General features: G+C 67.4%; 45 protein-coding genes, 1 tRNA gene and 1 pseudogene (1 of these 47 running past the window's edge). 21 read left to right on the top strand and 26 right to left on the bottom strand.

Annotation, left to right across the window (positions count from 1 at the left end; translation table 11 throughout):
• The 7 genes from TSB10GB4_RS16425 to TSB10GB4_RS23880 form a co-directional block, all read left to right on the top strand.
• Positions 1-2,642, top strand: the 3' portion of a protein-coding gene (locus TSB10GB4_RS16425) for a molybdopterin cofactor-binding domain-containing protein (protein ID WP_244570934.1). It extends 94 nt beyond the left edge of the window; only the last 2,642 of its 2,736 coding nucleotides appear in the window; its start codon lies off the left edge, out of view; it ends in the stop codon at positions 2,640-2,642.
• A gap of 63 nt (positions 2,643-2,705) precedes the next feature.
• Positions 2,706-4,817: a hydantoinase/oxoprolinase family protein gene (locus TSB10GB4_RS16420; RefSeq protein WP_186388491.1), complete on the top strand. Its 2,112-nt coding sequence runs from the start codon at positions 2,706-2,708 to the stop codon at positions 4,815-4,817.
• Positions 4,814-6,508, top strand: coding sequence for a hydantoinase B/oxoprolinase family protein (locus tag TSB10GB4_RS16415; protein WP_186396611.1), 1,695 nt, complete (start codon positions 4,814-4,816; stop codon positions 6,506-6,508). Before TSB10GB4_RS16420 ends, TSB10GB4_RS16415 begins: the two co-directional genes overlap by 4 nt.
• Before the next feature lie 206 nt (positions 6,509-6,714).
• On the top strand, positions 6,715-7,689 hold the full coding sequence (locus TSB10GB4_RS16410) for an AraC family transcriptional regulator (RefSeq protein ID WP_186396610.1): 975 nt from the start codon (positions 6,715-6,717) through the stop codon (positions 7,687-7,689).
• A gap of 187 nt (positions 7,690-7,876) precedes the next feature.
• Positions 7,877-8,875: a hypothetical protein gene (locus TSB10GB4_RS16405; protein ID WP_186396609.1), complete on the top strand. Its 999-nt coding sequence runs from the start codon at positions 7,877-7,879 to the stop codon at positions 8,873-8,875.
• A gap of 140 nt (positions 8,876-9,015) precedes the next feature.
• Positions 9,016-9,702 carry a hypothetical protein gene (locus TSB10GB4_RS16400; RefSeq protein WP_186396608.1) on the top strand — a complete coding sequence of 229 codons (687 nt, stop codon included), beginning with the start codon at positions 9,016-9,018 and terminating at the stop codon, positions 9,700-9,702.
• A gap of 23 nt (positions 9,703-9,725) precedes the next feature.
• Positions 9,726-12,347 (top strand): VWA domain-containing protein, encoded by a 2,622-nt coding sequence (locus tag TSB10GB4_RS23880; RefSeq protein WP_256376582.1) that lies wholly within the window; start codon positions 9,726-9,728, stop codon positions 12,345-12,347.
• On the opposite strand, the pseudogene TSB10GB4_RS23875 reads toward TSB10GB4_RS23880, so the two are convergent.
• Positions 12,293-12,499 (bottom strand): annotated as a pseudogene (locus TSB10GB4_RS23875) (hypothetical protein); the annotation flags it as partial. The gene TSB10GB4_RS23880 and the pseudogene TSB10GB4_RS23875 overlap by 55 nt on opposite strands.
• A 66-nt stretch (positions 12,500-12,565) precedes the next feature.
• Here TSB10GB4_RS23875 and TSB10GB4_RS23870 point away from each other — a divergent pair.
• Genes TSB10GB4_RS23870 through TSB10GB4_RS16370 form a run of 4 tightly spaced genes read left to right on the top strand, consistent with a single transcriptional unit; the run spans position 12,566 to position 15,845 of the window.
• Positions 12,566-12,799 (top strand): hypothetical protein, encoded by a 234-nt coding sequence (locus TSB10GB4_RS23870; RefSeq protein ID WP_186396855.1) that lies wholly within the window; start codon positions 12,566-12,568, stop codon positions 12,797-12,799.
• A 45-nt stretch (positions 12,800-12,844) separates the two neighbouring features.
• On the top strand, positions 12,845-13,591 hold the full coding sequence (locus TSB10GB4_RS16380; protein WP_186396606.1) for an SDR family NAD(P)-dependent oxidoreductase: 747 nt from the start codon (positions 12,845-12,847) through the stop codon (positions 13,589-13,591).
• Between the two features lie 8 nt (positions 13,592-13,599).
• Positions 13,600-14,820: an acyl-CoA dehydrogenase family protein gene (locus TSB10GB4_RS16375; RefSeq protein ID WP_186396605.1), complete on the top strand. Its 1,221-nt coding sequence runs from the start codon at positions 13,600-13,602 to the stop codon at positions 14,818-14,820.
• Complete coding sequence (locus TSB10GB4_RS16370; protein WP_186396604.1) at positions 14,817-15,845, top strand: phosphotransferase family protein; 1,029 nt, start codon at positions 14,817-14,819, stop codon at positions 15,843-15,845. The genes TSB10GB4_RS16375 and TSB10GB4_RS16370 overlap by 4 nt, the downstream gene beginning before the upstream one ends.
• Before the next feature lie 11 nt (positions 15,846-15,856).
• On the opposite strand, the gene TSB10GB4_RS16365 is transcribed toward TSB10GB4_RS16370, so the two are convergent.
• Positions 15,857-16,858: a GlxA family transcriptional regulator gene (locus TSB10GB4_RS16365; protein ID WP_186396603.1), complete on the bottom strand. Its 1,002-nt coding sequence runs from the start codon at positions 16,856-16,858 to the stop codon at positions 15,857-15,859.
• The gene (locus tag TSB10GB4_RS16360; RefSeq protein ID WP_186396602.1) at positions 16,855-17,421 is read right to left on the bottom strand and encodes an isochorismatase family protein; all 567 of its coding nucleotides are present in this window, start codon (positions 17,419-17,421) and stop codon (positions 16,855-16,857) included. The genes TSB10GB4_RS16365 and TSB10GB4_RS16360 overlap by 4 nt, the downstream gene beginning before the upstream one ends.
• 217 nt (positions 17,422-17,638) lie before the next feature.
• Between TSB10GB4_RS16360 and TSB10GB4_RS16355 the strand changes: the two genes are divergently transcribed.
• On the top strand, positions 17,639-18,178 hold the full coding sequence (locus TSB10GB4_RS16355; RefSeq protein ID WP_186396601.1) for an alpha/beta hydrolase: 540 nt from the start codon (positions 17,639-17,641) through the stop codon (positions 18,176-18,178).
• A gap of 31 nt (positions 18,179-18,209) precedes the next feature.
• Positions 18,210-18,419: a TSUP family transporter gene (locus TSB10GB4_RS16350; RefSeq protein ID WP_186396600.1), complete on the top strand. Its 210-nt coding sequence runs from the start codon at positions 18,210-18,212 to the stop codon at positions 18,417-18,419.
• Positions 18,420-18,820: 401 nt separating this feature from the next.
• Here TSB10GB4_RS16350 and TSB10GB4_RS16345 read toward each other — a convergent pair whose 3' ends face one another.
• The 7 genes from TSB10GB4_RS16345 to TSB10GB4_RS16315 all read right to left on the bottom strand — a co-directional run bounded on the left by TSB10GB4_RS16345 (position 18,821) and on the right by TSB10GB4_RS16315 (position 25,062).
• Positions 18,821-20,083: a class II aldolase/adducin family protein gene (locus TSB10GB4_RS16345; protein WP_186396599.1), complete on the bottom strand. Its 1,263-nt coding sequence runs from the start codon at positions 20,081-20,083 to the stop codon at positions 18,821-18,823.
• Positions 20,084-20,102: 19 nt separating this feature from the next.
• Entirely contained in the window at positions 20,103-20,414 is a 312-nt protein-coding gene (locus TSB10GB4_RS16340; protein WP_186388314.1) for an antibiotic biosynthesis monooxygenase, read from the bottom strand.
• Between the two features lie 8 nt (positions 20,415-20,422).
• Positions 20,423-20,914 carry a D-ribose pyranase gene (gene rbsD, locus TSB10GB4_RS16335; protein ID WP_186396598.1) on the bottom strand — a complete coding sequence of 164 codons (492 nt, stop codon included), beginning with the start codon at positions 20,912-20,914 and terminating at the stop codon, positions 20,423-20,425.
• A gap of 33 nt (positions 20,915-20,947) precedes the next feature.
• Entirely contained in the window at positions 20,948-21,673 is a 726-nt protein-coding gene (locus TSB10GB4_RS16330; RefSeq protein WP_186388316.1) for an ATP-binding cassette domain-containing protein, read from the bottom strand.
• 71 nt (positions 21,674-21,744) lie between these two features.
• Positions 21,745-22,884 (bottom strand): substrate-binding domain-containing protein, encoded by a 1,140-nt coding sequence (locus TSB10GB4_RS16325; RefSeq protein ID WP_186396597.1) that lies wholly within the window; start codon positions 22,882-22,884, stop codon positions 21,745-21,747.
• 41 nt (positions 22,885-22,925) lie between these two features.
• On the bottom strand, positions 22,926-23,942 hold the full coding sequence (locus TSB10GB4_RS16320; RefSeq protein WP_244570947.1) for an ABC transporter permease: 1,017 nt from the start codon (positions 23,940-23,942) through the stop codon (positions 22,926-22,928).
• A 187-nt stretch (positions 23,943-24,129) separates the two neighbouring features.
• Positions 24,130-25,062: a sugar-binding transcriptional regulator gene (locus tag TSB10GB4_RS16315; RefSeq protein ID WP_186388319.1), complete on the bottom strand. Its 933-nt coding sequence runs from the start codon at positions 25,060-25,062 to the stop codon at positions 24,130-24,132.
• Positions 25,063-25,378: 316 nt separating this feature from the next.
• On the opposite strand from TSB10GB4_RS16315, the gene TSB10GB4_RS16310 reads away from it, so the two are divergent.
• Positions 25,379-26,641 (top strand): LVIVD repeat-containing protein, encoded by a 1,263-nt coding sequence (locus TSB10GB4_RS16310; protein ID WP_208984844.1) that lies wholly within the window; start codon positions 25,379-25,381, stop codon positions 26,639-26,641.
• Between the two features lie 32 nt (positions 26,642-26,673).
• Entirely contained in the window at positions 26,674-28,239 is a 1,566-nt protein-coding gene (gene lsrK, locus TSB10GB4_RS16305; RefSeq protein WP_186388321.1) for an autoinducer-2 kinase, read from the top strand.
• A 265-nt stretch (positions 28,240-28,504) separates the two neighbouring features.
• Here lsrK and TSB10GB4_RS16300 read toward each other — a convergent pair.
• Positions 28,505-28,581, bottom strand: a tRNA-Met gene (locus tag TSB10GB4_RS16300).
• A 536-nt stretch (positions 28,582-29,117) separates the two neighbouring features.
• Here TSB10GB4_RS16300 and TSB10GB4_RS16295 point away from each other — a divergent pair.
• Complete coding sequence (locus TSB10GB4_RS16295) at positions 29,118-30,857, top strand: cyclic peptide export ABC transporter (protein ID WP_186396595.1); 1,740 nt, start codon at positions 29,118-29,120, stop codon at positions 30,855-30,857.
• A 3-nt stretch (positions 30,858-30,860) separates the two neighbouring features.
• Here the strand turns inward: TSB10GB4_RS16295 and TSB10GB4_RS16290 are convergent, their stop codons facing one another.
• From TSB10GB4_RS16290 to TSB10GB4_RS16270, 5 genes are all read right to left on the bottom strand, one after another.
• Entirely contained in the window at positions 30,861-33,305 is a 2,445-nt protein-coding gene (locus TSB10GB4_RS16290) for an FAD-dependent oxidoreductase (protein ID WP_186396594.1), read from the bottom strand.
• A 4-nt stretch (positions 33,306-33,309) separates the two neighbouring features.
• Complete coding sequence (locus TSB10GB4_RS16285) at positions 33,310-34,212, bottom strand: choline/ethanolamine kinase family protein (RefSeq protein ID WP_186396593.1); 903 nt, start codon at positions 34,210-34,212, stop codon at positions 33,310-33,312.
• Positions 34,209-36,272, bottom strand: a complete 2,064-nt coding sequence (locus tag TSB10GB4_RS16280) for a proline/glycine betaine ABC transporter permease (RefSeq protein ID WP_186396592.1) — start codon at positions 36,270-36,272, stop codon at positions 34,209-34,211. Before TSB10GB4_RS16280 ends, TSB10GB4_RS16285 begins: the two co-directional genes overlap by 4 nt.
• A 2-nt stretch (positions 36,273-36,274) precedes the next feature.
• Positions 36,275-37,330 carry a glycine betaine/L-proline ABC transporter ATP-binding protein gene (locus TSB10GB4_RS16275; protein ID WP_244570933.1) on the bottom strand — a complete coding sequence of 352 codons (1,056 nt, stop codon included), beginning with the start codon at positions 37,328-37,330 and terminating at the stop codon, positions 36,275-36,277.
• A 132-nt stretch (positions 37,331-37,462) separates the two neighbouring features.
• Positions 37,463-38,380, bottom strand: coding sequence for an ABC transporter substrate-binding protein (locus TSB10GB4_RS16270; RefSeq protein ID WP_244293113.1), 918 nt, complete (start codon positions 38,378-38,380; stop codon positions 37,463-37,465).
• Positions 38,381-38,640: 260 nt separating this feature from the next.
• On the opposite strand from TSB10GB4_RS16270, the gene TSB10GB4_RS16265 reads away from it, so the two are divergent.
• From TSB10GB4_RS16265 to TSB10GB4_RS16255, 3 genes are all read left to right on the top strand, one after another.
• Positions 38,641-39,402 carry a DeoR/GlpR family DNA-binding transcription regulator gene (locus TSB10GB4_RS16265; protein WP_186388327.1) on the top strand — a complete coding sequence of 254 codons (762 nt, stop codon included), beginning with the start codon at positions 38,641-38,643 and terminating at the stop codon, positions 39,400-39,402.
• Between the two features lie 112 nt (positions 39,403-39,514).
• A complete protein-coding gene (locus tag TSB10GB4_RS16260; protein WP_186388328.1) occupies positions 39,515-40,801 on the top strand; it encodes a UDP-N-acetylglucosamine 1-carboxyvinyltransferase in 1,287 nt (428 codons plus the stop codon).
• 111 nt (positions 40,802-40,912) lie between these two features.
• On the top strand, positions 40,913-42,139 hold the full coding sequence (locus TSB10GB4_RS16255) for a mandelate racemase/muconate lactonizing enzyme family protein (RefSeq protein WP_186396591.1): 1,227 nt from the start codon (positions 40,913-40,915) through the stop codon (positions 42,137-42,139).
• Here TSB10GB4_RS16255 and TSB10GB4_RS16250 read toward each other — a convergent pair whose 3' ends face one another.
• From TSB10GB4_RS16250 to TSB10GB4_RS16205, 10 genes are all read right to left on the bottom strand, one after another.
• A complete protein-coding gene (locus TSB10GB4_RS16250) occupies positions 42,140-43,426 on the bottom strand; it encodes an amidase family protein (protein WP_186396590.1) in 1,287 nt (428 codons plus the stop codon).
• 64 nt (positions 43,427-43,490) lie between these two features.
• Positions 43,491-44,168, bottom strand: coding sequence for a DUF2848 domain-containing protein (locus tag TSB10GB4_RS16245; protein WP_186396589.1), 678 nt, complete (start codon positions 44,166-44,168; stop codon positions 43,491-43,493).
• 44 nt (positions 44,169-44,212) lie between these two features.
• Positions 44,213-45,493 (bottom strand): TRAP transporter large permease, encoded by a 1,281-nt coding sequence (locus TSB10GB4_RS16240; RefSeq protein WP_186396588.1) that lies wholly within the window; start codon positions 45,491-45,493, stop codon positions 44,213-44,215.
• On the bottom strand, positions 45,490-46,038 hold the full coding sequence (locus TSB10GB4_RS16235; RefSeq protein ID WP_186396587.1) for a TRAP transporter small permease subunit: 549 nt from the start codon (positions 46,036-46,038) through the stop codon (positions 45,490-45,492). The genes TSB10GB4_RS16240 and TSB10GB4_RS16235 overlap by 4 nt, the downstream gene beginning before the upstream one ends.
• Positions 46,039-46,065: 27 nt before the next feature.
• On the bottom strand, positions 46,066-47,109 hold the full coding sequence (locus tag TSB10GB4_RS16230) for a TRAP transporter substrate-binding protein (protein ID WP_186396586.1): 1,044 nt from the start codon (positions 47,107-47,109) through the stop codon (positions 46,066-46,068).
• A gap of 22 nt (positions 47,110-47,131) precedes the next feature.
• Positions 47,132-47,992 (bottom strand): putative hydro-lyase, encoded by an 861-nt coding sequence (locus TSB10GB4_RS16225; protein WP_186396585.1) that lies wholly within the window; start codon positions 47,990-47,992, stop codon positions 47,132-47,134.
• Between the two features lie 74 nt (positions 47,993-48,066).
• A complete protein-coding gene (locus TSB10GB4_RS16220; protein WP_186388336.1) occupies positions 48,067-48,984 on the bottom strand; it encodes a LysR family transcriptional regulator in 918 nt (305 codons plus the stop codon).
• Between the two features lie 89 nt (positions 48,985-49,073).
• Complete coding sequence (gene htpG / locus TSB10GB4_RS16215) at positions 49,074-51,014, bottom strand: molecular chaperone HtpG (RefSeq protein ID WP_186396584.1); 1,941 nt, start codon at positions 51,012-51,014, stop codon at positions 49,074-49,076.
• 114 nt (positions 51,015-51,128) lie between these two features.
• Positions 51,129-51,944, bottom strand: a complete 816-nt coding sequence (locus TSB10GB4_RS16210) for a glycerophosphodiester phosphodiesterase (protein WP_186396583.1) — start codon at positions 51,942-51,944, stop codon at positions 51,129-51,131.
• Positions 51,941-52,987, bottom strand: coding sequence for a Gfo/Idh/MocA family oxidoreductase (locus TSB10GB4_RS16205; RefSeq protein WP_186396582.1), 1,047 nt, complete (start codon positions 52,985-52,987; stop codon positions 51,941-51,943). The genes TSB10GB4_RS16210 and TSB10GB4_RS16205 overlap by 4 nt, the downstream gene beginning before the upstream one ends.
• A gap of 206 nt (positions 52,988-53,193) precedes the next feature.
• Between TSB10GB4_RS16205 and TSB10GB4_RS16200 the strand changes: the two genes are divergently transcribed.
• Positions 53,194-55,350: a caspase family protein gene (locus TSB10GB4_RS16200; protein ID WP_186396581.1), complete on the top strand. Its 2,157-nt coding sequence runs from the start codon at positions 53,194-53,196 to the stop codon at positions 55,348-55,350.
• 115 nt (positions 55,351-55,465) lie between these two features.
• Complete coding sequence (locus tag TSB10GB4_RS16195) at positions 55,466-57,352, top strand: adenylate/guanylate cyclase domain-containing protein (RefSeq protein ID WP_186396580.1); 1,887 nt, start codon at positions 55,466-55,468, stop codon at positions 57,350-57,352.
• Positions 57,353-57,671 lie beyond the last annotated feature (319 nt).

The raw sequence follows: 57,671 nt of genomic DNA, 5'->3' as shown, positions 1-57,671 counted from the left end.
CGCTTGCCCTTCGGGAACGGGCCGGGGCGCGTGACGTCAAGGTCGGCTGCGATGCCGGCGACTGCGGCGCCTGCACCGTGCTGGTCGACGGCAGGCCGGTCTGCGCCTGCACGACGGCACTCGGCCAGGTGGAAGGGGCCCATGTCGAGACGCTTGCCGGCCTCATCGCATCCGATCCGCAGGCCGAGGCGCTCGCCCACGCCTTCCAGCGCCACCAGGCCGCCCAGTGCGGCATCTGTACCCCCGGCATGATGGTGTCGGCGCTCGCCCTGCTGCGCGCGCAGGCCGAGCCCTCCGAGGAGGCGGCGCGCGACGCGCTTGGCGGTGTCCTATGCCGCTGTACCGGCTATCGCAAGATCATCGACGCGGTGCTCGACGCCCGCGGCACCGGCATGCCCGCCCCCGGCGGCGTGGGCACCGCCATGGCCCGCGTCGACGGCTGGCCGAAGGTCACCGGCGCCGAGCTTTTCGCCGACGACGTGGCGCCCGCCGACGCGCTCGTCCTGCGTCTCGTCAGAAGTCCCCATCACCGCGCCCGCTTCACCCTTGGCGACACCCGTGCCTGGGGCGCCGAACGCGGGCTCGCCCTGGTGCTGTCGGCCGCCGACGTGCCCGGCGAGAACCGTTTCGGCGTGATACCGGGCTTCGAGGACCAGCCCATGTTCGCGCAAGGCGAGATCCGCTTCCGGGGCGAGGCGGTCGCGGCGGTCGTCGGCCCCGCCGATCTCGTCAATGCGCTCGACCTTTCCGACTTCCCCGTCGCCTACGAGGACCTGCCGGCCGCCCTGGTGCCGTCCGACGCCGGCACCATCGCGGACCTGCACGAGGGGCGCGAGGGTAATGTCATGTGCCGGGGTTTCGTCCGGCGCGGGGAACCGGAGGCCGCGCTGGAGCGCGCGGCGGTGGTGGCCGAGGGCCGGTTCTCCACTGGCTTCATCGAGCACGGCTATATCGAGCCCGAGGCCGCCGTCGCCCGGCGCGTCGGAGATCGGATCGAAATCCAGTGCTGCACCCAGGCGCCGGTGATGAACCGGGACAGTATCGCCCGGCTTCTCGGGCTGCCGAAGGAGGCGGTGCGCGTCGTGCCGACGGCGACCGGCGGCGGCTTCGGCTCCAAGCTCGATCTGACCAGCCAGCCCTATGTGGCGCTGGCCGCCTGGATGCTGAACCGCCCGGTGCGCGTCACCTATTCGCGCGTCGAGTCGATCGCGACCTCGACCAAGCGCCACCCGTCCGAGATCCGCATGCGCATCGGCGCCGATACTGAGGGGCGCATCGTCGCCGCCGAGTTCGACGGCACGTTCAACACCGGCGCCTATGCGAGCTGGGGCCCGACGGTGGCCAATCGCGTGCCGATCCACGCCTCCGGTCCCTACAGGACGCCGAACTATGTCGCCCGCAGCGCCGGCATCCACACCAACACCGCCCCCGCCGGCGCCTTTCGCGGCTTCGGCGTGCCGCAGTCGGCGCTCGCCCAGGAGCCACTTTACGATGAACTTGCCAACCGGCTCGGCATCGACCGGCTGGACTTCCGTCGCCGCAACGCGCTCGCCAACGGCGATGCGACCGTTACCGGCCAGGTCTTCGAGCGCGGCATGGGCATCATCGACTGTTTCGACGCGCTGAAGCCGCGCTGGGAGCGGGCGCTCGCCGAAGCCCAAGCGGCCAATGCCGGGGGCGGACACATCCGCCGCGGCGTCGGCATCGCCGGCGGCTGGTACGGCTGCGGCAACACCTCGATGAGCAATCCGTCGACGATCCGCGCTGGTCTTACCGGCGAGGGGCGGGTGATGCTGCATCAGGGCGCGACCGACATCGGCCAGGGCTCGAACACGGTCATTGCCCAGATCTTCGCCACTGCGCTCGGCGTGCCGGTCGAGACGGTGACGATCGTCGGACCGGATACCGACGTGACCCCGGATGCGGGCAAGACCTCGGCCAGCCGCCAGACCTTCGTCACCGGCAATGCCGCAAGGCTGTGCGGCGAGGCACTGCGCGCCCGCCTTCTGCGTCTCGGCAACGTGTCGGACACCGCGCGAATCGTGATCTCGGACGGCGAGATCCGGCTGTGCGATGCGGACGGCCAGCGCGTCATCGCCCTTGCCGAGTTGGCTCCAGACAGCACGGCCTATGTGATCGAGGCGGTCGAGACCTACGACCCGCCGACCTCGCCGCTGGACGAAAACGGACAGGGCGTGCCCTACGCGGTCTTCGGCACGGCGGCGCAGATCGCCGAACTCGAGGTCGACATGCGGCTCGGCACCGTGCGGCTGCTCCGGATCACCGCCGCTCACGATGTCGGCAAGGCGATCAACCCGCTGCTGGTGGAAGGGCAGGTCCAGGGCGGTGTCGCCCAAGGCATCGGTCTGGCGCTGATGGAGGAATTCCTGCCCGGCCGAACGGAAAACCTGCACGACTATCTCATTCCGACCATCGGCGACGTGCCGCCGATCGAAACGCTGATCATCGAGACGGGCGACATGCACGGACCCTACGGAGCCAAGGGGCTCGGCGAGCACTGCCTGATCCCGACCGCGCCGGCGATCCTGAACGCCATTGCCGATGCCTGCGGAGCGAGGATCACCGACCTGCCGGCGACGCCCGACAAGGTGCTCGCCGCGATCCGCGCCCTACGGGCCTGAGGCGATCTGCTTCCACGTCCCCCTTCGCCGCACGATGTCGACACCCAGGAAGCGTCCATGACCATGATCCCATCGATCGCCGACACCCCGACACCAGAAAAGACCGCCACGGCGGGACGCACGGCGCTCGTCGCCGGCATCGATGTCGGCGGCACCTTTACCGACCTCGTGCTTTTCGATTCCGCCCAAGGCAGGGTCCGCCTCGCCAAGACGCCGACCACGCTCGACAACCAGGCCTTCGGCGTGCGCAAGACGCTGGAGCTGGTGGACGCGGATCTCGCCGCGATCGACCTCATCGTGCATGGCACGACGACGACGACCAATGCGGTACTGGAACGCAATCTCTGCCGCACAGGCCTCATTACCACGCAAGGATTCCGCGACGTGCTGGAACTCGGCCGGCGCACGCGGCCCCAGGCCTATGGCATGAAGGGCGAGTTTCGTCCGATCATCCCGCGCGACCTGCGCCTGGAGGTGCCTGAACGCCTGCAAGCGGACGGCAGTGTCCGGGTCGCCCTCGACGAGGCGGCACTGGAGGCGGCGATGCGGGAGTTGCTCGACAAGGGCTGCGAGGCGCTTGTCATCCACTTCCTGCATTCCTACGCCAATCCGGCGCATGAATTGCGGGCCGGCGAGATCGCCCGGAAGGTCTGGCCGAATGAGAACGTGACGCTGGGCCATGCGCTGCTGTCGGAAAGCCGCGAGTTCGAGCGCGGGGTGACGGCGGCGATCAACGCCTCGGTGCAACCGCTGCTGCGCCGCTATGTCGAGCGGCTCGCCGACGAGCTTGCCCGTGACGGCTACCGCCACGACGTTCTCGTCATGAACGGCAATGGCGGCATGGTCTCCGCCCGCCGCGTCGCCGTCGAGGCGGCGAAGACGGTGATGTCCGGCCCGGCCTCGGGCGTCATGGCGGCCGCCTATACCGGCCGGCGCGCCGGCATCCCCAACCTTCTCACCTACGACATGGGCGGCACCTCCACCGACGTGGCGCTGATCCGCGACGCGGAACCGGCCGTTTCCAACGAGATCGAGATCGAATACGCCATGCCGATTCACGTTCCCATGGTGGACGTGCGCACGGTAGGTGCCGGCGGCGGCTCGATCGCCCGCATCACCCGGGCGGGCCTGCTCCAGGTGGGACCGGACAGTGCCGGCTCGGTCCCCGGGCCCATCTGCTATGGGCGCGGCGGCACGGAGCCCACCATCTCCGACGCCAACCTGCTGCTGGGGCGGATGAACCCGGACAAGCTCAACTCCGTCTCCAATGGTATCTCGCGGGAAGATCTCATCACGATCTTCGCTGAAAAACTCGGCGCGCCGCTGGGCGTCACCCCCGAGGAGGCGGCCTCCGCCGTCCTGCGCATCGCCAACACCCGCATGGCCGAGGCCGTGCGCATGGTCTCGATCAGCCTTGGCGAGGACCCGCGCGACTACGCGCTCTTCGCCTTCGGCGGCGCCGGTCCCCTTCACGCGACGGCCATCGCCCGCGAACTCGGCGTGCCGCGCGTCCTCGTTCCCTCGCGTCCGGGCATCACCAACGCGCTCGGGTGCGTCGTCGCCGATCTGCGCCACGACTTCGTCAACACGGTCAACCGGCCGCTTGCCGCCCTCGACATCGCCCAGGTGCATGCCCTTTTTGCCCAGCAGCGCCAGGAGGGGCGGGCACTCGTGGAAAAGGAGAACGTGCCGATCGAGGAATTGAAGGAGATCTTCTCCGTCGACATGCAGTTCATCGGCCAGACCCATCTGCTGCGGGTGCCGCTTCCCGGCCCGGCGCCCTCGGTCGGGGAGTTGCAGGAGTTGTTCGAGGCGGCCTATTTCCACCGTTTCCGTGTCGACCTTCCCGAGATCAAAGCGAGCCTCGTCAACGTCAACACCTCTGTGATCGGCCGACGCCCCGGTATCGACCTCGCTCTGCTGATCGATCCGGCCGGGCGCAGGGAGACGCTCGATGCGGCGCGGACCGCCACGCGCCCCGTCTGGTTCGACGGCTGGCGCGAGACACCGGTCTACTGGCGCGACCACCTGCCGCTGTCGGCGCGGATCGTCGGACCGGCCATCGTCGAGCAGATGGACACCACCATCGTCATCGAGCCGGGCGACGACGCGGTCCAGGACCGGGACGGCAACATCATCATCACCCTTGGCAACACCGGCGGAGCAGGCGCATGAGCATCGATCCGATCACGCTGAGCGTCATCCAGTCGGGCCTGCAGCAGGTTTGCGACGAGATGGACCTCACCTTCTCGCGCGCTGCCTTCTCGCCGGTGATCGCCGAGGCGAACGACCGCTCCGACGGCATCTACTCCGCCGAGGACGGCTCGCTCATCGCGCAAGGAGCAGGCGGACTGCCGGTCTTTGTCGGTACCATGCAGTACTCCACCCGCACCTTGATCGAGATGATCCGCGACGGACGCGTGCCCGCCCCGGAGCCCGGCGACATCTACATCGTCAACGACCCCTATCTCGGCGGCACCCACCTGATGGACGTGCGCTTCGCCATGCCCTTCTACCGCGACGGCGAGATCTTCTGCTGGCTCTCCAACACCGGTCACTGGCCGGACACCGGCGGCGCGGTGCCGGGCGGTTTCTCGGCCTCGGCCACGTCCGTTGAGCAGGAGGGGCTGCGGCTTCCCCCGGTGCGCCTGTTCAAGAAGGGGGTGCTCGACCAGGAGATCTACTCGATCATCTGTTCCAATATCCGCGTTTCGGAACAGCGCATCGGCGACGTGAAGGCCCAGGCCGCCGCCCTGCTGGTCGGCGAGGCGCGGCTCGCGCGCATTCTCGACCGCTATGGCGACGACGTGGTGCGCGCAGCGATCGGCGAATTGCGCCGGCGCGCGGCCGCGCAGATGCGGGCCAATGTGGCGCTGATCCCGAACGGCACCTACCGCTCGCTCGCCTATGTGGACAGCGACGGCGTCGTCAACGAACCGCTGGAGATCCGGCTTGCGATCACGGCGAGGGACGGCGAGCTGACCTTCGACTTCGAGGGCTCCTCGCCGCCCTGCCGCGGGCCGATGAACTCGGTGCTGGCGACGACCCATTCGGCCGTCTACCTTGCCATGCGCCACATCTTTCCGGATGTGCCGATCTCGGCCGGCGCCTTCGAACCGCTGACCATCGTCCGTCCCGCCGGCACCTTCCTCGATGCGCATTATCCGCGCCCCGTCTCCGGCTGCGCCGCCGAAGTCAGCCAGCGCATCGCCGAGGCGGTCTTCGCCGCGCTTGTCGAGGCCCTGCCCGACCGGGTGACGGCGGCGCCGGCCGGCAGTTCCGGCAATTTCGCGCTCGGCGGCGTTGATCCGGCGCGCGGCGCCGGCTTCGTGATGTACCAGATCTCGGGCGGCGGCTATGGCGGAAACGCCGACCATGACGGGCTCAGCAACGGCTGTTCCACCATCGGCATCTCCAAGGCGCCACCGGTGGAGATCATGGAACAGCAGTTCCCGGTGCTGTATCACCGCTATGCCCTGCGCGAGGGTTCGGGCGGCGCCGGGCGCCATCGCGGCGGCTTCGGGCTCGATTACGAAATCGAGCTGCTGCGCGGCCACGCGACGGCGAGCTTCGTGATGGATCATGGCCGCTTCGGGCCGCAGGGAGCACTTGGCGGGCGGGATGGCGAACCCAACTCCGTCACCGTGTGGCAGGGCGGCAGGGCGATGGTGCCCGAGCATCTTTCCAAGGCGCAGGACATTCCGCTGGAGCCGGGCGACCGGGTGCGCGTGAAAACCCCCGGCGGGGGCGGCTACGGCGATCCGCGGGACCGCGATCCGGCTCTGGTCGCCGAGGATGTGCGCCTCGGCCGCTACACGGCGGCGCAGGCGGCGGCGCTGTTCGGAAAGGCGGCCGCGGGACTTTGACCCGCCGCTTGCCGACGATGGCGCAAATGCGATGCCCGCTCCGGGCTGGACAGCGAAACGGCGGCGGGCTGCCGCCGGGAATGATGATCGCCACGCTTGCGCCATGGCGCCCGGCGCCGCAGCAAAGTCTGCAGTGCCGGGTGCTGCCGTTTCCGGGGGAGTGCTTCATCTGGACAGGTCCGGTTCCCACACGTAAAACTTGCCGGATGAGCGTCCTCACCCTCTCCGCCAGCGATTTCGATCCGGATGTCAGGGTGGCAGCCTTCCAGGATGCCGTCGCCTCCATGTGCCGGCTCGAGATCACTCCCGTCGACAGTGCCAGCTTCCGGTCGGAGACGACCATCGGCCTGCTGCCCGGCCTGATGACCGGCCAGACGATGCACTCCCGGTGCGGCGTGGTGCGGACCCAGGCGCTGGCGGCGGAAACCGGCGACAACGTCATGGTGCATGTGCCGCTGTCCGGCGGCTTTTCCATGTACCAGCAGGGCGGCAGCAATGTCGTGTGCACGCCCGGCTCCGTCTATCTCGACCCCAACGAGATGCCCGGCTCGGCCGAGTTCCACGGCGAGCGCAACGACGCCTTCTACCTGTCGATCCCGCGCGCCCTTCTCGCGTCCGCCGGCACCAGCCTCAACGGCGCCCTGCGCGAGGTGCAGCCGGTGACCCCGCAATGGCGGCTGCTGCTGCGCTACGCCCGCTCGCTGCACGAGGAACTGGCCCTGCTGCCGGCCGAAGAGATCGCCACCTGCTCCAGCCACATCCACGACCTGACGATCATGGCGATGGGCGCCTCGCGCGAGGCGGAGGAGATCGCCAGGGGGCGCGGCGTGCGCGCCGCCCGGCTCAAGGCGATCAAGGCCGACATCGAGCAGAACCTCGTCTCGCCGCAGCTCAGCAGCGAGTGGATCGCCGCGCGCCATGCCATCTCGCCGCGCTACATCCGCTCGCTGTTCGCCGGCGAGGAGACGAGCTTTCGCGACTATGTCGCCCAGCGTCGGCTGCTGCTGGCCCACCGGCGCCTGTGCGATCCGGCCGAGAGCGCGCTCGGCATCAGCGAGATCGCGCTGTCGTCGGGCTTCAGCGACCTGTCCTGGTTCAACGCCAGCTTCCGCCGCGCCTTCGGCAAGACGCCGAGGGACGTGCGCGCCGCCGCGCTCGCCGCCGCCTTCGCCGCGAATTGAGCGCAGCGCCCGGCCGCCCGGCCCGGCACGCGGATCACGAAGGCGCGAGAGAGCCGGATCTGTGCCGCCTGGCCCGCATCCGCTACCGCCGCCCCCAAGAGCGGAACTTGCGAAGCGACTACGCTCGCCTCGCATCCCGCACGGGATGGCGCGATTCATGACCACATCTGCTGCGGGAGACCCTTGAATGTGGGATTTCAGTATTGGCCGGTCGCTCGGCCTGATGGCGAAGACCGCCCCCTTCATCGTCTTCCGGATGGTGGTCTATTTCGGCATCGCCTGCGCCTATGTGATCGTCACCGGCACCGGAGCCGGCATCGGCTGGGGTATCGGCGGCTTCGGCGACGAGGGCTTTCGTGCCAGTTCCACCATGTGGGGCGGCATTGCCGGCTTCGGCCTGACGGCCGGCGTCATCTACCTGCTGCGCGAGTACATTCTCTATGTGGTCAAGGCCGGCCACATCGCCGTGCTGGTGGAACTCATCGACGGCAAGCAGATGCCGGACGGCAAGGGTCAGATCGCCCATGCCCGGCAGGTGGTGACCGCCCGCTTCGCCGAGGCGAGCGTGCTCTTCGCCATCGACCAGTTGGTCAAGGGCGTGCTCGCCGCCGTGACCGGTCTGATCCAGGGCATCGCCTCATTCCTGCCCATTCCCGGGGTCCAGCAGATCATGGGGCTGGTGCGCGCCTTCCTGCGCATCGCCATCGGCCTCGTCGACGAGGTGATCCTAGCCCATGCGATCCGCACCCGCAGCGACAATCCCTGGGCCTCGGCCCGCACCGCCCTGGTGCTCTACGGCCAGAATGCCGGGCGGATGATGAAGAACGCCGCCGTGCTGACCTTCATCGTCTACGGCCTGTCGTTCCTGGTGTTCCTGGTCATGCTGGCTCCGGCCGCGGCGGTCGTCTACCTGATCCCCGGCGCCTGGTCGGCCGGCGGCATCGTCTTCGCGCTGATCTTCGCCTGGGCGGTCAAGGCGGCCCTGATCGAGCCCTTCGCCATCGCCTGCATGCTGCAGGCCTTCTTCAAGGTCACCGCCGGCCAGACGCCGGATCCGGCCTGGGACGCGAAGCTGTCGCAGGTCTCCAAGAAGTTCGACGCGATCAAGCAGAAGAGCGGGTTGTGGTCGCCGGCGCCGGCGACCGGCCAGACTGCCGGGCCGGACCCGGCGCAGCAGCAGGCATGAGGCCCGCCGCATATCGATATTGAAATCGCTTTGGTCCGGCTCGATCCGGCAGTTGCCTCGAAGGGTGGCAAAGCAGGGACGCAACTGTCGGAACCGGACCGCTGATGGGGGCACCATTCAGCACCTGAAGGACCCATGAGATGAGTTTCAGACGACGTTCTGCCTGCGGCGGCCTTGCGGCCCTCGCCCTGCTTGCGGCACCCGCCGTCCAGGCCCAGCCCGGCTCCCAGGTCGAGCCGCAAGCCGACTTCGTGTTCGACGCGCTCGGACCGGCTGCCTGCGAGATGCCGCCGCCCGGCTTCGACGTCTCGCAGTTCCGCACCTTTGTGGAGAGCACGCCGGACGCCCCCGTCACCAGGGGCGAAATCTCGGGCGCACGTGCCGGCGGCTTTGCGGGCGGCGGGCTCTACGGCACGGATGCAGGCGGCGGCCTCGTCGTCGGCGTCCAGGGGATGATGTTCGACGACGGGCCGACCCTGACCATGCTCTGCATGGTGCTGGTCCGCCTCGGCGACAGCGATGCCACATCCGGCGCCATCGTCGGCGAGGCCGGGATGGCAGATGCGCCCGACGGCGCCTTCCTCGGCGTCTTCAAGCTGATGCAGCGCAACGACGCGGACGTGCCCGTCACCCTCGCCTCCGGCACGGTGGAGAGCGGCTCCGTCTCCTTCGACCTGCGCGACGGGCTTCTCGTCGACGGGTCGGTCACCGCCGAGGGCAGCTATCGGCAGCTGCCCACCGACGAGGCCCTGCCCTTTTCCGCCCGCATCGCCATCCCGCGCGCCGAGAACGTGCTGCGTCCGGCCCTGAGGCTCGCCCGCGACTGAGCGGCCGCACGAGGAGGAAGATCATGAAACAGTCCGGCTTCACGGCGGCGCTCGCCGCCGCAACGCTCTGCGCGTTCGCCGCCGCACAGGCGAACGCCCAGTCATCGCCCCCACAGCCGACAACGCCGCAATCCGGCAAGGCGGCCATCCTCATTCTCGATGCCTCCGGCTCGATGTGGGGCCAGCTCGGCGGCGGCATCACCAAGATCGAGGTGGCGCGCGAGGTGATGGGGCAGTTCTTCGCCACACGCGATGCGTCCATCCCGCTCGGCGTCATCGCCTATGGCCACAACCGGCGCGGCGACTGCTCCGACATCGAGATCATCGCCCGCGCGGGACAGCAGGACGCCGGCGCCCTGTCGCAGCGGCTCAACCGCATCAACCCGCGCGGCATGACGCCGATCTCGGAAAGCCTGCGGATCGCCGCCGGCCAGATCCCGCCGACGGCCGAGGAGGCCGACATCATCCTGGTCACCGACGGGCTGGAGACCTGCAATGCCGACCCTTGCGCGGTTGCCGCGCAACTGGCCAACGAAGGCATCAAGATCCGCGCCCATGTGGTCGGCTTCGGCCTGAGCGAACAGCAGGCGAACGCGCTCGCCTGCGTGCCCGACCAGACCGGCGGGCGGCTGCTGCGCCCGCAGTCCGGCGCCGAGCTCACCGATGCGCTCAACCAGATCGCCGCGGCCGAGCCGATGCCGGAACCGGAAGCCGAGCCCGGAACCTCTACGATGTTCCGCACGCGCTTTGTGTTCCGCGATACCGGAACGGGGACGCCGCGCGGACTGATGGAATGGACTGCCACAGCTCCGGACGGCACGGTAATTCCATTGGGCACAACTGAAGGCCATCAGCAAAGCCTTGAGGGCCGATCGGCCCAGCTTCCGGGCGGCGAGTGGACCATCGTTGCCGAAGGGCCGGAAGGGCGAGCGGAACTCACCCTGACACTTTCTCGTAACGGCGATTCTCACGGCGTACCCTTCACCGGCGCTCAGTTCGCCGCTGAAATTCCGCCCCTCGGGCAGGTCCAGGCGGGCATGGCGGCGCGCATACCTTTTGAGATAACCCATGCCGGTTCGGGCCATCTGGGTGGGACGCCCTACAAGATCATTGCGACCGGACCGGATGGGTCTCTGACGCGAGATCAGATCGTGCGGGAGGATCTGATTTCCAGCCGCGAGCCGGGTACCTATGGCGGGGCGACGGGCACCCTGGAGCCCGGGACCTATAGGCTCCTCGTCGTGATCGCTCGCCAAAACCGCGTTTATGAGATCATTGCCGAACGCGGGTTCGAGTCCGTCGAGAACCCGGTTGTAAACATCGTCGGCCCTGACCGCGCACGGCCGGGTGAGGCGGTCAGCCTGTCCTTTGATGGCGGATACGCAACGAACTACAGCTTCTATGTCGTCGACAATGACGACAGGAACCTTATCCAGGGCAGAGCCCTCTATCACGGCCCGGGAGGCGGCGCTGGCGGACCGCTCAGTCTCGACGTCAGGATGCCCGATCAGGAAGGTACCTTTGACATCGTGGTGCGTCGGAACGGCGGTCGGGACGCCGAGATCATCGCCCGCAAGCCGATCACGCTGGGTGATGCACCCGCCTTGACGCAGGCCGCGCCCGGACAGGACGCACTGCCGATGGTTCGCGCCACCTTCCGCCTGCCGGACGGCTTTCCGCCGACGCCGCTGTGGTGGTCGGCCGTGCCGCTCGATCCGGACATGAGCCCGGAAGCCTGGGCGCCGCAGTCCGAGATGGTGGTCGGCGAGGCCGAGTTCGAGCCGGGGCGCTACGAGGTCTCGGCCATGGGGCCCGGCGAGACCGAGTTCCGCGGCGTGGTCGAGATCGTGCCGGGTCAGCCCAACGACTTCGTCATCCCGCTGGTCGGCGGCGGCGAGGCGGAGCAAAACCCGCCCGGACAGCGCGGCGATGCCGGGCCCGTCGAGGGCGAACCGCGCATGGCGGTCACGCTCCTGCTGCCCGACCAGGTCGAGGGCAAGGTCGTGCAATGGTCGGCGATCCGGCTCGACAAGGTGATGCAGGACGTCGAGTTTGCCATGAACGACTACATGGGCAGCTACACGGCCGACCTCGCCCCCGGCCGCTACCGGATCGACGGCGCCGGCCAGGGCTTCGACCTGGAAGGCGAGATCACGGTGACGTCGGGCGGCCAGAGCCGTTTCGTCATTCCCCTGACGAGCGGGGAACGGGCGCAGGAAAGCCAGGGCATGGCCTGCCGGGCCCCGTCCGGTTGCGCCTATCACGACCCGGTGACGGGGCTGGCGCTGATCCTGCCGCAGGGCTGGGAGATCGACGCGCCCTTCTTCTACGAGACCGCGGGCGGGGCGAAGGCCGGGCAGCCGTCCGCGTCCCTGTCGCGGACCGTCGGCAGCGAGCTGCAGCAGATCATGCTGAACCCGCGCCAGTGGATGGCCTCCAGCGGCCCCTGCACCGGCACGCCGGCCGGCGAGCTGTGCCGGGCGACCAGCACCGACGGGGCCTATCTCGGTGCCTTCGAGGTGGTGCGCTCCTCGCTGCGGATCGCGACGGCCCGCGCCGCGCCGGCCCCGGCCGCGGCTGCACTGCCCAGCTCAAACAAGAGGTCGAACTCGGTCGGATTGACCGAGGTGATGCCGAGACAATAGCAAACGGCGGAGTTGGCCGAGGAGCCGCACCCCTGGCACAGGATCGGCGGGTCCTGGCTGCGGGCGAAGCGGACGATGTCCTGCACGGTGAGAAAATAGGAGGCGAAGCCGAGCTCGCCGATCAGCCGCAGTTCGCGCGCGATGCCGGCAAGGCTCTGGTCCGCTTCCTCGATGCGGCGGACGCGCTCTATCTCGACACGCAGGAGAGCCGCGGCCTGGTGCCGGCCGACCATCCCTCGGTGGTGGGCGCGGTGCGCGCGGCGGCGATGAGCGAGGCGCTCGGCGCCCATGGCGAGCGGGAGGAGAACCCGGACGATCTGGCGGACGCCATCCGCCGGGGGCTGGCCAACGCGCCGGCGGTGATTGACGGGGTGACCTCGCAGGACGCCATCTCCTCCGACGCGCGCAAGGGCCTCGGCTTCGTGCCAGACTATCAGGCGCTGACCGCCTAGGACGATGCCGAGCGCAAACGGCGCGGCGAAGCGTGAGGAGCGGACATGGACTTGCGGATTGACGGAAAACGGGCGCTGGTCACCGGCGCCTCGAGCGGGCTCGGCGAGCATTTCGCCAAGGTGCTGACGGAAGCCGGCGCCAGCGTGACGCTGGCGGCGCGGCGCCTCGACAAGGTGGAAGCGAATGCCGCCGCCCTGCGCGAGGCGGGACACGACGCCGAGGCGGCGGAGATGGACGTGGCCGATGCGGAGAGCGTGGCGGCGCTGTTCGCCGGGCGCGCGCCCTTCGACATCCTCATCAACAATGCGGGCGTTGCCGGCGCGGGCGCAGCGCTTGCCATGACGGCGGAGGAGTTTGCCGGCGTCATCGACACCAACCTGACCGGCGCCTTCGCGGTGGCGCGGGCGGCAGCGGCCGGCATGCGCGAAACGGGCGGCGGCTCCATCGTCAACATCGCCTCGATCCTGGGCCTGCGCGTGTCCGGCCATCTTGCCGCCTATACCGCTTCCAAGGCGGGGCTGGTACAGCTGACCAAGGCGCTGGCGCTGGAATGGGCGCGTTACGGCATTCGCGTCAACGCGCTGTGCCCGGGCTATATCGAGACGCCGATCAATGCCGGGTTCTTCGCCACCGAGGCGGGCAAGGCGCTGATCGGCCGCATCCCGCAGCGGCGGCTGGGATCGCAAGGCGATCTCGACGCACCACTGCTGCTACTGGCCAGCGACCGGTCCGCCTACATGACGGGCTCGGTCATCGCGGTGGACGGCGGACATCTGGTTTCAGGATTGTGAGGGCATTCATGGATTTCACCCTTTCCCCCGAGATCGCCGGCCTGCGCGCCGAGATCGCCGCCTTCGTCGAGGAGCACCTGATCCCGCTGGAGAGCGATCCGGCGTCCTACGACGCGCACGAGAACATCGCACCAGGCGTGCTGGAGACGGTGCGCGCCAAGGCCCGCGAGCAGGGCCTGTGGTGCCTGCAACTGTCGCCCGAGAACGGCGGCCGCGGCATCGGCAAGATGGGCATGGCGGTGTGCTACGAGGAGATGAACCGGTCGATCTTCGGGCCGGTCGTCTTCAACTCCGCCGCGCCCGACGACGGCAACATGATGATGCTGGAGGCGCTCGGCACGGCGGAGCAGAAAGAGCGGTGGCTGGCGCCCATCGCGCAGGGCAAGGTGCGCTCGGCCTTCGTGATGACCGAGCCGCATCCGGGCGGCGGCTCCGACCCCGGCATGATGCAGACCCGCGCCGTGCGCGAGGGCAACGACTATGTGGTCACCGGGCACAAGTGGTTCATCACCGGAGCGGAGGACGCGGCGCATTTCGTGCTGATCGCCCGCACCTCGGACGATGCGCGGGCCGGGCACACCGCCTTCCTGTTCCACCGCGACCAGCCGGGCTGGGAGATCGTCCGGCGCATCCCGATCATGGGACCGGAAGAGCATGGCGGGCATTGCGAGCTGCGCTTCGACGGGCTTCGCATCCCGGCGGAGAACGTGCTGATCGGCGAGGGGCGCGGGCTCAAGGCGACGCAGACGCGGCTCGGGCCGGCACGCCTGACCCATTGCATGCGCTGGCTCGGCCTGTCCAAGCGCTGCGTCGAGATCGCCCGCGACTATGCGTCGAAGCGGATGGGCTTCGGCGTGCGACTGGCGGACCGCGAGAGCGTGCAGGTGATGCTCGGCGAACTGGCGATGCAGATCGAGATCGGCCGCATGCTGGTGATGAAGGCGGCCTGGGAGATCGACCGGGGCGGCTATGCCCAGAAGGAAGTGTCGATGGCCAAGGTGCATGTCGCCAACCTGCTGCACAAGGCGGCCGACACGGCGATCCAGATCAACGGCGCGCGCGGCTATTCCAAGGACACCGTGCTGGAATGGATCTACCGCTACGCCCGCCAGGCGCGGCTGGTCGACGGCGCCGACGAGGTGCACAAGATGGTACTCTACCGGCACCTGGAAAGGGACGGGCGCGACGCCTGGCGCTGGGAGACGGCAGGCCGGGAGACCGGAGAATGAGCGGACCCGGCTTCGACACGGGGAGACTTGCCGCGCGGCTCGATGCCGAGCTCGGCCCCGCGGAAACGGGGATAACGCTGGAGCGGATCGGCGGCGGCCAGTCCAACCCGTCCTTTTTCCTCGACCGGGGGCACAAACGCTACGTGCTGCGCAAGCAGCCCGGCGGTCCGATCCTGCGCGGGGCCCATGCCATCGACCGGGAATACCGGGTGCTGCAGGCGCTGGCGCCGACCGGCGTGCCGGTGCCGAGGCCGGTGCTCTATTGCGAGGATGCCGAGGTGATCGGCACGCCGTTCTACCTGATGGAGCGGGTCGAGGGGCGCGTCTTCACCGACACCTCGCTGCAGGAGTTGCCCGCAAGCGAGCGCCGCGCCATCTGGATGGCCGTCGCCGAGGCGATGGCGGCGATGCACGCCCTCGTGCCGGAAGAGGTCGGCCTTGGCGACTACGGCAAGCCGGGCAACTATTTCGAGCGGCAGATCAGCCGCTGGGACCGGCAGTATCGCCAGTCGGAGCTGGCGCCCATCCCCGCCATCGAGGCGCTGTTCGACTGGCTGAGCGCCAACCAGCCGGCGGACGACGGGCGCGTGTCGCTGTGCCACGGCGATTTCCGGCTCGGCAACCTGATGTTCCACCCGAGCGAGCCGAAGGTGGTGGCGATCCTCGACTGGGAACTGTCGACGCTCGGCCATCCGCTGGCCGATCTCGGCTTCTGCTGCATGCCCTGGCACACCGCGCCGGAGGAATATGGCGGGCTGCTGGGCCTCGACCTTGCCGCGATGCAGCTGCCGCGCGAGGAGGAGTTCGTCGCCCGCTACATGCAGGCGGCGCCCGGCTCGCCCCCGCTCCTGCCCTTCCACAAGGCCTTCGCGCTCTACCGCTTCGCCGTCATCTTCGTCGGCATCGCCGAGCGGGCGCGGCTCGGCAATGCCTCCGATCCGGAGGCCGCGAAACTGGCCCCGCTCGCCGAGCGCTTCGCGCTCAGGGCGCTGGAGATCGCCGAAGGGCGGCTGCACGCACTGTAAGGCGCCCCGCCTCAGGAGGCGGCGGCGCGCAGGCTGGTCGGCGAGGCGGGATGCAGCCGGTTCCAGGCCCGGCGGAACTGGCGGGCGGAGGAAAAGCCGGCTCTGGCGGCGATCTCCTCCATGTCGAGCCGCGAGCCGAGCACCATCTCGCGTGCCAGCGCGATGCGCATGCGGTTGACGAAATCGGTGACGCTCAGCCCGGTATGGTCGTTGAACAGACGTGAGAGATTGCGCGGGCTGGTGGCGGCAAGGCGGGCGAGCGCGGCGACGGTCCAGGCGCGGGCCGGATCGCCGGCGACCGCGTCCTGCACCCGGTGGATGGCGGGATGGATGTGGTTGCGCCCTTCCAGCCAGGGCGAAAGCTGCGGGTCGGCCCCGCCGCGCCGCAGATAGACGACGAGATAGCGCGCGACCGCCAGCGCCACGTCGTGGCCGGCCTCGCGCGCGACGATGGCCAGCATGAGATCGATGCCGGCGGTGATGCCGGCGCTGGTCAGCCGCTCGCCGTCCTCCACGAACAGGCGGTTGTCGCGCACCCGCGCGGTGGGCGCGGCGCGGCGCAGGTCCTCGATCGCCGCGTGATGGGTGGTGCATTCGCACCCTTCCAGCAGGCCGGCACGGGCGGCGAGCAGCGCGCCGGAACAGATCGTCACCAGCCGGATGCCGAGGCGCACCACCCGGCGCAGCCAGTCGGCGATCTCCGCTTCCAGCGGCGCGTCGTCCTTGCGCGTGTCGGCCTCGCTGCCGAGCGGCCTGTCGGCGGCGCCCGAGACCACCACCATCGCCCCGTCGGGAAGGGCGGCGGGCAGCGGCGCGATGCCGGCAACGGCAAGGCCGACGGAACTGGTGACACTCGTCGCCGGGCCGACATAGGTCACATCGAAGCGCAGCCGCGCCTGCTCCATGTTGGCCTTGCGCAACACCTCGACCGGGCCGGCAATGTCGAGCAGCAGCGCGCGCGGCGGAACCACCACGAAGACGGGTATGGTCCGCACGCGCGCCGCCTCGCTCATGCGGCGAGCCGGCCGGTCGTGGCCGCGGCCAGCGCCTCCTCCACCGTGGCGATGCGGGCGAAGCGGCCGGCAAGCACCAGCTCGCTGCGGGCGCGGATCTCGGCGGCGCTCCACTCGCGCCCGGCCGCATCGACCATCGGGAAGGTCAGCGTCGCCTCGCCGACGAAATCGACCTCGTATCCGAGATCCGAGGCATGGCGCGTGGTGGTCTCGCAGCACTGCTCGGTGCGGATGCCCGAGACGATCAGCCGCCGGATGCCGCGCTCGGTCAACCAGACGTCGAGGCCGCTGCCGACCAGCGCGCTGTGGCGCCGCTTGCGGAAGACCGCGTCGGCGGCAAGGCGCAGCGGGGAAAGCGGCACGACGAAGCCAGAACCTTCCGAAAACGGACCGGTCTCTTCCACATGGAAGATCTGCACCAGCGGAATGCCGGCGGCGGCGGCACCGTCGATCAGCGCCTGCTGGCGCTCCAGATAGAGGCCGAGCCCTTCCTCGCGAAAGTAGGGCCGGTGGCGGAAGGACTCCTGGACGTCGACGACGATGAGGGCGGTATCTGCGGACATTTCCGGTATCTCCTGACGAGGGACAGTATCCGCAGGATAGCGCCGCCCTCAAAGGGCGAAATGCACGCTCCGGACGGATGAGGGACAATTCGCGCCAAAACTGTTGCCGAAGGTGCGTGAGAAATGCTCCTTGCCGGCTGAGATCGCTTCAGTTTCCTCCACGGTGGTTCGCCCTGTAGTCTTCCTGCCGGGCTGGCGAACACGGCAGGGGCGCGCAATGACGGACGGACTGGTTCTTCCCGGCATCGGCGGATCGGGCGAGGCGCATTGGCAGAGCCTGTGGGAAGCGGAGGATGCCGGGCTAAGGCGATTTGCCCCGGCCGACTGGGACCGGCCGGAACTTGCCGAGTGGACGGGCGCGCTGGAGCGGGCGCTCGCCGGCTTTTCCCGTCCGCCGCTGCTGATCGCCCACAGCCTCGCCTGCCTGCTGGTCGCCCATGCGGGGGAACGGCTTGTCGGTCGCGTGCGCGGGGCCTTCCTGGTGGCGGTGCCGGACCCGGAGGGACCGGCCTTTCCGGGCGAGGCAGCGAGCTTTCGCGATGTGCCGGCGCGGGCGCTGCCGTTCCCGGCGCTGATTGTCGCCAGCAGCGACGATCCCTACGGCACGCCGGAGCATGCCCGCCGGCGGGCGCGGGACTGGGGGGCCGGGCTCGTCGAGATCGGCGCAAGGGGCCACATCAACGGGGCGAGCGGTCTGGGCTCCTGGGCCGAGGGGCGAAGGCTTTTCGACGCCTTCGCCGCAGGCGCGCGGGGCTGAGATTGGGGGCGTCGAAGTCGGCCTTGCCGAGATGTTCCTGCTGCTGGCAGCCGGGCTTGTCGGCGGCGCCTGCAACGCCATCGCCGGCGGGGGCACGTTCTTCACCTTTCCCGCGCTGCTGCATATCGGTGGGCCGCCGGTCGCCGCCAATGCCACCAGCGCGATCTCGATCTGGCCGGGCCATGCCACGAGCCTGCTGGGATATCGCGAGGAGCTCCGCCTTCCCAGTCGGCGCGGCTGAAGGCCAGCGCCCCCGTCTTCATCCTCGGCGGCATCGTCGGCGCGGCGCTGCTGGCGGCGACCAGCAACGCGGTCTTCCGGCAATTGATCCCTGGCTGCGGCTGGCGGCAACGCTGCTCTTCGCCGCCGGACCGAGGCTGCGCGCCTGGGTGAGCGCGCCTCGCGGCGGTGAACTGCCGAGAGCCGCTCTGCTCGTCATCGATTTCGCGGTCACCGTCTATGGCGGCTATTTCGGCGCCGGGCTCGGCATCCTGCTGATGGCAGCGCTGGCCTGCATCCTGCTGATCTATCTTGTGCTGGGCTGCGTGATTGCTCCCCAGGCGAACCGGCAGTCCGGCCAACCGGCACCCTCCCAGCACATCTTGGAAGGCCTGGGGGCAGGTCACACGGCGGCCCCGAGCCCTATTTCTTCAGCTTTGCTTGTTCCAGAGACCAGTATTCCATGTCGAAGAGATCGGCCGTCGACAGCGGCGTAAATCGGCCATAGGCTTCCGACGCTTGGATGACCCGTGCCGTCTGCGACGCGAGATCGGCAACGATCCTCGCCTCGGCATCACTGCCCCCGACACCGAACAATCCCATGCCCCGCACCAGGATCACCCGCGGCAGCGGGTCAAGCATCGTCTTCGGCTCGCTGGCCTGCGCCGCATGGTGCTCGAAGTAGCGCTCATAACGCCCGGCGAAATCCGCAAGGGCGGCGTCCAGTTCGGCCGCGCTTTCCGTGCCGTCCAGAACCAGGGGGAACGGTTTGACCCTGATGACATGGTCCGGGGTGATCGTGCCCCGACCGGTGATCTCCACCAGGTCCGGTATTTGCAGGAGAGTGTCGATTGCCGCATCCGCGCGAAAATCGAGCGCAACGCCCGAGGCAAAGGCTGGCCCGGCAGCCCGGATGCGCTCCGACAGAAGATCGCGAAAGGCCCAGCTTCCGGCGGTGTCGCCAAGCGGGGCAAGCGGGGGAACGAGACGCACCCCGTGCTCGGCCAGATGCGCCTCCGCCATGTTCACGAACTCGATCATCCGATCATAGGACTGGCGCGCCGTCTCGCCGAACGTGAAAAGACCGTGATTGACCAGCCAAAGCCCCTCGCAGTCAGGATTTTCGTCGAAGATCCGCGCTGCCTCGATGGAGAGGTCGTAGCCAGGCATCACATAGGGCACGATGGCAAGGCGCCGGCCATAGAGGCGCCGACCGATTGCTGCTGCATCAGGCTGGTTCACAAGGGCCAGCACTGCCGCCGCATGGGAATGGTCGACATATTTTGCCGGCAGGAACGCATGAAGCAGGGTTTCGATGGATGGGTTAGGTGACGCTGGATCGAGCAGATGAGCCCGCAGCAACGCCACCATTTGCGGATCGGACAGGGCAGCCCCCGACCGCGCCTCGCACAACGGAGCCAGTTCGAGCGCGGGAAGACCGGGAGCCTTGATCGTCCCCAGGTCCCAGCCGCTGCCCTTCACATGCAGGACGGGCCTGAGCTCGCCGTCGGCCATGCGTCGCCGCGTCTTGACCGAGGTGTTGCCTCCGCCATGCAGCACGAGATCGGTCTCGCCGCCGATCAGCCGCGACGTGTAGATGCGCAGGGCCAGGTCGCGCTCGGCCTCCTCCTCCCCGGCTCCGCGCAACCAGGCTGCCGCCTCGTCGTCATTCCACCTGTTGATCATCCGCACGTCATCCATCGCCTCAAACCTGCTCGTTCACCAGATCCGACATCACCAGTCGATAGATGTCCTTGGTGCGCGGTCCGGTCATGATGTCCTCCAGCAGCGCCACGGTCGTCTTGTAGTGCTCGGTGCGACGGTGATCGTCGACGCTCTCGGCGCTGCGGAAGATCTCGACGATGGTGAACCGCGTCTCTTCCTCCGGATCCTGGAGCACGTCGAAACGCAGGTTCCCCGGCTCCCGGATCGTGCCCTCGTAGTTAATCCGGAAGGCATCGAGGAAATCCTCGATGCGATCCGGCTTCACCTGGATGTGAACCAATTGAACGAACATCTGCAGGCTCACTCCACGCCGACCTTACCGAACTTCACATTCAACTCGTGACGCTCCGTCCAGCTCTCCGGAACCGACGCTCCGGTGTTGCTGAACCATTCCTGGACGGGAATGCCGGAGACGAGCGCGACATTGCCCCAGGGCATCCAGGCGCCGGTGCGCACGATGTATTTCGCACCGCGATAACCATCCTCGTGAAACCAACTGTTGGGACGGGTGCTAGCCTTGGCGTCGGGGAAGACCTCGGCGACGCCGTTCCAGGCGTTCGGGTTGTTCTCCTTGGCGTCCTCGATCATGTGGTATTCTTCCACCCACATTTCCTGGCGGATCGCCCGCAGCACGGTAACCAGATCCGGCACGCCGGGGCACAGGGCCAGATCGATGACCCGGTCGTCATAGGCCATGGGGTAACCGGCATCGGTGACGAGCAGAATGTCGTCATGGCCCATCTCGGAGATGGCCCGGCTCAGTTTCACGTTGAGAATTCCATTCCGCCGCATGGCGTTGTCCTTTCGTTTGGGAAGGTCGTTGGTTCAGGCGTGTCCCTGAACGATGAGAGAGATGATTTCGTCCTGGGAGGTGGTTGCCATGTCACGCATGCCGGCCATCATACCCAGATGCAGGATGGCCACCCGGTCGCAGACCTTGCGCACATGGCCGAGGTCGTGACTGACCATGATGATGCCGATGCCCTTGTCGGCGAGTTCCCGCACGACGGAGAGGACCTCGTCCCTGGCGCTCGGGCTGAGCGCCGATGTTGGCTCGTCGAGGATGATATAGCGGCTGCCGAAGGCGGTGGTCCGCGCCAGCGCCGACACCTGCCGCTGGCCACCCGACAGGTGGCCGGACGGCGTGCGGACATCGAAGGGGCGCACGGAGAAGCTGTTGACGATCTCCTGGGCTCGCTTTCGCATCTCGCCGTATTTCAGGAAGCCGAAGCGGTTGGTGATCTCGCGGCCGAGGAAGATGTTGTGCACCACCGGCATGTCGTCGAACAACGCAAGATCCTGGTACAGCATCGCAATGCCGGTATCTCGCGCCTCCGACGAACTTGAAAACGAACAGAGCTCGCCGTCCACTTCGATAGTGCCCGTGTCTGGCGTCACCGCGCCTGCCAGCACCTTCATCAAGGTGGACTTGCCCGCGCCGTTGTCTCCCAGCAGCCCGACCACCTCGCCGGCTTTCACTTCCAGATCGATGTTCTCAATCGCTTTCACCGGCCCGTAGGATTTGGAAATTCCGCGCAGAACCACGCTCATGTCATGCCATCCAGTCTTCGCAGATATCTTGGAGGCGGGGGCCACATCGCGGCCCCCGCAACATGGGAGGCTCAGCGGTCGAGCTGGCCGGAATAGCGGAAAGCATGCGCAGTTTCCGCGTCGATCGCCTCGCTCGACATCTTGTAGTCCAGCGGCTTGATCGTCGCGGCCAGGACGACCGGCACCGGGTCACCCTGCGCGTGGGCCCGGATGGCTTCCGCGACCGCGACGCCCCAGTCGTCATTGACGCGGAACGCCGTCACCTTCAGGCCGCCTTCCTTGATCGACTTCAGTTCGTCGGCGCCGCCGCCCCAGCCGTTGATGATGACGTCATCCAGAACGCCGCGCTCGGTCGCGGCCGCCAGCACGCCAAGCGCCACGGCGGTGTTGCCCGCGTGCAGCATCCGGATGTCGGGATGGCGGCTCAACAGCGCGTTGGCCCCGCTGAAGGCGAGCTCGCGGTCGCCGTTCGCCTCGAACTCGCCGACCAGTTCCATGTTGGAGTTCTTGGTAACGCAGTCGGCGAAATGGTCCGACCGCTGGCTGTCGATGAGGCCGGGAATGTAGCGCACGAGTGCGAACTTTCCCTCGCCGCCGGTCTCTCCGATCACCCACTGACACAGAGCCTCGGCGCCGATCGTATGGTCGAAACCGACATGCGTAATCGGCTGCTTGTCGGTGCCGTAGGTGTCCACGAAAGGATTGACGACGTTCATCACCAGCGTGGGCAGGGTCTCGGCAAGGCGGGAGATGTTCGACTTCTGCACCTGATACTCGGACGGGCCGATCACGACATAGTCGAAGTTGCCGGCCAGAACCTGCTCGACCTGTGCACCCTGCCGGTCGTGCTCGTCCGGCTTGATCATGAACTCGGTGATCTCGAAGGGCACGCCGAGTTCTTCAAGGCGCTTGCGGGTCGAGATATTGAGACGGGCCCAGGCGTCCGAGGTTTCAAGGCTCGGGAACATCAAGGCGATGCGCAGCGGCTTGTCGAACGTCTTGGTGCTGGCAACCGGCTCGGCAACCACCGACTTCATGAACTCGTCCATGGCCGCCCGTTCGGCCGGCACCATTTCGTGCAGCTCGGGGAGCAGGAAGTAGCCGCGCTCCTTGGCGCCTGCCGGCACCTCCTGGGCCGCAAGCGGCAAGGACAGGGCAAGGGTTGCGGCTCCGGTCAGCAGGATTGTTCTTGCAAGGGTCTTCCTGGTCATTTCGTCTCCTCCACTTTGGTTTTTTTGGTATTTGGGTAAATCTATTCCTCGCTGCGGCTGTTGCTGCGGGAGTAGAGGCCGATGGTGATCAGGATGACGGCGCCGGCGGCCACGTGTTGCCAGAAGGCCTCGAAGCCGAGCATCACCACGGCATTGGTGATGGTGGCGAGCAACCACGCCCCGAGCAGCGTGCCGATGATCGAGCCGCGTCCGCCGAACAGGTTGGTGCCGCCGACGATCACCGCCGCGACCGTGTTCAGCAGGATTGTCACCGCACCCGAGGCGACGACCGCATCGAGACGACCGGTCAGGATGATGCCGCCAAGCGCCGCGATCAGGCCCATGAACACATAGACGCCAACCCGGTAGTTGAGGACGCTGATGCCGAGCCGCCGGGCCGCGATCGGGTTGCCGCCGACCGCATGCAGCCGGGCGCCGATCTTGTGATAGGCAAAGATGCAATGCGCCGCGACGATGAAGGTGAGCGCGATAATCAGCGGCATCGGGATTCCGAGCAGCCGCCCGCGTCCGAGCCAGGTGACGAATTCCGGAAAGCCGAAGAAGACGCCGCCGCCGGCATAGACCAGCGCAAGCCCGCGGAACACGAGCTCCGTCGAAAGCGTGACGATGAAGTCCGGCATCCGCAGCTTGGTGATCAGCAGACCGTTGATCAGGCCGCAAAGCCCTCCCGTCGCGAAACCGACAAGCACCGCGAGCCAGAGCGGCAGGCCGAAATCCTTAAGGGCGGCCGCAAAGGCAACGCTGGACAGCGTCAGAATCGCGCCGATCGACAGATCGATGCCACGGGCGGTGATGACGGCCGTCATACCGATGCCCAGCAACATGATCAGCGACGCGTCGAGGGAGATCGCCCGCATGTTGCCGGCGGAAAAGAAGCTCGGCGTGGTGAAGGCCATGATCAGGGCAATGATGCCCAGCATCACCGCCGGCGCAGCCAGCGGGACCTTCGTGGGGCCGAAGAGCGGGGGCAGGTTGCCGCGCCAGTTCGAGGTTTCGAGCACCTGGCGCTGCCGCGCAGCCGGGCCATCGTCTTGCACGAGTGCCAATATTCCCTCCCAGAAATATGTTCATTTGTTTTTTGTTGGATCAATTGAACACACAGCTTGGAAAGAGTGTCAAGCGCCTCGTTTTACCTCCGCGCCATCGGCACCTGCGCGCGCAGCCGCGCGCCCCGCCAGGCAGGGCGCAGGAAGGTCGGAAAACGGGAGGGAAGAAGCGCGCGGATCACCCCACAAGAGCGTGGGCGGTCTGCTCGTCAGTAATGAAGATATTGATGAAATCGCCTTGCAGGGCCGCCCGTATCGCGGGCACCTTGTCGAGGCCGCCGGAGGCGGCGATCATCCGCGGAGCCTCGCGGTAGCTCTCCAGCGGCAAGCCGATCACCCGTTCGTGCAATGGCAGGTCGATCTCCTTGCCCTCAGCATCGAAGAACCGGCAAAGAACGTCGCCGATCGCGCCGCTCCGGCGCATCGCCTCAATCTCTGCGGGGTGGACATAGCCGCGGCGGATGACGCTGGCGGTCTCGTCAACCGCGCCAATGCCGACCAGCGCGAAATCGGCCTTCAGCGCCATCTGCAATGTGTTGCGCACGCTGGCGTCGCGCAGCATCGCCTTGGCGATCTGGGCATCCTCCACCACCAGCGGCGCCGGCACGAGGAACATCTTGCAATCGGCGCTGACCACACGAAGCCCGTCGACATAGGCCTGAACACCGCCGGTCATGCCGACAAGGTCGATCCGGCGATCGTTCACCAGATGCCCCAGGCGGCGGATCGCCGCGCCGACCATTTCCCCCCAGCCGACCGCCAGAAGCCCGCCTTCATCCAGGCGCTGCATGAGGAACTGGGCCGCGGCCTGGCCAAGTCTTTCGCTGCGCGGCTCCCCCGGTAGATGCGGGATGACTCGCACTTCCTCCAGCTTGAACCGGTCCTGCAAGCGACGCTCGATCTCCAGACATCCCTGCAAGGCGGAGTTGATCCGCACCTCCAGCATGCCGCTGCGGCGACCGTTCTCAAGCATTCGGGAGACCTTGATACGCGGCAGACCCAGCTTTTCGCCAATCGCCTGTTGGGTCAGCCCATCATGGTAGTAATACCAGGCCACACGGGCCAGCAGCGCGTCTTCCTCGGAAATGATCGGCGTCTCGAATGCAGTCATGGACGATCTCTCAGGCACGCGCCAAGACGTCGGCCCCGTCTGACGCAGGGGCCTCCGCGTGAAAACGCGACGGCATTACGAATCAGGCTCCGCCAAACTTCAAGCCGAAACCGGCCAACCTTGGTCCAGCGCGTTTGCCCCAGGACCGACGACCCGGTCAAGGCAAAAAGCGGGACGCGGCGCTTGACGAGTCCCAACGGGAATGTTCATATGTTTTATATAAACACAAATGATCTATTCGTAAAGCGATCCGGCATCCGCTGCCGCACCTCGAAGGAGGCGGTGGACAGCCAGACGTTCCCCCGGAGAGGAAACCATGACCACCGCAACCACCCTGCGCGCGCCCGCCCACGCTTTCAACATGCAACTGATTGGCCACTGCACCCAGGGAGGGAGATCCGACGGTACGCAGATCATGGTGCGCGACGGCTACGCCTATGTGGCCCACATCTTCTCGAAGGGCTTCAGCGTGATCGACGTTCGCGATCCCTCCTGCCCTCGCACGGTGAACTATATCCCCTCCCCTGCCAATACCTGGTCGCTGCATCTTCAGGTGCATGACAACCTCCTGCTGACGGTTCACGCGCAGGACCAGTTTGCCAAGCCGGAGAGCGACGACGAGCGCAACTACTACAAGGCAGATACTAGCGATATCTCCAAGGCGATGCAGTCGGCGGACCGCAACCACTCCGCCGGCATGGCCGTCTACGACTTGACCGATCCCGTAAACCCGCGACAGATCGGCTTCATGCCGGTCAATGGCGTTGGCCTCCATCGCATCTGGTATGCGGGCGGGCGCTGGGCCTATGCGTCCGCGCAGATCGAGGGGTTCACCGACTTCATTCTCGTGACCATCGACATGTCCGATCCCACAAGACCGGAGATCGTCGGCCGCTTCTGGCTGCCGGGAATGAACGTCGCTGCCGACGAGGTGCCGGACTGGCCGCTTGCGGAGGGGCGCTACAGCCTGCACCACCCGATCGTCCATGGCGACACCGCCTATTGCGGCTGGCGCGATGCCTGCCTCGTCGTGGTCGATGTGAAGGACCGCGCGGCTCCCAGGATGATTGCGCATCGCAACTGGGCGCCGCCCTTTGGCGGCGGCACCCACAACTGCCTGCCTCTGCCGGATCGCGACCTGCTGATCGTGGTCGACGAGACGGTCCTCGACAACGAGGAGGACGGCGACAAGCCGATCTGGGTCTTCGATATCCGCAACCCCGCCAATCCGGTCTCCATCGCCACCTTCCCCAAGCCCAACGACCGCGACTACAAGGCCGTCGGCGGCCATTTCGGACCGCACAACGTGCATGAAAACCGGCCGGGCAGCTTCGTCAGCTCGACGCTGATCTTCTCCACCTGGCAGAACGCCGGCCTGAGGGTCCACGACATTTCCAACCCCTACGCCCCCCGTGAAGTCGGCGCGCTCGTGCCCCAGGCGCCGACGCATCATGTCGACCACCGTCCGGGCCGGCCGCTGGTTATCAACACCACCGACGTCTTCGTGGACTCTGCGGGCCTTGTCTATTTTACTGATTTCAGCGGCGGCGGCCTGCACATCGCCGAGTTCAACGGCTGAGACCGGCCGGCACACGCGACGAGGAGAGCTCAATGCCGCAATACTATCTCGCCATAGATGCCGGCACCGGCAGCGGTCGGGCGGTGGTCTTCGACGACGCCGGCCGGCAGTGCGGGCTCAGCCAGGAAGAGTGGGCCCATATCAGCGAGGCCGGCGTCCCCGGCTCGATGAGTTTCGACTGTGCGGGGAACTGGCGGCTTCTCGCCCGCTGCATCCGCCGCGCCATCGCCAGTGCCGGCATCCGCGCGGATGAGATCGCGGCGATCAGCTCGACATCGATGCGCGAGGGCATTGTCGTCTACGACGCGGCAGGAAACGAGCTGTGGGCCTGTGCCAATGTGGACGGACGGGCGACCGCCGAAGTCGCCGACCTGAAAGCGCGGGACGAGGAACTGGAAGCGCATTTCTACCGCGTCAGCGGCCAGACCTTCGCGCTCGGGGTCTGGCCACGGCTGAAATGGCTGCGCCGGAACCGCCCCGGCATCTTCGAGAAAGCAGCCAGACTGTCGATGATCAACGACTGGGTCGCCGCCCGCTTGAGCGGCGAGATCGTGGTCGAACCCTCCAACGCGGGAACCACAGGGCTGCTGGACCCCGGCGCGCGGCAATGGTCGGACGCGCTGATTGACAGGGCCCAGTTGCCGCGCGAGCTGTTTCCGCGCGTCGTCGAGCCCGGTTCGGCGATCGGCGGCGTGACGGCGAAGGCCGCCGAGGAAACCGGGTTGAAGCCCGGCACCCCGGTGATCTGCGGCGGCGGCGATGTGCAGATGGGAACGCTGGGGCTTGGCGTCACCCGCGATGGTGATGCCGCAATTCTCGGCGGCACGTTCTGGCAACAGGTGATCAACATCCCGACGGGCCGCACCGACGACACGAGGCGGGTGCGTATCAATCCGCACGTGGTTGCCGGGCTGAACCAGGCGGAGTGCATCTCGTTTTTCGTCGGCCTGACCATGCGCTGGTTCCGCGACACGTTCTGCGGCGAGGAGAAGGAAGAGGCCGCCCGGCGCGGTATGGACGTCTATGCCCTGCTGGAGGAAATGGCCGCCAGGATTCCGCCTGGCAGCAACGGGATCATCCCGGTTTTTTCCGATGCGATGGATTTCGGGCACTGGTACCACGCGGCGCCCTCCTTCCTGAACATGTCGATCGAGCCGGGGCACACCACCAGGGCGAGCCTGTTCCGTGCGCTGGAGGAGAATGCCGCAATCGTCTCCAGCATCAATCTGGAACGGGTGATGAGCTTCTCCAAGGTCCGCATCGACAAGCCGGTGGTGTTCGCCGGCGGCGCGTCCAAGGGCGCGCTATGGGCGCAGATCCTGGCCGACGTTCTGGGTCGCGAGGTCGCCATCCCCAGGGTGCGTGAAGCGACCGCCTTGGGGTGTGCCGCGGTCGCAGCCTTCGGCATCGGAAATTTCTCGTCTTTGGCCGAGGCCGGATCGGAAATGTCCGAGGTGGAGCGCATTGTCACGCCCAACCCCACGATGGCGGAGACCTATCTCGCGGCACGGGAGCGCTGGGAACGCGCTTACCCCCAGCAAAAGGCCCTGACCGACGCAGGCGTGACCTCCGCCATGTGGCGCGCGCCGGGCGTCTGACTGTAAAAGCTATGAAGGTTGCCCGGGGTAGGGTCGCTTGCCCCGCCCCGGCCACGGATGACCGGACTAGGACGCGGCACTCACAGCGACCGCGAGCAGGGCTGGAACTACCTGCATGTCTGCGTCGATGACGCCAGGCGTCTAGCCTATTGCGAGATTGTGCCCAGCGCGACCCCAGCACCTTATTGACGCGTGCCCTCGCCTGGCTGCCCGGCACGGCGTACAGGCCAGTGCATAATGACCGACAGTTGCTCTTGGAAAGTGGTGGTAGCGGAGGAGGGACTCGAACCCCCGACACGCGGATTATGATTCCGCTGCTCTAACCAACTGAGCTACTCCGCCAGACCGGCAGCGGGCAGCAAGGCCCGCGCGAGTGAGCCCGCATATAGTCGGCGCCGCGCCCGACTGTCAAGAGAAGAGCGGCCGGACAAGTCGGCTTTTCCCAACGCAGTTTCGCATCCCGCCAAGACCCTGGCGCCAGAGCCGCTGATGACGCGAAAACACCCGTGACCGAGTTGCCGCAGACCGGCTTGCACCGCCCGTCGGCAATGCCATCGGCCGGCTGCCTCCAGCACGAGATGGTCCGAAGCGACGGTCAAGCGCATGACGGGCCGGAACGGCGGAGCCAGTACACCGCCAGACGGCAGAGCGGCCTGGCCCGACAACCGCGCGGAAAGTTGCGAAGGGCCCGCAGAGGTGCGAAGCGGATCTCGATCCCGAACGCCCGCTTCCCCTGCCCGGCTCAAGCGCGTTCCCCTCGCCGGCGAATTGGGCTAGAGCAGGGGCACGGCGACGGTCGGCCAGCACGCAAGGCAGGTCTTGCGGCAGGAGAAATCACACGCCGGCGACACGCGGACACAGCGAACAAGACGGGCAAGATGGCGGGCCAGAACGACAGCGAGACGGGTAGCAGCACCGACGGCGGCAGCGGGCTCGGCTCGCTCTTCGCCTTCCTGATCCGCGACGGCAATCTGATGCGCTCGCCCGTGCTCGCCTATGCGGTGCTGGCCAGCGTCACCCGCTCGGGCATGATCTACGCCATCAACACGCTGGCGGGGGCTGCCGCCATTGCCACGGGCGACGTCCTGCTGCTGCTCGCCGCCATCGCCTCGACGCTGACCTTCTCGCACCTCGCACGGGTCGCCAGCTTCCGCCTCGTCGAGACGACGAAGCGGCGCCTGCGCACCGAGTTGAGCCGGCGGCTGCTGGAGGCGCGTGCCGATTTCCTGTCACGCCGCGACCACGGCAAGGTCTATTCGATCGTCACCCACGAGGTGAACCAGATCTCCTATGCATCGGTGAACTTCATCCAGTCGCTGGAAGCGGCGCTGGTGATCGCTTTCTGCATCCCCTACATCTTCTATCTGTCCTGGCCGAGCGGCGTGGCGACACTCGGTGCCGTGGTGCTCGGCGCCATCGGCTACCTGCTGGCGCAGACGCCCGCGCAGGCGAGCGCCGAGCGGGCCTCGCGGACGGAATGGACCTTCTTCGACCGGGTCAACGACGTGCTGCGCGGCTACAAGGAGCTGCGGCTGCGGCGCGCCCGGCGCGACGGACTGCAGGCAGACATCCTGGATGCGGCGAGCCGCGAACGCGAGTTGAAGGTCACCGCCGAGCGCTTCTTCAGCCTCGGCCAGACGGTCGCCCAGGGCGCGATGATGGGCCTCCTGTGCCTGATCGTCGTCGGTCTGCCGCTTCTCGCCGGCACGCCGGCCGAAACCGTGCTGCAGGTGTTGACCGTCGTGCTGCTGACCTACGGACCGGTGGAAACGGTGATGGGCAATCTTGCGTCCTTCTCGCGCGCCGCCGTCGCCCGTCGCCTGATCGCCGGGTTGGAAAAGGACCTGATCGCCGAGGCGGAGGGCGACGCGTGCACCGCGCCAGACAATCCGACCCCGGCGTTTTCGCGGATCGAACTGCGCGGCGTGACGGCGACCCTGTCGGAAACCCCGCCACAGAGCGCCGGCGCCCCGGCCGACGACGAACGCTTCACCGTCGGTCCGCTCGACCTGGTGCTGAAGCCCGGCGAGGTCGTGTTCATCAGCGGCGGCAACGGCGCGGGCAAGTCGACGCTGATCTCGCTGCTGACCGGCCTGCGCCGGCCCGAAAGCGGCGAGATCCTGCTCGACGGAAAACCGGTGTCGGTTGCCGGCCTGCAGGACTATCGGGACCTGTTCAGCGCCGTGTTCAGCGAATTCCACCTCTTCGCCCGCCTTTATGGCCTCGACGCGGTGGAGCAGGCCAAGGTCCCGCCGCATCTCGCGGAGCTCGACCTCGCCCACCGGGTGCGGATACAGGACGGTGCGTTCTCGACCCTGGCGCTTTCGACGGGCCAGAAGCGCCGGCTGGCGCTGTCTGTGGCGCTTGCCGAGGCACGGCCGATCATCGTGCTCGACGAGTTCGCCGCCGATCAGGACCCCGTTCGCCGCAAGCTCTTCTACGAGGTCCTCGTGCCGCAGATGGCCCGCAACGGCCATCTGGTCATCGCAGTCACCCATGACGAGCACTGCTTCGACAAATGCGACCGGCTGATCCGCATGGAGGCCGGCCGCATCGTGTCGGACACGCGCATGCCCGGCGCGGCACACGCGATGGCGGATGCCGCGGCGAGCGCCTGATCCTCAGGCCTTCACCCGCGCGTTCTGCGGATCGTAGAGGGCACCGAGTTCGATCCGGGCCGGAACCCGCTCATTGGCGACGACGAGCTCGTAGCTGCCGGCGCGCAAGTACGCCTCGTCCACTCCCTCCGCCCGGCGCACATAGCCGTAGCCGATGGGCCGATCCACCGTGTAGCCAAAGCCTCCACTGGAAAGATAGCCGGCAAACTCACCATCACGCAGGATCGTCTCGCGGCCAAGCAGCACCACGCCCCGGTCCTCCACGGTGAAGCAGGCGAGCTGCTTGCGCAGCGGCGCGGCCGCAATGCGCTCCACGGCCTCCCGGCCGAGAAAGGGAAGACCGGAGCGCAGCTTGACCGCCCAGCCAAGGCCCGCCTCGAACGGGCTGTCGTTCGGCGTGATGTCGGCGCCCCAGGCGCGATAGCCCTTCTCCAGCCGCAGGGATTCGATGGCGCGATAGCCGGCCGGACGGATGCCGTGCGGGGCACCCGCCTGCATCAGCGCGTCGAACACCGCGCCGGTGGCCGCGATCGGAACATGCAGTTCCCAGCCGAGTTCGCCGACATAGGTGACGCGCAAGGCCCGCACCGGATGTCCGGCGATCTCGATCACCCGCACATGGCCGAAGGGGAAGGCCTCGCCCGACACATCCGCCCCCGGCGCGACAGTGGCAAGCACATCGCGGGCCTTCGGACCCATCAGCGACAAGGTGCCATACTCCTCGGTCACATCGACAAGGGTCGCGTTGGAGCCGGTGCGCAGGTGCTCGGAGATCCAACCTCCGTCATGGGTGCGGAAGCCCGTTCCCGTGACGATGTAGAACAGGTCCTCGGCAAGACGCGCTACCGTCAAGTCGCACTCGATGCCGCCGCGGCTGTTGAGGAGCTGGGTATAGGTGAGCCGGCCGGCCGGCTTGCCGACCTTGTTGGCGCAGATGAATTCGAGTTGCTCCGCCGCATCCGGGCCACGCAGCTCGAACTTGGCGAAGGACGACTGGTCGAACAGACCGACGGCCTCGCGCACGGCCCGGTGCTCCTCGCCGACCGCGTCGAACCAGTTCTGCCGGCCCATCGAATAGACGTCGCGCGGCTCGTCGCCGGAACGGGCAAACCAGTTCGGCCGCTCCCAGCCCAGCTTGGAGCCGAACACCGCGCCCCGTGCCTTCAGCCTCTCATACAGCGGCGAGACGATGCGCGGCCGGCCGCTTTCGTATTCCTCATGCGGGAAGACGATGGTGTAGTGTTTGCCATAGGCTTCCAGCGTGCGCTCGCAGACCCAGTCGCGGTCGCTGTGCAGGCCCGAGAAGCGGCGGATATCGACGCTCCACAGGTCGAGCGGCGCCTCGCCCTTCATCGCCCATTCGGCGAGCACCCAACCGGCACCGCCGCCCGAGGCGATACCGAAGGCGTTGAAGCCCGCGCCCACATACATGTTGGCGCATTCGGGCGCCGCGCCGAGAATGAAATTGCCGTCCGGCGTGAAGCTCTCCGGTCCGTTGATCATCTGCTTGACGCCGGTGCGTTCCAGCGCCGGGATCCGGTGGATCGAGTTGACCAGATGCTGCTCGAAGTGGTCCCAATCGTCCTCGAAGAGCTGGAACTGGAAGTCGTTCGGCACGTCTCCGGTCGTCCAGGCGATAGGGTCCGGCTCGTAGCCGCCGAGCGCAAGGCCGCCCACCTCCTCCTTGAAATAGGTGCGCCGGTCGGGGTCGCGCACGGTCGGGGTGTTGGAGGTGATGCCCTCGATCGCCTCGGTGATGATGTATTGGTGCTTGACCGGCTGCAGAGGCACGTTGACGCCGGCCATGGCGCCGACCTGCCGCGCCCACTGGCCGGCGCAGTTGACCACCTTGTCGCAGGCGATGCGCCCCTGCGTCGTCTCCACATGGGTGATGCGGGAACCCTCCATGACAAACCCGGTAACCCGCACGCCCTCGACGATCCGCACCCCGTGCATGCGTGCGCCCTTTGCCAGCGACTGGGTGATGTCGGAGGGACTGGCCTGTCCGTCGGTCGGCAGGAATGTTGCCCCTACCAGGTCGTCGACACGCATCAAGGGCCACATCGCCTTCACCTCGTCCGGCGACAGCAGATGCATTTCCATGCCGAAGCTGCGGGCGGTGGTGGCAAGGCGGCGATATTCGATCCAGCGGTCCTGGTTGCAGGCGAGCCGCAGACAGCCGGTCATCCGCCAGCCGGTCTCGAGACCCGTCTCGGCATCCAGCCGCTTGTAGAGGTCGACGGAATATTTCAGCACCTGAGTGATCGAGGCGGAGGAGCGCAACTGCCCGACGAGACCGGCGGCATGCCAGGTCGAACCGCTGGTGAGCTTGCCCTGCTCAAGCAGCAGCACGTCGGCCTTGTGATCGCGGGCCAGATGATAGGCGGTCGAGCAGCCGATGATGCCGCCGCCGATGACGACGATCTGGGCCTGCTGAGGAAGCGACATGGAACTAACCCTTTCCGAAACGGAGGCGGTAGCTGGCGAGCGCCGCCTCGTAGGCGGCGAGCGTTTCTGCGGTGTAGGCGACATAGTCGACGCCGGGCGCGTCGAGATGGAGCTCGGAGACGAGGCTCCACAGGGTCTCGCGCAGCAGCGAGGCGACCTGCATCGCCGCATGGGCATGCAGGAAGGCCGCCTCCGCCGGCGCGTCGAGATAGGTTTCCAGCAGATCTGCGGTCTCCATCTGCGAGAAACCGGCATTGGAGGCGACGCCGGCGAGGTCGAACATCGCTGTGCCGAAACCCGCATATTCGAAATCGATCAGCCACAGACGGTTGCCGTCATCGATGAAGTTGGCCGGGAGCAGGTCGTGATGGCCGAAGATGATGGGCAGGGCGACCTGCGCCTGTTCCATCTCCTGCGCTACAGTGAGGAACTGCGGCAGGCGACCCGCCATGCGCGAGTTGCCGGCGACCAGGGTGCGGGCATAGTCGCGGATCACATGGAAGACCCAGAAGATGAAGCCGGCCCCGCTGATCCTCGCCCCCATCTCGGTGTGGAAGCGGCGGATGAGCGCGGCGACGTCGGCGCGGCGGGCGCGCACGTCGGCGGGACCGAACGTGTGACCGTCGATGAACCGCGACACCATGATGCCCGGCTCGGCATGTACCAGTTCCGGCGCAAGGCCGAGCTCGACGGCAGCCCGCGTCACCATCGCCTCGCGTGCCCGCTCGACATGATGGAACGGGAAATCCTGGCCGAGACGCACGACGAAGGCTCCGCGTCCGTCGCGGACCAGAAAGCTGGCATTGGAGAGCCCGCCATGCAGCGGTTCGATCTCCGGTCGGCCGGACCAGACCGGCAGAGCCGCGATCCTGTCCCGCGTCGCGGCGGATCCGGGCGCATCGCTCATGCGCGTCCTCCTGCGGTATCGTTGAGGCCGAGGCGCTGGCGGCTCCGCTCGGCCGCGGCGGAGATCAGCCGGTCGGCGATGATGGCGATGAAGGCGACGGCAAGGCCCGCGACCAGGCCGCGCCCGGTATCGGCCTTGGTGAGCGCGATATAGACTTCCTGGCCAAGGTCACGCGTGCCGACAAGGGCAGTGATGACGAGCATCGACAGCGCCAGCATGATCGTCTGGTTGATGCCGAGCAGGATCTCCGGCAGGGCCAGCCGCAAGCGGACCTTGGTCATCAACTGCCAGGGGGTTGCCCCCGAGACGATGCCGGCCTCGACCAGTTGCGGGTTCACCTGGCGCAGCCCGTGCGCGGTGTAGCGGATCGCAGGCGCCACCGCATAGGCGACAACGGCGATCATCGCGGTGAAATCGCCGACCCGGAACAGCATCACCGCCGGCATCAGATAGACGAAGGAGGGCAGCGTCTGCAGCGTGTCGATGACGAGTTCGACCGCCTTCCACAGCCGCTCGCGGGTGGAGGCGAGGACGCCGACGGGAATGCCGATCATGCAGGCGATGACGACCGAGATGCCGCAGAGATAGACGGTCACCATCGCTTTTTCCCACTGGCCGGTGAAGGCGATCAGCGAGGCGAGCACGGTGACCAGAAGGGCGAGCCGCCAGCCGCCCAGCCGCCAGCCGAGCAGGCCCAGCAGCCCGGTCACGCCGAGCCAGGGCAGGTCGGCGAGAAAACGTTTCACCGGCACCAGCACGTTGAGCAGCAGCGCGTTCTTCACCGCCTCGATCTGGTCGAAGAAATTGACGTTGATCCAGCCGACGATGTCGCTGCCCACCGACCCGGTGGAAAGCTGCAAGGCCTTCGGATAGGCCTGCACCGGCGCGGCAACGAGGCCGGCAAGGGCAGTGACGGCAACAAGCAGGCAGCCGGCAACCGTATAGGGATGGCGCGCGAGCAGGTTTTTGCGCCGTGCGCCTTCCGCCTCGTGCTCCGGGCGGCGGCCGGCGAAGGCCTGGCTCAGCCTGTCGAGTGCAATGGCAAGCACAACGATGGCAAGCCCCGCCTCGATGCCCGCGCCGATGTCGAGGCGCCGCAGGGCGGCCAGCACGTCGAAACCGAGCCCGCCCGCGCCGATCATCGAGGCGATGATGACCATGTTGAGCGACAGCATGATCACCTGGTTGACGCCGACCATCAGCCCCGGCCGGGCACTCGGCACAAGGATGCGCCAGGTCATCTGCCGCCGCGAGCAGCCGGTCATCCGGCCCAGTTCGTGCGCCTCTTCCGGAACGGCCCGCAAGGCAAGCAGGCTGATACGCGTCATCGGCGGCAGCGCATAGATGATGGTGGCGACGATCGCCGACGTCGGGCCGAAACCGAACAGGAACAGGATCGGCACCAGATAGGCGAAGACTGGCACGGTCTGCATCAGGTCGAGCACTGGCCGCAGCAAGCGCTCGAAGGTCCGCCAGCGAAAGGCGGCAAGCCCGAGCAGCAAGCCGCCGACGACCCCGATCGGCACCGCGATCAGGATCGAGGCGAGCGTCACCATCGCGCTGGTCCACTGGCCGAAGACGGCAAGGAAGGCGAAGCAGCCGCCGACCAGCAGGGCGAGCCGGCGCCCTCCGGCGAAATGTCCCATCAGCATGGCAATGCCGATCACCGCGATCCAGGACAGCGGCGGCAGAAGTTGCACGGCAGCGCTGCCGCGTCCGTCGAGGATGCCCGTCGACAGCAGTCCGAGAACCAGACGATAGGGCGCCTCGACCATGCCTGCGAGAAAGCGGGTGAACTCGGTGAAGGTGAACAGGCCGAAGCTCGCATCCTCGACCAGCCAGCGCATCGCATCGCCGATCCAGCGCTGCATCGGGATGCGCCAGGGGCGGGGGATGTCGAAGGCCCAACCGGCATAGGGCTTGCCGAACTGCCAGAGCAGCACGAAAGCGACAAGTCCGACACCCCAGATCGCCTGCCAGCGACGGCCCTCCCCGCCGTCCGCGCGGACGGAGACGACAGGTGCCACGGCGGAACGCGACAGGCCGGCGGTCTCGCTCATGCTCAGCCCTGCATCATGACGGTGGCGACCGCATCGCGGGACAGTCGGCCGATCGGACGGCCGTCGCGCGTGCACACGCAAAGGTCCTGCGCCCCGCCGGCGAAGAGCGGGGCGGCATCGGCGATCGGCGTCCCCTCCTCGACGGTCGGCGCGCCGGCGGGAGCCGCTCCCGCCTCCATCAGGCTGCCGGCACGGATCACCTTGGCGCGGGCCACCCCACGGGTGAATTCGGCGACATAGGTATCCGCCGGCCGCAGCACGAGATCCTCCGGCGTGCCGACCTGCACCACCGCCCCGTCCTTCATGATGGCGATGCGGTCGGCCAGGCGGATTGCCTCGTCGAAATCATGGGTGATGAAGACGATGGTCTTGCGCAGCACCGACTGCAGGCGGATGAATTCGTCCTGCATCTCGCGCCGGATCAGGGGATCGAGCGCCGAGAACGGCTCGTCGAGGAACCACAATTCCGGCTCGACCGCGAGCGAGCGGGCGATGCCGACACGCTGCTGCTGGCCGCCGGACAGTTCGCGCGGAAAAAATCCCTCGCGCCCCTCCAACCCGACCAGCGAGATCATCTGCCGGGCGCGGGCCTCGCGGGCTGCCCTTGCCACGCCCTGAACCTCCAGTGGAAAAGCGACATTGCCGAGCACGGTGAGATGCGGCAGCAGCGCGAAATGCTGGAACACCATGCCCATGTGGTGACGGCGGATCTCGATCATCCGCTTGGGGCTCGCGGCAAGCAGGTTCTCGCCGTTGAACAGGATCTCGCCATGGGTTGGTTCGACCAGCCGCGACAGGCAGCGCACCAGCGTCGACTTGCCCGAGCCCGACAACCCCATGATCACGAAGATCTCGCCCTCGCGCACACCGAGATTGACGTTGCGCACCGCACCGACCACCCCGGCCCGCGCCAGCCGAGCACTGTCGGCCGCGTCCACGCCGTCGACGGGATAGCGCTCGGCCCCGTCGCCGAACAGTTTCCAGACGGACCGGCACTCGAGCTTTGCCGGGGGCTCCGCGGCCGCCAGGCTATCGCTTTGCTGCTGTGAAATGGTCAAGGTCGCTCTGCCTCGGCTTGCATGTCCGGTCGCCTCCACCGCCAGGACGGGCGAGCCGTCAGGCGACAGGCCGAAAAGAGGCTGCCGCCGCCCAGGGGATGGAAGACGGCGACAGCCAGTCGGGCAAGGGTGTTACTTGATCCACTCCGACCAGCGGCCGGTATTGGCTTCCATCCAGGCGGCGACCACGTCCTCGACGCTCTGTCCTTCGAGATCGACCTTGGTGATCATCCCGCCCATCTCGTCATTGTCGACGGAGAAGGCCGAAATCGCCTGGTGGGCACCGGGCCACTTGTCCTTCACGCCGGACCAGGCAACCTTCCAGATCGGCCCGCGCGGCTTGCCGCAGTCATAGGCCATGTCCGGGTTGGACCCCCAGGCGGGATCCTCGTAGCAGGCCTTCTCGTAGGCCGGGAACTCGACCCACTCGCCCTCGTATTTCTGCGGCGCCCAATGCGGCGCATAGACCCACAGGAGGATCGGCGCCTTGCGCTGATAGGCCGATTCGAGCTCGGCGAAGAGCGCCGCGTCGGTGCCGGCATGCACCACCTCGAACGGCAGTTCGAGCGCCTCGACGCGCTCGTCGTCATAGCCGCCCCAGGTCACCGGCGCCCCCAGATAGCGGCCCTTCGGCGCTGTCTCCGCCGTCGAGAAGGCCTTGGCGCACGCTTCGCTCTTCAGCGCCTCCCAGTTCGGCAGGCCCGGGCAGAGCTCCTTCATGTAGCTCGGATACCACCACTCCTCGATCGCCAGCATGCCGCTGTCGCCGAGATTCTCGACCTGCCCGGTGGCGGTCGCCTCGTCCAGTGCATCGCGGCCGGTGGTCTCCCAGATCTCCATCGCCACATGCAGGTCGCCGGTCTTCAGGCCGGCGAACTGGGCGATGTAATCGGCCTGGACATACTCGACATTGTAGCCGGCCTTCTGCAGCACCTCGCCCATGATCCGGGTGGTGATCAACTGGCCGGTCCAGTCGTGCAGGGTGAGGCGGATGGGGTCGGTGCTTTCCGCGGCCTGCGCCGACGTCCCCGCAAGGACGGTTGCGGCCATCAGGGCGGACAGGATCGCTGCCGCCGGGCGGACATGTGTCATGGCTGGTTCCCTCTGTATGCGCTCTGGAGGCAGCGCCCGCCCTTGTCGGATCTCTTCGGCGCCGTCACAGGATCGTCACTCCCGCCGCCAACCCTGTCAATGGATTTGAGGGAATAAATTGGCAAGTTGCGCAATTTTTGTGGTGTTTTGAGATTTAATGCCTGTTATTACCACAAAAACCACGTAATAAACCAAATTCGCAAACTGCCGGTGGTGCCATGGCTCTCAGCAAGCGTCAGACCCTGATCCTGGAACGCGCCCGCCGCACGGGCAGCGCCCGCATCGCCGATCTCGCCGCCGAGTTGGACGTCTCGCTGGAGACGATCCGACGCGACATCCGCTCGCTGGTGGAGACCGGCGAGGTCGTCAAGTCGCACGGACTGATCAGCCTGCCGCGCCAGGACATGGAAGCCCCGTTCGAGCGGCGGATGCGCGAGAATCTCGACGCCAAGATCCGCATCGCCCGCCATGTCGCCGCTGGCATCGCCGATGGCGACAGCGTCATGATGGACACCGGCACCACGACAAGCGTGCTGGCGCGCGAGCTGCGCGGCAAGACCGGCCTGACCATCGTTACCAACTCGTCCGATGTCGCCAGGACCCTGGCGACGGTCAACGGCAACAAGGTCTATATGGCCGGCGGCGAGCTTCACGGCGACAATGGCGCCGCCTTCGGCCGCTCGGCCATCGACTTCGTCTCCGCCTTTCGCGTCCGTCATGTGGTCATCTCCATCGCGGCCATCGATCCGGTGGGCGGCCTGATGGACTACCACCTTGCCGAGGCGGATTTCGCCCGTACCGTGCTCGGCTGCGGCGAGACGCGCACGGTCATCACCGACCACAGCAAGTTCAACCGGCGCGCCCTGGTGCGGGTTGCCGGCTTTCTGGATGTCGACCGGATCGTTACCGACAGGGCACCGCCGCCGGAAATTGCCGAGCGGCTGCTGGCCGCCGGAACCGCCTTGGAAATCGCCGCATAGCCCGGCTCCCCGCGCGGCCCTGCATTTGCCACGGAACTGCCGTTTGCCGTCGCCGGGATTCTCCATTAGGAACGGGCAACATCCTGCCCCTTCCATCCGGAGGCACTTTCCCATGGCCGACCTTATCGTCGATGGCGGACACCCGATCTCGGGCACCGTCATTCCGTCGGGCAACAAGAATGCCGTTCTGCCGATGCTCTGCGCCACCCTGCTCACCGACGAGCCGGTGACGCTGGAAAACGTTCCCGAGATCAGCGACGTCGCCAAGATCCTCGCCTATTTCGAGAGCATGGGGTCGACCGTTGCCCGCGCCGACGACGGGGCGACGCTGACCATCCGCCACGACTTCGACGCCTTCCGCAGCGGAGAGGCGGACCTGCCGCTCGGCATCCGCTCCGCCGTGCTGCTGCTGGCGCCGGTGATGGTGCGCACCGGCACCCTCACCTTCGACACGGACGCCAAGGGGTGTGCCCTCGGCCTGCGCGAGATCGATCCGCATCTGGAGATCATCGAGCAGTTCGGCGCCCGCATCGTCGCGACGCATCCCTATGACATCCGCCGCGAGGAGCCGCTCAAGGGCCAGGCGATCTGGGCCGACTATGCATCCGTAACGGCGACCGAGACCTTCGCGATGATCGCCGCCACGGCGGAAGGCTCCTCCGTGCTGATGAACGCGGCCTCCGAGCCGCATGTGCAGGCCTTGTGCGAGATGCTGCGCTCGATGGGCGCGAAGATCGACGGTCTCGGCACCTCGCGCCTCACCGTGACCGGCGTCGAGCGCCTGTCGGGAACCCGCGTGCGGGTGCCGGACGACCATCATGAAGTCGCGACCTTCCTCGCCATCGGCGGCGTCACCGGCGGCCGGGTCACGGTGAAGACCGACATCACCCCGCACATGACGCTGATCCTGCGCCAGTTCGCCAAGCTCGGACTGCAGTTCGAGACCACCGACGGCGCGATCACCGTGACCGGCTGGACCCGCGAAATCTCGCGGCCCTATACGCGCGAGATGCTGCCGAAGATCGAGGCCGCCCCCTGGCCCTATTTCCCGGCCGACCTGCTGCCGCAGGCGATCGGCGTCGCCGTCGGCTGCCGCAGCGAGATCATGTTCTGGAACAAGATCTACGAAGGCGCGCTGGCCTGGAGCTCGGAGCTGGCGAAATTCGGCGCCCGTGTGCACCTGTCCGACCCGCACCGGCTGATCGTCTTCGGCGGCAACAACCTGCGGCCTGCGGAAGTCGAGGCGCCTTACATCATCCGCGTGGTGCTTGGCCTGTTCCTGGCGGCGATCCAGGTCGAGGGCCAGTCGATCATCCGCAAGGCCGATCCGATCCGCCGCGCCCATCCGCGCTTCGTCGAGAAGCTGACGGAACTGGGCGCGCAGGTCCGCTGGGCCTGATATCTCACTTGCGCGAAAGCGACCGATCATGTCGCTTTCGCGCGTCTGGACATCCTCCCCATCGCCGTTAGCCTGCAGGGGCCGGACACCGCGCGATGAGGAGGACACGCGATGAAGCTTGCCGAACTCGAGACATTCGTGGTCGGCAATCCGCCGCCCGGCTTCGGCGGGCGCTATTTCGTCTTCGTCAAGCTCACCACCGCCTGCGGCATTGTCGGCTATGGCGAGATCTATGCGGCGAGCTTCGGTCCCGAGGCGATGGCGTGCCTCGCCGAGGACGTCTTCGCCCGCTACCTGGAGAGTAGCGATCCCTTCGCCATCGAGGGGTTCTTCCGCAAGGCCTATGGCTCCGGCTTCACCCAGCGCCCGGACCCCACCATGTCGGGCGTTGTCAGCGGTCTCGAAATGGCGATGTGGGACATTATCGGCAAGGCGCTCGGCAAGCCGGTCCATGCCCTGCTCGGCGGACGCGTGCACGAGCGGCTGCGTTCCTACACCTATCTCTACCCGAAGGGCGACGAGGACCACGCCGCGTTCTATAGCGATCCGGACCTGTCCGCTGAACGTGCGGCCGAATATGTCGAGGAAGGCTTTACGGCGGTGAAGTTCGATCCCGCCGGCCCCTACTCGGTGCATGGCGGACGCCAGCCGGACCTGGAAGACCTCGACCGCAGCGAGCTGTTCTGCCGCCGCATCCGCGAGGCCGTCGGCAGCCGCGCCGACCTGCTTTTCGGCACCCATGGGCAGTTCACCGCATCGGGAGCCCTGCGCCTTGCCCGCCGGATCGAACCCTATGACCCGCTCTGGTTCGAGGAGCCGGTCCCGCCCGACATGCCGGAGGAGATGGCGCGGGTCGCGCACGGTACGACGATCCCGGTGGCGACTGGCGAGAGGCTCTGCACCAAATGGGAGTTCGCCCGCCTGCTCTCGACCGGCGCGGCCTCGATCCTGCAGATGAATCTCGGCCGCGTCGGCGGGCTGCTGGAGGCCAAGAAGATCGCCGGCATGGCTGAGGCCTGGCATGCCCAGATCGCGCCGCACCTTTATTGCGGACCCATCGTCGCCGCGGCGAACATTCAGCTCGCTGCCTGCTCACCGAACTTCCTGATCCTGGAATCGATCCGCCGGTTCGACGGTTTCCACGCCGATATCCTGAAGACGCCGCTGCGCTGGGAAAACGGTTATGTCATCGTGCCCGACGCGCCGGGGCTCGGCGTGGAACTCGACGAGGACGTCGCACGCGCGCATCCCTACACGGGATGCGCGCTGCATCTGGAGATGACCCAGACCCCGGTCGACCCCGTCCGGGATCGCCGGTTTCCGGGGAACGGCATCTGATCAGCGCTCGCCGTTGAGATCCCGGTCGAGCCTTGCGCCGACGGACAGCACGCGCTCGTCATGGCCCTTGGCGCCGCCGATCATCAACGCGCCGGGGCGACCGCTACTGGTGCCGCGCGTTGGCATCGACATCGCGCAGGCATCAGCGAGATTGAGCATCGACGTGTTGCGCAGCATCGCCGCGTTGATGCGGTCGAAGTCTGCAAGCGCGTCCTCGATGCTGGGCGGGCGGATCTGCAGCGTCGGGGCGATCATCGCATCAAAGCCCGACAGCGCCTCGGCCGTACGCGCGATCACTTCGAGGCGGGCGGCCTTCGCCCGCGCCAGATCCTCGTCGCTTACCGTCTCGCGGAAGCGGATGCGGGCCAGCACCCGGGGATCGCCGATGCCGGCGAGCGTGTCGAGATGATCCTTGTAGAGCGCATGCGCCTCGGCGGAGACGAGGATCCTGTTGAGCGGCAGCGCCTCGTGCAGGAAGCCGAGATCGAGCGGCACGAGGTCATGCCCGGCTTCGGCGAGGCACGCCTTGGCCGCCTCAAAATGGCCGCGCGACCACTCGTCCAGCTCATTGGTGAAGGCGTTCTCGGGCACGGCAAGACGCAAGCTGCCGACCGGCGCCTCGACGCCCGGCGCATCGCCCCCGCTCATCACCTGATAGGCAGCCAGCATGGTCGCGAAGTCCGCGGCCAGCGGTCCGCAGGAATCGAAGGAGACTGCCAGCGGGTGCACCCCTTCGAGCGGCACCTTGTCCTGGCTCGGCTTGTGGCCGTAAAGCCCGTTGATGGCGGACGGAATCCGGATCGAGCCGCCGGTGTCGGTGCCGAGCGCGATGTCGCACAGGCCAAGGCCCACCGTCACGCCGCCGCCCGAGGTCGAACCGCCCGGGATGCCGCCCTCCTCGAAGACATTCGACGGCGTGCCGTAGTGCGGATTGAGGCCGACGCCGGAATAAGCGAACTCGCTCATCGCCGTGCGGCCGAACGGCACGCCGCCAGCCGCCTTGACCCGCGCCACCACCGGGCAGTCTTCGGTTGCAGGCTCCCGGTCCTTCAAAAGCAGCGAGGCCGCCGTGGTGCGCTGGCCCGCCTCATCATAGAGATCCTTGACGGAGACCAGCAGCCCGGCCAGCGGCAGCGGCCTGTCGGCCGCCGCGACACGGGCCTCCGCCTCTGCCGCCGCCTGCAGGATGCGGGCAGGAGAAAACTCGGTGAAGAGCGCCGATGCTGCGTCCCCCAGCGCCTCGACACGCCCGATCGCGGCCCTGGCCTTCTCGACAATCTCACCCATACGCCTGCCTCCTCCTGTACCGGCTGGCCCGTCCGCCGGCGGCAATCTTCCCGCGAGCGGCGCCTCAGGCGACGATCGGCAGGACTGTTATGTCATAGCTGTGACCGATGCTGCGGCCGAGCACCGGATCGCGCAGTTCCATCCTGAATGCCGCCGCCGGCCGCACGCCGCCGATGGCGCCGAGCGTGCCGCAGAGCATGGCGGTACAGTCCCCGCGCTCGCGGGCGACATCCAGTCCGGAGCCCTCGATCAGATCGGCGAGCGGACGGATCGAGCCGACCTTGCCGTCCTGATAGGGGATCCAGTCACCGGCCGCATCCTCCTTGATCCAGGAGCGCAGTTCAAGCGCATCGAGATGGCCGGCGACCTCCTCGAACAGCCAGAGCTCACGCGCCACCGGCTTGGCGCAGGCCTGTTTGGACAATGCCACGGAATGGGCTTCGAGGTCGCGGTCCGTATGGTCGGAGGCAAGCCCGATGTGAAGCACGCCGTCCTTCGCCAGCAGGAAGGGCTCGACCTCGCCGGACGTGCCGCCGCCGACCACCTGGATGCGGGTCTCCTGGGTCAGGAGAGCGGCGGCGGTGCGATAGTAGAGCGGCACGGTGGAGGGCGGCGCCACGCCGATCTGCGCCAGTTCCTCGATGTGATGGCGGATCGCCTCGGGATCGCGTCCGGTCCAGCCGGCGACAGTCAGATCGGCGACGTGGACGACAAGCGGCGCACCGTTCAGGGTGAACTCCATGGGAGGCTCCTTGGAAAAGGGAAAGGGCCTGCGCCTGCGCCGGATCAGAGCGATCCGGGCAGGAACAGGGCGATTTGCGGGAAGGCGATAAGAGCGGCGACCATGGCGAGCATCACCAGGACGTAGGGAATGCAGCCCAGCATCACCTCGCTTAGCGAGCCGGACTTGCGCGCGCCCTGCACCACGTAGAGGTTGAGCCCGACAGGCGGCGTGATCAGCGCCATTTCCACCAGCACGATCATCATCACGCCGAACCAGACCTTGTCGTAACCGAGCCCGACCATGATCGGCACGACGATGGGGATGGTCGCAACCATCAACGACAGCGTCTCGATGAAGAAGCCGAGCACGATATAGAGAACGATCACCACCAGCAGCGTACCGAAGGGTGACAGGTTCAGGCTGTCGAAGAGACCCTGCAACTCGCGGCCAAGCCCGGCCGAGGCCAGCGTGAAGTTGAGGAAATAGGCACCGGCGATGATCAGCATGATCATCGCGGTGATGCGCACGGTGCCGAGCAGACTGTGCCGCAGCATGGCGAGCGATACGCCGCCGTTAAGCGCGGCGATCAGCAGCGCCATCGCAACGCCGACGGCGGCGGATTCCGTCGGCGTCGCCCACCCGGCATAGATCGATCCGATCACCACGATGAACAGGACGAGGATCGGCACCAGTTGGACAAGCGCTGCGAAGCGCTCGCCCCAGCCAAAACTGCGGCTCGGCCCGCCGAGCGAGGGCCTCAGCTTGCACAGGATCGCCGTGACAATCATGAAGGCGACCGCCATCAGTAGGCCCGGCAGCAGGCCGGCCAGGAACAGGCGCGGGATCGAGGTCTCGGTGAGGAAGCCGTAGACGATCAGGTTGATCGACGGCGGAATGAGGATGCCGAGCGTGCCGCCGGCCGCAATGGCGCCCGAAAACAGCTTGGGATCATAGCCGAGCTTCTCCGCCTGCGGCATCGCCACGGTCGCAACCGTCGCCGCTGTCGCGACCGACGAGCCGGACGTTGCCGAAAACATCGTTGCCGTGCCGATATTGGCGTGAACCAGCCCGCCCGGCAGCCAGGACACCCATTTGTCGAGGGATCCGTAGGTTCTCTCGGCGATGCCGCCGCGCACCAGGATCTCGCCGAGCAGCACGAAGAAGGGAATGGCGATCAGTGTGGCGGAATCGGAGGCCGACCACACCACCTGCCCCAGCCCCCGGATCAACGGAAACACCGAGAAGAACTCGGAGATGCCGAAGCCGAGCAGGAACAGGACGATGCCGACGGGAATCGACAGGGAGAGAAGCCCGAGAAGGGCGAGGGCGACGCTCCCGATCATGTGGCGTCCTCTCCCTCGCCGCGCGCGCCGATCATCGCGTCAGCGGTCCGGAAATCCCCTCGCAGCACCGTCACCAGCGCCAGCAGCACGAGAATGCAGGACGAGACGGCGAACCACACCCAACCGGAAAACCAGATCGACTGCGGGATCCACAGCGGCGTCTCCAGCGCGGTGTTGGCCCGCGAGCCGCGCACGAGGGTTTTGTCCAGCACCGGCCAGGCCTGGTAGGCGATGATGCAGACCGTCCCGGCGGCGACGCTCATGGCGAAGAGATCGAGCCACGCCCGCCCCCGCGTCTGCAGCTTCTGCCGCACGAGATCGATGCGCACATGCGCAAACTCGGTCAGGGCGTAGGAGAGGCCCCAGCTCGCGACGGCGGCCATTACATATCCGGAGATCTCGTCCGAGCCGCCGAAGGAGCGGCCGAACTGTCTCAGCGTGATGTCGGCGATCACGAAGCCCGCCGTCGCCAGAACGACGATGCCGACCAGCAGGGCAAGCCAGGAGTTCATGCGGCGGAGGGCCGCGGCAAGATTGTCCGTCATGTCGCGGCCCCCTCTTGGTTCACATCGTCAGTTGACGGTGACGCCGGTGGTCTGGCCGACGCTGTCGTTCCAGCGCTTGACCCAGTCGGCGCCGGCCCGCTCCGCCCATTCCGGCAGGACCGTCTCGGTCAGGATCTTGCGCGCGGTGGCGACATCTTCCGCGCTCGCCTCGATCAGTTTCATGGAGGCCGGCTTGCCGACCGGGCACTCGCCATTGCCGGTCAGGCAGGCCGTGTCGGTGGTGATCGAGGCCGCCACCGCGTCCCAGGCCGGCGTCTCGAACTTGTCCTTGATCTGGGTCTCAATCAGGGTGCGGGTCTCTTCCGGCAGGGCGTTCCAGCGGTCGAGATTGATCGCGGTCACCACCGAATCCCATCCGCCCAGCGGCAGGTTCATCAAGGTATCGGTGACCTCCCACCAGCCGGCGCTGTAGCCCGAGCCCGAACCGGTGACCGCACAATCGATGACGCTGCGCTCCAGCGCGCCGGGCACCTCGGAGAAAGCGACGTTGACCCCTTCGGCGCCCAGCGCCTCGAGGAACTTGGTGGTCATGCGCCCCGAGCCGCGGATCTTCTTGCCCTTGAGATCGGCGAGCGAGGCAACCTCGCCCTTGCAGAACACCACCTGCGGCGGATAGGGGGCGATCGCCAGCACCTTGGCATTGAAGCGCTCGGCATAGATGTCCTCGACCATCGGACGGGCGGCGGCCACCATGGCACGGGCCTCGTCGGCGGTCGTGGCGATCAGCGGCACGTCGAGCCCTTCAAGTTCGGGCGCATCGCCGACCGCGTAGTCGGCAACGGTCATGCCGACGTCGAAGACGCCGTCGCCCAGCATGCGGAACACGTCGCCGCCCTGGATACCCATCTGGTTGTGGGTGGTCATCTGCACCTCGATGGCACCATTCGATGCCGCCGGCAGGATCTCGGTCCAGAACGGGGCCTCAAACTTCTGGTGCAGGGGAAGGTTCGACCAACTGCCGACGACGGACAGCGTTTCCGCCGAAGCGGGGGCGGCAACGGCAAAGGACAGGGCCGTGGCGGCGAGCAGGCTGGAGGCAATGCGCTTCATGTGGGACTCCTCTGGTTTTCGTTCACGTCGAAGCGGGCCAGACGCCGCCCAGCGAGAATTCGGCGGCATCGGCGGAGAGATCGGTCACCAACATGTGGCCGGGCTCATGGGTGATGGCGATCTCCGGCCGGGCCTGGCGGATCGCCATCTGCGGGGTCACGCCGCAGGCCCAGAACACGGGAATGGCGCCCGGAGCCAGGTCCGGGACATCGCCGAAATCAGGCGTCATCAGATCGCAAATGCCGATCGCCGCCGGATCGCCGATATGCACCGGCGCGCCATGCGCCAGCCGGTAGCGGTCGGAGAGCAGCACCGCCTGGATCGCGTCGGAGGGATGGAAAGAGCGCATTGACACCACCAGCGGCCCACCGAAGGGCCCGCTCGGCGCCGTCGGCAGGCTGGTAATGTACATCGGCACGTTCCTGCCGCCCTCGAAATGCGGTAGCGGAATGCCCGCCCGCACGATCGCCGCCTCGAAGGAAAACGAGCAGCCGAGAACGAAGGCCACGAAATCCTCGCGCCATACCTCGGCAAGATCCGGCACCGAGGTGTATCCCTCCTGCCCCGCGCGAAACACGCGATAGCCCGACACGTCGGTGCGGATATCAAGATCCACTCCCAGCGAGGGGATATTCGGATCGCCGGGCTCGGACACGCCGATCAGCGGGCAGGGCTTGGGATTGAGGGTGCAGAAGCGCAGGAAGTCGCCGGCAAGCGCGGCCGGCAGGATCGCGAGATTGCCCTGCAGGCATCCGTTGCCGTAGCCGGCGGTCGGGCCGCGGAACCGCCCCTGCCGAATGCTGCGCCGAAGCTCGGCGGGGGAGAGACCGCGGAAGGCATCCGGATCGGATGCGGCACGATCAACGGCGACAGATGCAGACACGCTGGCAGCCTCCTCACAGGTCCCTTGAGGATTGCCAGTCGAAATGATCTTGTCAAGTTATCGATATAAGATTTTTATGATCTCTTTTCAATATCATTTTGATCACATGCGCGCGCAATTGCCGCAACCTCTTCCCCCACGTCGCGATTTCGATCCGGCATATAGGCCACGACGAACCTCAGGGCGCTCAACTGCGCCTCTGCCACGACGTTCAGCCGGCGGATCCGGGAGCGGAACAGGTCGGCCTCGGCGATGCGCACCGGCAGCACGCCGATGCCAAAGCCGTCGGCGACCAGATGCAGGACGGTCGACAGGCTGGCGGATCCGTGCAGGTCGGGCGGCGGCAGATCGGGAGCGGCGAGCAGCCCCTCCAGTTCCCGAAAGGGAGGCGTACCCTTCGGAAAGGAGACGATGGTCTGGCGAGCGAGATCGGCCAGCGTCAGCGGCTCCGCGCTCTCCGATCGGCGAAGCGGATCGGCGGCAGCGCCATACCAGCCGAGCGGCTGGCGCTGCAGCGGCACCACCGCTGCTCCGCTCGGCACGCTCTCGCGCAGCATGATCGCAACATCCAGCCCGTCATCGGCAAGGGCGACGCCCAATTCGCGCGACGTGTCGACCGACAGTTCGAAGCGCACCCGCTGGTGCGCGCCCTTCAACTGGTTCAGCAACTCGCTGAGGATCGTGTGGACGATAGTCTCGGCAACGCCGATACGGACCGTGCCGCTCAGCCCGCCCGGGCGGGTGATCTCCTGGATCAACCGGTCGCGGGCCGCGCTCAGCCGCTGCGCCTCTTCGAGAAACCGGCGCCCGACCGGGGTCAACCGGACCTGCCGGCGTCCGCGGTCGAACAGTTGGATGCCGAGGCGTTTTTCCAGCGCCAACACCCGGTTGGAGATCGCCGATTGCGACAGGCCATATTTGGCGGCGGCGGCCCGAAAGCCGCCCGCCCGCACGATATCCTGCAGGATCTCCACATCCTTCAGTTCGAACACCCGGACCTCCTCCCTCCCGGCGCCCCTGGCGCGAACAACGACGCATCGTCGGGGAACGCCTATCCGGTTTCAAGCGTCCGGATGTCCTGTCAACCTTGCAGTCCGCGCCCCAGCACCGAAGACAGTCGGCGCGCGAAGGCAACCGGGTCCGCCGGCACCTCGCCGTCGAGGATCAGCGCCTGGTCGAACAGCAGCCAGGCGGTGTCCGCAAGCCCGTCCTTGTCGCCGCCGCCGGCCAGCGCGCGCGACAGGCTCGCAAGCAGCGCATGCGTTGGGTTGAACTCCAGCACCGGCGCAAGGCGCGTCCGCCCGTCTCCCTGCCGCGACATCAGCTTCTCGAACTGCCGGTCGGGCCCGTGCTCGGGAGCGACGAGGCAGACCGGGCTCTCAGCAAGCCGCGAGGAGCTGCGCACGTCCGAAACCCGCTCGCCGAGCGTCTCCTTCAGGAACGCCGTGACCAGGCCGATATCGGTGTCCCCGGTCTCGGCCTTCTTTTCGGCACCGGCCTCCGTCTCGCTGACCGGGATCGCATCGAGCTCTGCCGCCCCTTGCGTGATCGAGCGGAACGGCTTGCCCTCGAAGCCCTCCACCATCTGAACCCAGAACGCATCGACAGGGTCGGACAGATACAGCACCTCGACGCCGCGGGCGCGGAAGCCCTCCAGATGCGGGCTGGCGGCGATCGCCTCCTGGCTCGCGCCGGTCGCGTAGTAGATCTGGGTCTGGTTCTCCTTCAGGTCCGCGACATAGTCGCGAAGCGAGCGCCAGTTCGCCCTGTTGTCGCGGCTGCTGCGGAAGCGAGCGAGGCCGAGCAGCTTTTCCCGGCGCTCGAAGTCCTCGTAGAGGCCTTCCTTCAACACCGGACCGAAGGTCTCCCAGACCTTCTCGTAGGTGGACGCATCGCTCTCCGACAGCTTCTGCAGGTCCCCGAGCAGCCGGTTGGTTACGCCCTTGCGAATGGCGTCCAGCACCGGGTTGTGCTGCAGCATCTCGCGCGACAGGTTGAGCGGCAGGTCGGCGGAATCGATCACGCCGCGCACGAAGCGCAGCCATGCCGGCAAAAGCTCCACATCGTCGGCGATGAACACCCGCCGCACATAGAGCTTCACCCGCCCCTTGCGGTCGGGATCGAACAGGTCGAACGGCTTCATCGACGGCACGAACAGCAGCACGGAATATTCGTGCCGTCCTTCCGCCCGGTAGTGAACGGTCATTGCCGGCTCGTCGAACTGGCCGGAGACGTGGCCGTAGAATTCGCGATATTCCTCTTCGCCGATCTCCGACTTCGGACGCGTCCAAAGCGCGGTGCCGTCAGCGAGGCGCCGCGGTTCAGCCGGCGCCCCGTCTTCGGCCGGCGGCACGGCCAGGGTGATCGGCACCGGCACATGCGCGGAATAGGCACGCACGATCCGCTCGATGGTGGCGGGCCGCGCATAGGAAGTCGCATCGTCCTTGAGATGCAGGATTACGCGGGTTCCGCGCACGGGCACGTCCGCCGCCAAGGGCACCGGCTCCACCGTGAAGGCGCCGAGCCCGTCCGAACTCCACTGCCAGGCCTCATCGCTGCCGGCGGCACGGCTCACCACGTCCACCTTCTCGGCCACCATGAAGGCGGAGTAGAAGCCGACGCCGAACTGGCCGATCAACGCCGTTCCGTCCTTGCCCTCGCCCAGCCTGTCGATGAAGGCCTTGGTACCGGAGCGGGCGATGGTGCCGAGATTGTCGATCAGCTCCTGCCGGCTCATGCCGGAGCCGTTGTCGGACACCACCAGCCTGCGGCCGGCCTCGTCCGCCTCCAGACGGATGCCGAACTCGGCATCCTCGCCGAGGAGCGAAGGATCGGTGAGAGCCGCATGGCGCAGGCGCTCGCAGGCATCGGCGGCATTGGAGATCAGCTCGCGGAGGAAGATGTCCTTGTTGGAATAGACCGAGTGCACCATGAGATGGAGCAACCGCGCGACCTCCGCCTGGAAGGCGTGGCTCTGCGGCGCCTGGGTGCCTGCCTCTGTCGTGTTCGGCTCGGTGCTCATTGGTTCTGACTGCCCCATACGCTCTGAAATGTCTGAGGGTGAAACGCCTTTCGCGCGGGATCGAGCCCGGCAGATGCGAAGGCGGCTGAGATATCGGCGAGCGATGCGGCGAAATCAAGCGCCTCTGCCACTGCCTGGCCCGGCCTGAGCGGAACCCGGCCACACGCCCTCCTCCTGCGCCACTTGTCTTAGCAGCGACGGCCGGTCGGTGACGATGCCGTTGACGCCCATGCGGATCAGCCTGCGCATCTCCGCCTCCTCGTCGATTGTCCACACATGCACGGCGATCCCGCTGGCAGTGCAGTGGCGCACGAAGCCGGGCGTTGCGAGAGGAACACCGTATTGCGTCAGCGGGATCTGCGCGCAGGCAACGTCAGGCGTCGGCAGCGGGACGCCCCAGGCGCCGAAGCGCAAGGCCGTCACCGCGCGCGGCCCGCTGCTGAGACAGACCCTGTCGCCGAAGCGGGCGCGGGCCGCCCGCAACCTTGCATCGGAGAAGGAGGCGACGCAGACGCGGTCGAGACACGCCATCCGCTCCAGCAGGTCGAGCGTCGGCTGCAAGGCCTGGTCGGTCTTGATGTCGATGTTGAAGCGCAGGTCCGGATAGCTCTCCAGCGCTTCGGCAAGGGTCAGCAGCGGCTCGCCGCCCTGCATGCGCACACCGGCAAGATCCGACATGACCAGCGAGGAAACGACGCCCTGCCCGTCCGTCGTCCGTTCCAGCGTGTCGTCGTGGAAGACGACCACCCGCTCATCGCGCGAGGCCTGCACATCGATCTCGATATAGCGGTAGCCGAGGTCTGCCGCGGCGGAGAAGGCCTGGCGGCTGTTTTCCGGGTTCTCCAGCCCGCCGCCGCGATGGGCAAGCGCATGAAAGCCCGGCTCCGCCAGATAGGGATGCGCGAAGCCGCCGCGCCGCACCGCGCTCATGCCCAGCGCCCGTCCGGATCGAGCGCCATCCTGCGCCCCAGCCGGGCGGAGGCGTGCGCTGCCTCGATGAGGCCGATCACCCGTGCCGCCGATGTCATGGTCACCGGCACTTCGGCCCCGGTCTCAATGGCCTGCCGCATCCCTTCGTAGAAGGTCAGCCAGCGCCCGCGCTCGCAAGGCACCGGGCGGCGGCTTCCATCCGGGTCGACGATCTCGCCCCACTGCGTCTGCGGCTCGAGCCCGAACCGCGGATCGAGCGGTGCCATGCCCCCCTTGAGCTGGTCCTCCTGCACGTCGAGACCCTGCTTGCGGAACGTGCCGAGCGTCCCCTCGATGCGGAAGCGATCGCGCGGCGCGGCGGCGATCAGCGACACGCCGAGCGACAGGCGCATGCGTCCGAGCCCCATCAGGAGTTCGAACCCGTCATCCGTCACACCGCCCTGCCGCTGGGTGAAGACATCCGCCTGCAGCCAGTCGGGCATTCCGACGAGTTGCAGCGCCTGGTCGATGAGGTGGGAGCCGAGGTCGTAGAGATTGCCGGAAGCCGGTGCCTGCCGATCGCGCCAGCGTTCCAGAACCTGCGGCCGGAACCGGTCCCACACGAGCCGCAGCGCGGCAATCTCGCCGAGTTCGCCGCTTTCCAGCAGGCGCTTCGCGGTCAGGAAATCGCTGTCCCAACGGCGGTTGTGATAGACGGCGAGCTTCAAGCCCCGCTCCTGGGCCATCGCCGCCAGTTGCTCCGCCTCGCTGCGGGTCGGCGTCGCCGGCTTGTCGACGACCACATGGCGCCCGGCTTCAAGCGCGGCGCGCACCTGCGGGACATGCAGCACGTTCGGCGTGACGATGACGACAAGGTCGATATCGGGCCGCGCCAGCAGCGCCCCGAAGTCGGGCAGCACCGCCGCGCCTGGAAAATCGGCAGCAACCTCTTCGCCCCGCGAGGTGACCACCGCCGCGACCTCCATCCCGGCGGCCGCGACCAGCGGCGCGTGCAGATAGCGTCCCGCCGCTCCATACCCGGAAAATCCGACCCGCAGCCCCATCACATTCCGCTCCTGCCTCACCTTGGCCGGGATCTTGGGAAAAACCGGCGCAAGGAGCAAGCCGTTCACCGGGTTTTACCGTGCCGATTGACGGTGATAGAGGATTGGGCTGCAATCACGGTCCTGTGAGGGGCGAAAGCGAGCGGCTGCACCGGCAGTCCAGCAGGCAGTGCTTGTCCCCATTCGGCCGCGGAAGGAACCTGTTCATGCGCCTCCTGCAGAGCATCGCCCTCATCGCCTGCATCGGTGTTTCGCAAATCCTCGGCACCGCTTCCAGCCTTGCCGCCGAGCGGCTGGCGCTGGTCATCGGCAATGCGGACTATTCCGGTGGTGCGATGACACCGCTCAAGAACCCGGTCAACGATGCCGCCCTGATCGCCGACGCACTGCGCCAATCGGGCTTTTCCGTCGAGACCGTGCTGGACGCGGACCTGCGCACCATGAAGCAGGCCTTGCGCGAGTTCACCACGCGCCTTTCGGCGGCGGGCGAGGGCTCCATCGCCGCCGTCTACTATTCCGGCCACGGCTTTCAGGCAGGCGGGCGCAACTATCTTGCTCCCATCGGCGCCGACCTGAAGGACGAGGTCGATGCGGAGTTCGAGGCCCTCGCCGTCGACTGGGTCCTTTCCACCGTCGAGGCGGCGCACAAGGGTGCCAACATCGTCATTCTCGATGCCTGCCGCAACACCGCGCTCAGCCGTTCCATCGGCACCGGCGGGCTGGCGCTGCTGAGCAGCACGCCGCGCGGCAGCTTCATCTCCTTCGCCACCGCTCCCGGCAGCACCGCCGCCGACGGCAGCGGGCTCAACAGCCCCTATACGGCCGCCATCGCCGCCGAGATGCTCGTTCCCGGCCGCAGCGTCGAGGCGGTGTTCAAGGCGGTCCGCCTGCGCGTTGTCGAGGCGACCGGCGGCGACCAGGTACCATGGGACCACTCCTCGCTGACCTCGGAAATCGTCTTCGTGCCGGATGGCGCAGCGGCTGGCGGCAATACCCTCGCCGCGGCAGCGCCGGGTTCTGCAGTTCAGCTCGAACTGCAACTGTGGAACGACGTCAAGGACAGCGGCTCGGCCGAGCAGATCCGCGCCTATCTCGACCGCTTCCCGGACGGCGCCTTCGCCGCCCTTGCGAAAACCCGACTGGAGGACGCCGAGGCAGGCAGCGGCAGGGTCGAGCAGCTCTTCGCCCAGCTCGCCAGCCGCTCGCTGATCGTCGACACCCCGACCCAGCCGCACGAGTTCTACTCCAACGCCCGTCTCAAGGAGATCCGCGGCGACTATCCGGGCGCCCGGCAGGACTATCTCAAATATTTCGCCTTCGGCCTGCCGCAGGTCGACCCGCACCTGCGCTTCCAGTCGGTGCTGCGGGTGCAGGAAGGACGGGCCGGCGCGCTGGAGATCTACCGCTCCCTGTCGCAGGGGCGAAACGATCCAACGACCCTGTTCGCCGAGATCCTGCTGGAGGAGCGCGAGGAGCGCGTCCGCCGCCTCGGCGCGTTCCTGGACGCCTATCCCGACTTCTCGCCGGCGCTCTACGCCCTGTCGCAGGACTACAGCCAGACGCGGCTCGGCCAGCAATCGGCCACCGACAAGGCCCGCGAGCGCGATCTCCTCGACCGTTTCATGGCCGCAGTCGAGGACGGCCGGTTCCTGCGTTACTATCTCGACCAGCAGATGGCGGCCGAGCAGGTCGAGGACGCCAAGACCCGCCTCGCCGCCCTCTCCTTCATCAACCCGGCGGCGCTCGCAAATCCGGTGCGCCTCAACGCCATGCGCTCCAACCAGGGCTGGATGCTGACGCTCGCCATTGCCGACAGGGCCCAGGAGATCTTCGTGAAGCTGCCGGGCAGCGAACCGCGCTCCACCGGCTTTGTCAGCGGCGCGGTCGATCCCTCGACCGGCGCGCCGATCCCCTATCCAGCCTTCGAGCTTCCCGGCAATGCCGGCGATACGGCCATCGAGGTCAGCTACCGCAACATCCATGGCGAGATGCAGGGGCCCTTCTCCGTCAACTTCACGCCCGGCGACGCCCTCGTCTCCGGCCAGAAGGACATTCTCGAGCGCTTGACCTCCGGCTGGCTCGCCTTCCGCGACTGGGACGGGCGCAAGCTGCTCTATTTCACCCACCTGATCAGCTATCGCTGCGCGATCCAGGAAGTCCGCTACGCCCTCGACAGCGACACTCCCGACCAGGTGTTCGACACCGGTCCCTGCGATCCGGACAACCCGCACGCGATCCCGAGTTCGGGGCCGGGCTCCACTGTCCATATCGACATTCCGGCAAGGACCGCCTTCGTCTCCGTGGAGCTCTTCTATCGGGACGGCACGCGATCCGGCGTGAAGCGTTTCGACGCCGCCCAATGACCCTCTTGCGGCACATCATGACAGCCGCACGGCCAGATGAGAGGTCGCCGTGACCTCACCACCGGTCGTGCAACAAGGCCGACGTCGGGGATGGCGCTTTGAAGCTGTCGCGATTGTGCTTGCCACCTTGCTGTCCCTGTTGGCCGCTGCCCGGCTCGAACCGCTGGCGGGCGACGTGGCCCTGCCGTTCGCCCCGTCTCCCTCGCCGCAGATCCTGTCGCGGATCGTCGTGGTGATGGTGACGGAGGACACGCTCGCCACCTTCCCCTATCGCTCCCCCATCGACCGGGAGTTCCTCGCCGGTCTGATCGAGCGCCTCGACCGGGCAGGGGCGAGCGCGGTCGGCATCGACATCCTGCTGGACCAGCCGAGCCTGCTGCAAAAGGACCGGGCGCTGTTTTCGGCGATCGATAAGGCCTCGCTTCCGGTCGTCCTCGCCTATGCAACCTCCTCTGACGGTCTCACGGAACGACAGACCGCCTTTTCGGCAAGGCATGTCGCGACGCGCCGCCATGGCCTGATCGCCCTGCCGCGGGATGAGATCGACGGCGTCGTCCGCCACGTGCCGCAAGCTCGAACCGAGAGGGGCGAGAGACTGGACACCTTCCCCGGAGTTCTGGCCCGGGAGGCGGCCCCCGGCGCCGGGGCGGCTGCAAGGTCCAGATCCCGCATCCTGTATGGCAACGCCGCCTCCGCACCCTTCACGCTCTATCCCGCGCATCTCGTGCGCCTGCTCCCCGACGACTGGTTCGCCGGCAAGATCGTCCTCATAGGCACGGACCTGCCGACCATCGACCGGCATCCGACGCCGATGGTCGTGGGCCAGGGCAGCGAGGCCGGGACGATCCCCGGCGTGCTGATCCATGCCCATATCCTCGCCCAACATCTCGCTGGATTGTCCCTGCCCGCCTTCCCTCCCTCAGCGAGGATCGCGGCGACCCTGACGCTGGCCGTGCTCGCGGCCCTGGCGATGGCCCTGCCGCTGCCTCCCCGCCGCCTGGTCCTGCTGCTGTTTGCCGGCCTTCTTGCCTATGGGATCGCCGCCGGCTGGCTGGTGGCGAGCGGAACGGGGCTGCCCCCGCTGGTCTCATCGCCCCTTGCGGCTCTTGCGACAGCGGGCCTGCTCGCCTGGCGAAAATGGCAGATCGAACGCTCCGAGCGGGCCTTCCTGCGCCTTGCCTTCTCCCGCTATGTCAGCCCGGCCGTAGTCGAGCGCATCGCCTCGGGCCGCCTGCCGCTGGAGCTTGGCGGCGAGAAGCGGCGGGTTACCTACCTCTTCACCGATCTTGAGGGGTTCACAACCCTGTCCGAGCAGCTTGAACCTGCCGCCCTCGCGGACATCCTCAATCCCTATCTGGACGAGATGTGCCGTTTGATGACCGAGCACGGCGCAACCATCGACAAGATCATCGGCGACGCCGTGGTCGGTTTCTTCGGGGCACCCGACGAGGACCCCAACCAGGAGAGCCATGCCGTTGCGCTCGCACATGCCCTCGACGATTTTGCACAAGCCTATCGGCTGAAGGTTGCCGGCCGCGGCATCCATCTCGGCGCGACGCGGATCGGCCTGCATGCCGGCGACGCGGTGATCGGCAATTTCGGTGGCAGCCGGTTCTTCGACTACACGGGCATCGGCGACACGGTGAACACCGCCGCGCGGCTGGAGGGCGCCAACCGATTTCTCGGCACCCGCATCCTGATGAGCGACAGCGTCGCCGGCCGCTGCCCTGGCGACGCCTGTCGGCCGGCCGCCGACCTCGTGCTCAAGGGACGCAGCAGCCCGCTTCGCTGTTTCGAGCCTCTTGCGGAGGGACGGCGGGATCCGGCATGGCTTGCCGCCTATCGGACCGCGTTTGCCGCGATGCGCGCGGGCGACGGAAGCGCCGCCGCCCTGTTCGAGACCGCGCTGCGCCTGAAGCCCGACGATCCGCTGGCGCTGCTGCATCTCCGGCGCTTGCAGGCCGGCGAAAGCGGGGCCACATTGGTGCTTGAGGGCAAATGAGGCAGGTGAGACGCGCTTCGCGTGCGCAGGACGACCGCAAGCGCGAAGGCTGGATGAACACAAGACCCGTATGTGGACGGCCCCCTGAGGGCAAGCGATTAGTTGAGGCTCGCTCGGATCGACAGCGGTTCGTATGTCCGGCCTGTTTCGGCGGCATGGTGAACCGCCATGGCCCAAGATGGGTTGCGCGTGGGGCGGCGCCTAACGGAACCACGGCCTCGACGGCCGGTCGGGTCGCACGGCGTGTCCGCCTCACGTGATCGATCGAACGCTCCATCTCCCTCTCGGCTTGCCGCTCCCTCAAGCCCGGCCGGCGTGG

Origin of the sequence: Stappia sp. TSB10GB4, from assembly GCF_900185745.1 — a bacterium.
In the GTDB taxonomy this organism is placed as follows: domain Bacteria; phylum Pseudomonadota; class Alphaproteobacteria; order Rhizobiales; family Stappiaceae; genus Stappia.
Note: the sequence above shows the minus strand (reverse complement) of the source record. Positions and strands in the feature narration are given on the sequence as shown.

What these genes read in the sequence shown, in the direction of transcription:
- TSB10GB4_RS16415 (WP_186396611.1), top strand. Translation starts at nt 4,814, where the DNA reads ATGAGCATCGATCCGATCACGCTGAGCGTCATCCAGTCGGGCCTGCAG.
- TSB10GB4_RS16205 (WP_186396582.1), bottom strand. Translation starts at nt 52,987, where the DNA reads ATGGGGCTGCGGGTCGGATTTTCCGGGTATGGAGCGGCGGGACGCTAT.
- TSB10GB4_RS16405 (WP_186396609.1), top strand. Translation starts at nt 7,877, where the DNA reads ATGTGGGATTTCAGTATTGGCCGGTCGCTCGGCCTGATGGCGAAGACC.
- TSB10GB4_RS16265 (WP_186388327.1), top strand. Translation starts at nt 38,641, where the DNA reads ATGGCTCTCAGCAAGCGTCAGACCCTGATCCTGGAACGCGCCCGCCGC.
- htpG (WP_186396584.1), bottom strand. Translation starts at nt 51,014, where the DNA reads ATGAGCACCGAGCCGAACACGACAGAGGCAGGCACCCAGGCGCCGCAG.
- TSB10GB4_RS16255 (WP_186396591.1), top strand. Translation starts at nt 40,913, where the DNA reads ATGAAGCTTGCCGAACTCGAGACATTCGTGGTCGGCAATCCGCCGCCC.
- TSB10GB4_RS16330 (WP_186388316.1), bottom strand. Translation starts at nt 21,673, where the DNA reads ATGAGCGTGGTTCTGCGCGGAATTTCCAAATCCTACGGGCCGGTGAAA.
- lsrK (WP_186388321.1), top strand. Translation starts at nt 26,674, where the DNA reads ATGCCGCAATACTATCTCGCCATAGATGCCGGCACCGGCAGCGGTCGG.
- TSB10GB4_RS16365 (WP_186396603.1), bottom strand. Translation starts at nt 16,858, where the DNA reads ATGAGCGAGGCGGCGCGCGTGCGGACCATACCCGTCTTCGTGGTGGTT.
- TSB10GB4_RS16260 (WP_186388328.1), top strand. Translation starts at nt 39,515, where the DNA reads ATGGCCGACCTTATCGTCGATGGCGGACACCCGATCTCGGGCACCGTC.
- TSB10GB4_RS16420 (WP_186388491.1), top strand. Translation starts at nt 2,706, where the DNA reads ATGATCCCATCGATCGCCGACACCCCGACACCAGAAAAGACCGCCACG.
- TSB10GB4_RS16235 (WP_186396587.1), bottom strand. Translation starts at nt 46,038, where the DNA reads ATGACGGACAATCTTGCCGCGGCCCTCCGCCGCATGAACTCCTGGCTT.
- TSB10GB4_RS16290 (WP_186396594.1), bottom strand. Translation starts at nt 33,305, where the DNA reads ATGTCGCTTCCTCAGCAGGCCCAGATCGTCGTCATCGGCGGCGGCATC.
- TSB10GB4_RS16345 (WP_186396599.1), bottom strand. Translation starts at nt 20,083, where the DNA reads ATGATCAACAGGTGGAATGACGACGAGGCGGCAGCCTGGTTGCGCGGA.
- TSB10GB4_RS16375 (WP_186396605.1), top strand. Translation starts at nt 13,600, where the DNA reads ATGGATTTCACCCTTTCCCCCGAGATCGCCGGCCTGCGCGCCGAGATC.
- TSB10GB4_RS16410 (WP_186396610.1), top strand. Translation starts at nt 6,715, where the DNA reads ATGAGCGTCCTCACCCTCTCCGCCAGCGATTTCGATCCGGATGTCAGG.
- TSB10GB4_RS16340 (WP_186388314.1), bottom strand. Translation starts at nt 20,414, where the DNA reads ATGTTCGTTCAATTGGTTCACATCCAGGTGAAGCCGGATCGCATCGAG.
- TSB10GB4_RS16210 (WP_186396583.1), bottom strand. Translation starts at nt 51,944, where the DNA reads ATGAGCGCGGTGCGGCGCGGCGGCTTCGCGCATCCCTATCTGGCGGAG.
- TSB10GB4_RS16315 (WP_186388319.1), bottom strand. Translation starts at nt 25,062, where the DNA reads ATGACTGCATTCGAGACGCCGATCATTTCCGAGGAAGACGCGCTGCTG.
- TSB10GB4_RS16310 (WP_208984844.1), top strand. Translation starts at nt 25,379, where the DNA reads ATGACCACCGCAACCACCCTGCGCGCGCCCGCCCACGCTTTCAACATG.
- TSB10GB4_RS16250 (WP_186396590.1), bottom strand. Translation starts at nt 43,426, where the DNA reads ATGGGTGAGATTGTCGAGAAGGCCAGGGCCGCGATCGGGCGTGTCGAG.
- TSB10GB4_RS16200 (WP_186396581.1), top strand. Translation starts at nt 53,194, where the DNA reads ATGCGCCTCCTGCAGAGCATCGCCCTCATCGCCTGCATCGGTGTTTCG.
- TSB10GB4_RS16285 (WP_186396593.1), bottom strand. Translation starts at nt 34,212, where the DNA reads ATGAGCGATGCGCCCGGATCCGCCGCGACGCGGGACAGGATCGCGGCT.
- TSB10GB4_RS16380 (WP_186396606.1), top strand. Translation starts at nt 12,845, where the DNA reads ATGGACTTGCGGATTGACGGAAAACGGGCGCTGGTCACCGGCGCCTCG.
- rbsD (WP_186396598.1), bottom strand. Translation starts at nt 20,914, where the DNA reads ATGCGGCGGAATGGAATTCTCAACGTGAAACTGAGCCGGGCCATCTCC.
- TSB10GB4_RS16230 (WP_186396586.1), bottom strand. Translation starts at nt 47,109, where the DNA reads ATGAAGCGCATTGCCTCCAGCCTGCTCGCCGCCACGGCCCTGTCCTTT.
- TSB10GB4_RS16270 (WP_244293113.1), bottom strand. Translation starts at nt 38,380, where the DNA reads ATGGCCGCAACCGTCCTTGCGGGGACGTCGGCGCAGGCCGCGGAAAGC.
- TSB10GB4_RS16325 (WP_186396597.1), bottom strand. Translation starts at nt 22,884, where the DNA reads ATGACCAGGAAGACCCTTGCAAGAACAATCCTGCTGACCGGAGCCGCA.
- TSB10GB4_RS16400 (WP_186396608.1), top strand. Translation starts at nt 9,016, where the DNA reads ATGAGTTTCAGACGACGTTCTGCCTGCGGCGGCCTTGCGGCCCTCGCC.
- TSB10GB4_RS16355 (WP_186396601.1), top strand. Translation starts at nt 17,639, where the DNA reads ATGACGGACGGACTGGTTCTTCCCGGCATCGGCGGATCGGGCGAGGCG.
- TSB10GB4_RS16245 (WP_186396589.1), bottom strand. Translation starts at nt 44,168, where the DNA reads ATGGAGTTCACCCTGAACGGTGCGCCGCTTGTCGTCCACGTCGCCGAT.
- TSB10GB4_RS16280 (WP_186396592.1), bottom strand. Translation starts at nt 36,272, where the DNA reads ATGAGCGAGACCGCCGGCCTGTCGCGTTCCGCCGTGGCACCTGTCGTC.
- TSB10GB4_RS16360 (WP_186396602.1), bottom strand. Translation starts at nt 17,421, where the DNA reads ATGTCCGCAGATACCGCCCTCATCGTCGTCGACGTCCAGGAGTCCTTC.
- TSB10GB4_RS16295 (WP_186396595.1), top strand. Translation starts at nt 29,118, where the DNA reads ATGGCGGGCCAGAACGACAGCGAGACGGGTAGCAGCACCGACGGCGGC.
- TSB10GB4_RS16240 (WP_186396588.1), bottom strand. Translation starts at nt 45,493, where the DNA reads ATGATCGGGAGCGTCGCCCTCGCCCTTCTCGGGCTTCTCTCCCTGTCG.
- TSB10GB4_RS23880 (WP_256376582.1), top strand. Translation starts at nt 9,726, where the DNA reads ATGAAACAGTCCGGCTTCACGGCGGCGCTCGCCGCCGCAACGCTCTGC.
- TSB10GB4_RS16370 (WP_186396604.1), top strand. Translation starts at nt 14,817, where the DNA reads ATGAGCGGACCCGGCTTCGACACGGGGAGACTTGCCGCGCGGCTCGAT.
- TSB10GB4_RS16350 (WP_186396600.1), top strand. Translation starts at nt 18,210, where the DNA reads ATGTTCCTGCTGCTGGCAGCCGGGCTTGTCGGCGGCGCCTGCAACGCC.